General features: G+C 28.8%; 54 protein-coding genes and 1 pseudogene (1 of these 55 only partly in view). 7 read left to right on the top strand and 48 right to left on the bottom strand.

What is annotated here, in order from left to right; genetic code table 11:
• Window positions 1-11: the 3' end of a CDIF630_02480 family spore surface protein gene (locus CLPU_RS16610; protein WP_082154116.1), read on the top strand. It extends 154 nt beyond the left edge of the window; 11 of the gene's 165 nt are visible here — the last part of the coding sequence; the start codon falls outside the window, past its left edge; its stop codon occupies window positions 9-11.
• 136 nt (window positions 12-147) lie between these two features.
• Here CLPU_RS16610 and CLPU_RS06750 read toward each other — a convergent pair whose 3' ends face one another.
• Window positions 148-399: a hypothetical protein gene (locus tag CLPU_RS06750; protein WP_050354898.1), complete on the bottom strand. Its 252-nt coding sequence runs from the start codon at window positions 397-399 to the stop codon at window positions 148-150.
• 599 nt (window positions 400-998) lie between these two features.
• Here CLPU_RS06750 and CLPU_RS16605 point away from each other — a divergent pair.
• Complete coding sequence (locus tag CLPU_RS16605) at window positions 999-1,163, top strand: CDIF630_02480 family spore surface protein (protein WP_082154115.1); 165 nt, start codon at window positions 999-1,001, stop codon at window positions 1,161-1,163.
• Between the two features lie 54 nt (window positions 1,164-1,217).
• Here CLPU_RS16605 and nifJ read toward each other — a convergent pair whose 3' ends face one another.
• The 6 genes and pseudogenes from nifJ to CLPU_RS06725 form a co-directional block, all read right to left on the bottom strand.
• A complete protein-coding gene (gene nifJ, locus CLPU_RS06745) occupies window positions 1,218-4,754 on the bottom strand; it encodes a pyruvate:ferredoxin (flavodoxin) oxidoreductase (protein WP_050354897.1) in 3,537 nt (1,178 codons plus the stop codon).
• A gap of 122 nt (window positions 4,755-4,876) precedes the next feature.
• Window positions 4,877-5,401, bottom strand: a complete 525-nt coding sequence (locus CLPU_RS06740) for a peptidylprolyl isomerase (RefSeq protein ID WP_050354896.1) — start codon at window positions 5,399-5,401, stop codon at window positions 4,877-4,879.
• Between the two features lie 332 nt (window positions 5,402-5,733).
• Window positions 5,734-5,997: pseudogene (locus tag CLPU_RS18200) on the bottom strand (YraN family protein); the annotation flags it as partial.
• Window positions 5,998-6,020: 23 nt separating this feature from the next.
• Complete coding sequence (locus CLPU_RS06735) at window positions 6,021-6,311, bottom strand: EscU/YscU/HrcU family type III secretion system export apparatus switch protein (protein ID WP_050354895.1); 291 nt, start codon at window positions 6,309-6,311, stop codon at window positions 6,021-6,023.
• Window positions 6,312-6,318: 7 nt separating this feature from the next.
• Complete coding sequence (locus CLPU_RS06730; protein ID WP_050354894.1) at window positions 6,319-8,106, bottom strand: hypothetical protein; 1,788 nt, start codon at window positions 8,104-8,106, stop codon at window positions 6,319-6,321.
• A gap of 17 nt (window positions 8,107-8,123) precedes the next feature.
• Entirely contained in the window at window positions 8,124-8,738 is a 615-nt protein-coding gene (locus tag CLPU_RS06725) for a ribonuclease HII (protein ID WP_050354893.1), read from the bottom strand.
• Between the two features lie 258 nt (window positions 8,739-8,996).
• Between CLPU_RS06725 and CLPU_RS06720 the strand changes: the two genes are divergently transcribed.
• Window positions 8,997-9,575, top strand: a complete 579-nt coding sequence (locus tag CLPU_RS06720; RefSeq protein WP_050354892.1) for a GNAT family N-acetyltransferase — start codon at window positions 8,997-8,999, stop codon at window positions 9,573-9,575.
• Window positions 9,576-10,185: 610 nt separating this feature from the next.
• On the opposite strand, the gene CLPU_RS06715 is transcribed toward CLPU_RS06720, so the two are convergent.
• Window positions 10,186-11,898, bottom strand: a complete 1,713-nt coding sequence (locus CLPU_RS06715; RefSeq protein WP_050354891.1) for a stalk domain-containing protein — start codon at window positions 11,896-11,898, stop codon at window positions 10,186-10,188.
• A gap of 612 nt (window positions 11,899-12,510) precedes the next feature.
• Between CLPU_RS06715 and CLPU_RS06710 the strand changes: the two genes are divergently transcribed.
• Window positions 12,511-13,587, top strand: coding sequence for an ABC transporter substrate-binding protein (locus CLPU_RS06710; protein WP_050354890.1), 1,077 nt, complete (start codon window positions 12,511-12,513; stop codon window positions 13,585-13,587).
• Window positions 13,588-13,764: 177 nt separating this feature from the next.
• On the opposite strand, the gene ylqF is transcribed toward CLPU_RS06710, so the two are convergent.
• The 23 genes from ylqF to CLPU_RS06595 all read right to left on the bottom strand — a co-directional run bounded on the left by ylqF (window position 13,765) and on the right by CLPU_RS06595 (window position 35,308).
• A complete protein-coding gene (ylqF, locus tag CLPU_RS06705) occupies window positions 13,765-14,616 on the bottom strand; it encodes a ribosome biogenesis GTPase YlqF (RefSeq protein WP_050354889.1) in 852 nt (283 codons plus the stop codon).
• A 193-nt stretch (window positions 14,617-14,809) separates the two neighbouring features.
• Entirely contained in the window at window positions 14,810-15,154 is a 345-nt protein-coding gene (gene rplS / locus CLPU_RS06700) for a 50S ribosomal protein L19 (protein WP_050354888.1), read from the bottom strand.
• Between the two features lie 99 nt (window positions 15,155-15,253).
• Window positions 15,254-15,991 carry a tRNA (guanosine(37)-N1)-methyltransferase TrmD gene (gene trmD / locus CLPU_RS06695; protein ID WP_050354887.1) on the bottom strand — a complete coding sequence of 246 codons (738 nt, stop codon included), beginning with the start codon at window positions 15,989-15,991 and terminating at the stop codon, window positions 15,254-15,256.
• Window positions 15,991-16,488 carry a ribosome maturation factor RimM gene (rimM, locus tag CLPU_RS06690; protein ID WP_050354886.1) on the bottom strand — a complete coding sequence of 166 codons (498 nt, stop codon included), beginning with the start codon at window positions 16,486-16,488 and terminating at the stop codon, window positions 15,991-15,993. The genes trmD and rimM overlap by 1 nt, the downstream gene beginning before the upstream one ends.
• Before the next feature lie 116 nt (window positions 16,489-16,604).
• Entirely contained in the window at window positions 16,605-16,835 is a 231-nt protein-coding gene (locus tag CLPU_RS06685) for a KH domain-containing protein (protein ID WP_050354885.1), read from the bottom strand.
• A 23-nt stretch (window positions 16,836-16,858) separates the two neighbouring features.
• Entirely contained in the window at window positions 16,859-17,131 is a 273-nt protein-coding gene (gene rpsP, locus CLPU_RS06680) for a 30S ribosomal protein S16 (RefSeq protein WP_050354884.1), read from the bottom strand.
• A gap of 29 nt (window positions 17,132-17,160) precedes the next feature.
• Window positions 17,161-18,504 (bottom strand): signal recognition particle protein, encoded by a 1,344-nt coding sequence (ffh, locus tag CLPU_RS06675; protein ID WP_050354883.1) that lies wholly within the window; start codon window positions 18,502-18,504, stop codon window positions 17,161-17,163.
• Entirely contained in the window at window positions 18,504-18,884 is a 381-nt protein-coding gene (gene ylxM, locus CLPU_RS06670) for a YlxM family DNA-binding protein (RefSeq protein WP_050354882.1), read from the bottom strand. Before ylxM ends, ffh begins: the two co-directional genes overlap by 1 nt.
• Before the next feature lie 106 nt (window positions 18,885-18,990).
• Complete coding sequence (gene ftsY / locus CLPU_RS06665) at window positions 18,991-20,262, bottom strand: signal recognition particle-docking protein FtsY (RefSeq protein WP_050354881.1); 1,272 nt, start codon at window positions 20,260-20,262, stop codon at window positions 18,991-18,993.
• 11 nt (window positions 20,263-20,273) lie between these two features.
• Window positions 20,274-23,855 carry a chromosome segregation protein SMC gene (gene smc / locus CLPU_RS06660; RefSeq protein WP_050354880.1) on the bottom strand — a complete coding sequence of 1,194 codons (3,582 nt, stop codon included), beginning with the start codon at window positions 23,853-23,855 and terminating at the stop codon, window positions 20,274-20,276.
• A gap of 30 nt (window positions 23,856-23,885) precedes the next feature.
• A complete protein-coding gene (locus tag CLPU_RS06655; protein ID WP_050354879.1) occupies window positions 23,886-24,980 on the bottom strand; it encodes an elongator complex protein 3 in 1,095 nt (364 codons plus the stop codon).
• Window positions 24,970-25,704 carry a ribonuclease III gene (rnc, locus tag CLPU_RS06650; RefSeq protein WP_050354878.1) on the bottom strand — a complete coding sequence of 245 codons (735 nt, stop codon included), beginning with the start codon at window positions 25,702-25,704 and terminating at the stop codon, window positions 24,970-24,972. Before rnc ends, CLPU_RS06655 begins: the two co-directional genes overlap by 11 nt.
• Window positions 25,705-26,066: 362 nt before the next feature.
• Window positions 26,067-27,305, bottom strand: a complete 1,239-nt coding sequence (fabF, locus tag CLPU_RS06645) for a beta-ketoacyl-ACP synthase II (protein ID WP_050354877.1) — start codon at window positions 27,303-27,305, stop codon at window positions 26,067-26,069.
• Window positions 27,306-27,438: 133 nt separating this feature from the next.
• Window positions 27,439-27,666: an acyl carrier protein gene (gene acpP / locus CLPU_RS06640; protein ID WP_082154111.1), complete on the bottom strand. Its 228-nt coding sequence runs from the start codon at window positions 27,664-27,666 to the stop codon at window positions 27,439-27,441.
• A 47-nt stretch (window positions 27,667-27,713) separates the two neighbouring features.
• Window positions 27,714-28,457, bottom strand: a complete 744-nt coding sequence (gene fabG / locus CLPU_RS06635) for a 3-oxoacyl-[acyl-carrier-protein] reductase (RefSeq protein WP_050354876.1) — start codon at window positions 28,455-28,457, stop codon at window positions 27,714-27,716.
• A 13-nt stretch (window positions 28,458-28,470) separates the two neighbouring features.
• Window positions 28,471-29,415, bottom strand: a complete 945-nt coding sequence (gene fabD / locus CLPU_RS06630) for an ACP S-malonyltransferase (protein WP_050354875.1) — start codon at window positions 29,413-29,415, stop codon at window positions 28,471-28,473.
• A 10-nt stretch (window positions 29,416-29,425) separates the two neighbouring features.
• Window positions 29,426-30,364: an enoyl-[acyl-carrier-protein] reductase FabK gene (fabK, locus tag CLPU_RS06625; RefSeq protein WP_050354874.1), complete on the bottom strand. Its 939-nt coding sequence runs from the start codon at window positions 30,362-30,364 to the stop codon at window positions 29,426-29,428.
• Window positions 30,365-30,374: 10 nt separating this feature from the next.
• Window positions 30,375-31,382 (bottom strand): beta-ketoacyl-ACP synthase III, encoded by a 1,008-nt coding sequence (locus tag CLPU_RS06620; RefSeq protein WP_050354873.1) that lies wholly within the window; start codon window positions 31,380-31,382, stop codon window positions 30,375-30,377.
• The gene (gene plsX / locus CLPU_RS06615) at window positions 31,366-32,382 is read right to left on the bottom strand and encodes a phosphate acyltransferase PlsX (protein WP_050354872.1); all 1,017 of its coding nucleotides are present in this window, start codon (window positions 32,380-32,382) and stop codon (window positions 31,366-31,368) included. Before plsX ends, CLPU_RS06620 begins: the two co-directional genes overlap by 17 nt.
• Before the next feature lie 21 nt (window positions 32,383-32,403).
• Window positions 32,404-32,964, bottom strand: a complete 561-nt coding sequence (fapR, locus tag CLPU_RS06610; protein WP_050354871.1) for a transcription factor FapR — start codon at window positions 32,962-32,964, stop codon at window positions 32,404-32,406.
• A gap of 343 nt (window positions 32,965-33,307) precedes the next feature.
• A complete protein-coding gene (rpmF, locus tag CLPU_RS06605) occupies window positions 33,308-33,487 on the bottom strand; it encodes a 50S ribosomal protein L32 (protein WP_050354870.1) in 180 nt (59 codons plus the stop codon).
• 18 nt (window positions 33,488-33,505) lie between these two features.
• Window positions 33,506-34,024 (bottom strand): YceD family protein, encoded by a 519-nt coding sequence (locus tag CLPU_RS06600; protein WP_050354869.1) that lies wholly within the window; start codon window positions 34,022-34,024, stop codon window positions 33,506-33,508.
• A gap of 93 nt (window positions 34,025-34,117) precedes the next feature.
• Window positions 34,118-35,308: an acetate/propionate family kinase gene (locus CLPU_RS06595; RefSeq protein WP_050354868.1), complete on the bottom strand. Its 1,191-nt coding sequence runs from the start codon at window positions 35,306-35,308 to the stop codon at window positions 34,118-34,120.
• A gap of 223 nt (window positions 35,309-35,531) precedes the next feature.
• Here CLPU_RS06595 and CLPU_RS06590 point away from each other — a divergent pair, with 223 nt between their 5' ends.
• Window positions 35,532-36,788 (top strand): nucleotidyltransferase, encoded by a 1,257-nt coding sequence (locus tag CLPU_RS06590; RefSeq protein WP_050354867.1) that lies wholly within the window; start codon window positions 35,532-35,534, stop codon window positions 36,786-36,788.
• 277 nt (window positions 36,789-37,065) lie between these two features.
• Here CLPU_RS06590 and CLPU_RS06585 read toward each other — a convergent pair whose 3' ends face one another.
• Window positions 37,066-37,851, bottom strand: coding sequence for a patatin-like phospholipase family protein (locus CLPU_RS06585; protein WP_050354866.1), 786 nt, complete (start codon window positions 37,849-37,851; stop codon window positions 37,066-37,068).
• Window positions 37,852-37,936: 85 nt separating this feature from the next.
• Between CLPU_RS06585 and ylbJ the strand changes: the two genes are divergently transcribed.
• Entirely contained in the window at window positions 37,937-39,208 is a 1,272-nt protein-coding gene (ylbJ, locus tag CLPU_RS06580) for a sporulation integral membrane protein YlbJ (RefSeq protein WP_050354865.1), read from the top strand.
• A gap of 34 nt (window positions 39,209-39,242) precedes the next feature.
• Here ylbJ and CLPU_RS06575 read toward each other — a convergent pair whose 3' ends face one another.
• From CLPU_RS06575 to CLPU_RS06515, 12 genes are all read right to left on the bottom strand, one after another.
• A complete protein-coding gene (locus tag CLPU_RS06575) occupies window positions 39,243-39,710 on the bottom strand; it encodes an ATPase (protein WP_050354864.1) in 468 nt (155 codons plus the stop codon).
• The gene (coaD, locus tag CLPU_RS06570; protein ID WP_050354863.1) at window positions 39,697-40,197 is read right to left on the bottom strand and encodes a pantetheine-phosphate adenylyltransferase; all 501 of its coding nucleotides are present in this window, start codon (window positions 40,195-40,197) and stop codon (window positions 39,697-39,699) included. The genes CLPU_RS06575 and coaD overlap by 14 nt, the downstream gene beginning before the upstream one ends.
• On the bottom strand, window positions 40,194-40,799 hold the full coding sequence (gene rsmD / locus CLPU_RS06565) for a 16S rRNA (guanine(966)-N(2))-methyltransferase RsmD (protein WP_268760452.1): 606 nt from the start codon (window positions 40,797-40,799) through the stop codon (window positions 40,194-40,196). The genes coaD and rsmD overlap by 4 nt, the downstream gene beginning before the upstream one ends.
• Before the next feature lie 334 nt (window positions 40,800-41,133).
• The gene (fdhF, locus tag CLPU_RS16595; RefSeq protein WP_082154110.1) at window positions 41,134-43,812 is read right to left on the bottom strand and encodes a formate dehydrogenase subunit alpha; all 2,679 of its coding nucleotides are present in this window, start codon (window positions 43,810-43,812) and stop codon (window positions 41,134-41,136) included.
• Between the two features lie 327 nt (window positions 43,813-44,139).
• The gene (gene mobB / locus CLPU_RS06550; protein ID WP_050354859.1) at window positions 44,140-44,634 is read right to left on the bottom strand and encodes a molybdopterin-guanine dinucleotide biosynthesis protein B; all 495 of its coding nucleotides are present in this window, start codon (window positions 44,632-44,634) and stop codon (window positions 44,140-44,142) included.
• A 1-nt stretch (window position 44,635) separates the two neighbouring features.
• Window positions 44,636-45,865, bottom strand: a complete 1,230-nt coding sequence (locus CLPU_RS06545; RefSeq protein ID WP_050354858.1) for a molybdopterin molybdotransferase MoeA — start codon at window positions 45,863-45,865, stop codon at window positions 44,636-44,638.
• 561 nt (window positions 45,866-46,426) lie between these two features.
• Window positions 46,427-49,105: a formate dehydrogenase subunit alpha gene (fdhF, locus tag CLPU_RS06540; RefSeq protein WP_082154109.1), complete on the bottom strand. Its 2,679-nt coding sequence runs from the start codon at window positions 49,103-49,105 to the stop codon at window positions 46,427-46,429.
• Between the two features lie 622 nt (window positions 49,106-49,727).
• A complete protein-coding gene (locus CLPU_RS06535; RefSeq protein WP_050354857.1) occupies window positions 49,728-50,264 on the bottom strand; it encodes a nucleoside-triphosphatase in 537 nt (178 codons plus the stop codon).
• Between the two features lie 274 nt (window positions 50,265-50,538).
• Window positions 50,539-50,754, bottom strand: coding sequence for an alpha/beta-type small acid-soluble spore protein (locus CLPU_RS06530; RefSeq protein ID WP_050354856.1), 216 nt, complete (start codon window positions 50,752-50,754; stop codon window positions 50,539-50,541).
• Between the two features lie 431 nt (window positions 50,755-51,185).
• Window positions 51,186-53,246 carry an ATP-dependent DNA helicase RecG gene (gene recG, locus CLPU_RS06525; protein WP_050354855.1) on the bottom strand — a complete coding sequence of 687 codons (2,061 nt, stop codon included), beginning with the start codon at window positions 53,244-53,246 and terminating at the stop codon, window positions 51,186-51,188.
• Between the two features lie 100 nt (window positions 53,247-53,346).
• A complete protein-coding gene (locus CLPU_RS06520) occupies window positions 53,347-54,978 on the bottom strand; it encodes a DAK2 domain-containing protein (protein ID WP_082154108.1) in 1,632 nt (543 codons plus the stop codon).
• 16 nt (window positions 54,979-54,994) lie between these two features.
• Window positions 54,995-55,351: an Asp23/Gls24 family envelope stress response protein gene (locus CLPU_RS06515; protein WP_050354854.1), complete on the bottom strand. Its 357-nt coding sequence runs from the start codon at window positions 55,349-55,351 to the stop codon at window positions 54,995-54,997.
• Window positions 55,352-55,638: 287 nt separating this feature from the next.
• Here CLPU_RS06515 and rpmB point away from each other — a divergent pair, with 287 nt between their 5' ends.
• Entirely contained in the window at window positions 55,639-55,830 is a 192-nt protein-coding gene (gene rpmB, locus CLPU_RS06510) for a 50S ribosomal protein L28 (RefSeq protein WP_050354853.1), read from the top strand.
• Window positions 55,831-55,960: 130 nt separating this feature from the next.
• Here rpmB and CLPU_RS17190 read toward each other — a convergent pair whose 3' ends face one another.
• The 4 genes from CLPU_RS17190 to thiT form a co-directional block, all read right to left on the bottom strand.
• On the bottom strand, window positions 55,961-56,104 hold the full coding sequence (locus CLPU_RS17190) for a hypothetical protein (RefSeq protein WP_157857707.1): 144 nt from the start codon (window positions 56,102-56,104) through the stop codon (window positions 55,961-55,963).
• 12 nt (window positions 56,105-56,116) lie between these two features.
• Window positions 56,117-56,296, bottom strand: coding sequence for a hypothetical protein (locus CLPU_RS06505; RefSeq protein ID WP_050354852.1), 180 nt, complete (start codon window positions 56,294-56,296; stop codon window positions 56,117-56,119).
• Window positions 56,297-56,413: 117 nt separating this feature from the next.
• A complete protein-coding gene (locus tag CLPU_RS06500; protein ID WP_050354851.1) occupies window positions 56,414-57,049 on the bottom strand; it encodes a thiamine diphosphokinase in 636 nt (211 codons plus the stop codon).
• Window positions 57,050-57,075: 26 nt separating this feature from the next.
• Entirely contained in the window at window positions 57,076-57,651 is a 576-nt protein-coding gene (gene thiT, locus CLPU_RS06495) for an energy-coupled thiamine transporter ThiT (protein ID WP_050354850.1), read from the bottom strand.
• Between the last annotated feature and the right edge of the window lie 20 nt (window positions 57,652-57,671).

Genomic DNA, 57,671 nt, shown 5'->3' with positions numbered 1-57,671 from the left:
ATAAAAAATAAATAAGAACTATGTTAAAGGAGTCACATAGACTCCTTTAGTATTTTTTTGTTCGATACAATGATAGCAAAAGTAAATATAAAAGCAAGTAGTTTTGAAATTTCAAAACTACTTGCCGAATTTAGGATTAAGAAAACTTTATTGCGTTAGATTTACTGCAAGACTTCCAATAACCTTTGTCAATTGTTGTAAAATAGCATCAGTTTGACTTGCACTTAATGGTGAACCAGATGTTAATCTAATACATGGTAGTTCAAGTGTTAGCTCAAGCCCTAAAAGCACAATAGTTATAGGGCAAGGAATAGAAATACAAAGTATTTCATCTCCAGTACAACATCCTTCAGGACATTCTGGTTCAGGTTGAGCAGGATTTTTTCCATCACATGCCATAAACACTCCCCCCCTTTTCAGTATATATTATGTAAAGTTGGATAATATGTGATAAGTTTAGTGGATATTTTATAAAATAAATAGTCTAACAATTTAACGTATTGTACTTATTTAAATAATATAAAAGAATGTTTCGACTCTTAATAAAGCATAATATTATTATTTTACGAACCCTCATGATTCCTTTTTTAATGCTGCTATAATATCAATAATATTCTTAAAGATGGCTTAAAATTATTTTTAAGCATGAAAAAAGTCCTCCGTTCAAAAGGAGGCACATGAAGGATTTTATATATATTTTAGAGTAAATTACTGCTACAGATAATATATATTTCATCGTTAAAAATATTTTCATTGTCAATTGGCTAACTTCAAAACTAGTATTTATTAAATATTGTAATTTCTTTATATTAATATTATACATATATATTAAATTATCTAATTTTAAGTTTAAAATATTAAGATTTTTGGCTTATTTACAATTTATATTATTTAATATAAATTTATTTATATATGAATATTATATTTAAAATTAGAAATATATGTAATAATAATTATGATTTTATATTCAAATAATAAGTTAAAGGAGTGATAACTATATGAATAAAAATATAAACCGTAAAATTCAAAATGCTCCCATAGAAAATCATAGAACTGCAGCTTGGGCTGAAATTAAAGACGTTATGCCTGAATCTAAAGTTTCTATTCCTAGTATAAGTAATGTAACATTGGCTAAAGAGTGGGTAGAAGAAAATCAAAAGTAAATAGTAATATAATTGAAGAAAGGAGCTGAAAAGCTCCTTTCTTTATTTTTCATATTAATATTTAACCTCAGAAAGCATTTTATAAATATTGTATCTATTTTTAGCGTCTTCTTCAGCCTTTTCATATAGTTCTTCTGCAATATCAGGAAAAGTATTTTTAAGCTGAGAAAATCGTAATTCACTAAGTATAAAATCCTTAAATGGTAATTTAGGCTCTTTCGAATCTAGTATAAAAGGATTTTTTCCTTCTTCTTTCAATGTAGGATTATATCTATATAGCTGCCAATATCCAGACTCCACTGCTTTTTTCTCTTGAGATATTGCTCTTTGCATTCCACCTTTTATACCATGACTTACACATGGAGCATAGCATATTATTAGAGATGGTCCTTTATATTTTTCTGCTTCAGTAACAGCTTTTACAAATTGATTCATATTAGCTCCTATTGATACTTGAGCTACATAAACATATCCATAAGTTATAGCCATTAACCCCAAATCTTTCTTTCTAATCTTTTTACCTGCTGCTGCAAATTTAGCAACAGCAGCTGTAGGTGTAGATTTAGATGATTGACCTCCTGTATTTGAATAAATTTCTGTATCAAATACTAATGCATTTATATCTTCACCTGAGGATAATACATGATCAAGTCCTCCAAATCCAATGTCATAAGCCCAGCCATCTCCTCCAACTATCCATTGAGATTTTTTTACTAGATAATCTTTTTTTGATAAGATTTCTTGTATAACGTTATTATCTTTATAATCTCCCTTTGATAATAACTCTATAATTTTCTTGCTAATAGTCTTTGAAGATTCTGTATCATGCATAAAATCTATCCATTGTTTAAATAGCTCTTTACACTCTTCATTAATATCTGTATCTATAGCCTCTTTCATAAGATCTTTTATTTTTTCTCTAGTTTGAGCAACTCCAATATACATGCCATATCCAAATTCTGCATTATCTTCGAATAGGGAGTTAGCCCATGTTGGTCCCCTTCCTTCTTTATCCTTACAATATGGTATAGATGGTGCACTAGCTCCCCAAATAGATGAGCATCCAGTAGCATTAGCTATCATCATAGAGTCACCAAACAATTGTGTTACAAACTTTAAATATGCTGTTTCTCCACATCCAGGACAAGCTCCTGAAAATTCTAATAAAGGTTTTGCAAATTGACTACCCTTAACAGTTCCTTTATTCATTAAATTATCTTTAATACTCACCTTTTCTGATGCATACTCCCAATTTTTGATTTGCTTAGGTATCTCTGTTTCAGCATTAAACATCACCAATGCTTTTTCTGGTGCTGGGCAAACATCTGCACAATTACTACATCCAGTACAATCTAAAGGACTTAATTGTATTCTATATCCCAATTCTTCTAAAGCCCCTTTTCCTACTGGCTTTTTAGTTTCAAATGTTTCTGGTGCATTTTGTTTCTCATCTTCATTTAACAAAAATGGTCTTATAACTGCATGTGGACATATAAAGGAACATTGATTACACTGAATACAGTTTTCTATTATCCACCTTGGAATAGTTGTTGCTATTCCTCTTTTTTCATAAGCAGTAGTTCCTAATGGAAAAGTACCATCTTCCATTCCTTTAAAGCTACTTACTGGTAATTCATTTCCTCTTTGTTTTGCCATTGGATTTTGAATTTCTTTTACGAATTGTGGTAATTTTTCACTTTCACTATTAACTTCTTCATGTAAGTCTATCCAATGTTTAGGTATTTCCACTTTTATAAGATTTTCAATAGCTTTGTCTACTGCCTCGTAATTCATGTTAACTACATTTTCACCTTTTCTACCATAAAGGTTTTTAATATATTCTCTAAGATATAATACAGCATCTTCAAAAGGTATTACATTAGTTAATTTAAAGAATACTGTCTGCATAATCATATTTATTCTATTTCCAAGTCCAATACTATGAGCTATTTGATTAGCATCTATAATATAAAAGTTTATATTATTCTTAGCCAAATATCTTTTCACTCTATCAGTTAACTTTTCTTCAATTTCTTCTATACTCCAAGGACAATTCAAAACAAAAGTACCTTTTTCTTTAAGTCCCTCTAACAAATTGTCATAATGATTTATAAAAGATTTATTGTGGCATGCTATATAATCAGCATTATATACTAAATATGATGATTTAATAGGTTTTTTTCCAAATCTTAAATGAGATATTGTACTGCCACCTGACTTCTTACTATCATATGAAAAATATCCTTGTGCATAGAGATCTGTTTTATCTCCTATTATTTTAATAGCCATTTTATTTGCTCCAACTGTTCCATCTGAACCAAGTCCCCATAACCTACAACTTATATTTTCTTTTGGGGATGTATCAACTATCATATCTACTGGTAGAGAAGTATTAGTAACATCATCTTCTATTCCTATAGTAAATCTATTTTTAGGAATCTTTCTCTTTAAATTTTCAAATACTGATATTATTTGTGAAGGTGTAGTATCTTTAGAACCTAAACCATATCTTCCACCTACTATAATAGGCTCATATCCACTATTATAAAAAACTGTTCTCACATCTTCATATAAAGGTTCTCCTAGTGCACCTGGTTCTTTTGTTTTATCTAAAACTGCTATCTTCTTTACTGTTCTAGGATAAGCTTTAAAGAAATGCTTCTCAGAAAATGGCCTATATAAATGGACTTTTATTAACCCTATCTTTTCTCCTTTATCAATTAAATAATCTATAGTTTCTTCTATTACTTGACATACTGAGCCCATAGCCACAATTATACTTTCAGCTTCTTCATGTCCATAATATTGAAACAATTTATATTCTCTACCTGTAATCTTTTCAATCTCATTCATGTAGTCTTCTACAATGTTTGGTAAGTTATCATAGAAAGTATTTGCTGATTCCCTTCCTTGAAAATATATATCTTCATTTTGAGCTGTACCTCTTAGTACAGGTTTTTCAGGATTCAACGCTCTATTCTTAAACTCTTCTATAGCCTTATAATCTATTATAGGTTTTAAGTCATCATAATCTATAACATCGACCCTTTGTATCTCATGAGAAGTTCTAAATCCATCAAAAAAATGTAAAAACGGAATTCTTGATCTTATAGCAGATAAATGTGCTACTGCTCCTAAGTCCATAACTTCTTGTACACTATTAGAAGCAAGCATAGCAACTCCTGTTTGCCTAGTTGCCATAACATCTTGATGATCTCCAAATATTGATAAAGCATGAGTAGCAATTGCTCTAGCACTTACGTGGAATACTGCTGGCAATAATTGTCCTGCTAATCTATACATATTTGGTATCATCAGTAGTAATCCTTGTGAAGCAGTATAGGTAGTAGTTAAAGAACCTGCTTGTAATGAACCATGAAGTGTTCCTGCAGCTCCTGCTTCTGATTGTAGTTCAGATACCCTAACTTTTTGATTAAATATATTTTTTTTTCCTTCTGCTGACCATAGGTCTACTAATTCTGCCATTGGTGTAGATGGAGTTATGGGATAAATAGCAGCTACTTCAGTAAATGCATATGAAATATAAGCAGCAGCCTCGTTTCCATCCATAGTTTTAGTTTTTATAGTCATAATATGTTCCTCCATGCCTATTATTAATATTATTAGTTAGTATTTAGTATCTGAAATTTTCTATTAATAATTCATATTTAACTTAATAAATAAAAAAACTGCCATATTTCAGGCAGTTCTAATTAATTATATTTTTCTACTTCTCCATAATCTACTCCAAAAGTGTCAACTGTAACTTTTTTCATTCTTTGATCTTCTAACGGTTTATCATTATAATCTCTTTTAACATTAACTATTCTATCTACTTCTTCTATTCCTTCTATTGTTTTTCCAAAAGCCGCATATTCTCCATCAAGATGTGGTGATTTTTCAGCCATAATAAAGAACTGTGATCCTGCTGAATTTGGCATCATAGTTCTAGCCATAGAAATAACACCTTTATCATGTTTTAGATTATTTTCAAATCCGTTACTTTTAAATTCACCTTTTATAGAGTATCCCGGACCTCCTATACCACTTCCCTCTGGACATCCTCCTTGTATCATAAATCCTGGAATAACTCTATGGAATATTATGCCATCATAATAACCTTTTTCTACTAAAGATATAAAGTTTCTAACTGTATTAGGTGCAACATCTGGATATAGTTCTACTTTTATTTTATTTCCATTTTCCATTTCAATAGTTACTATAGGGTTTTTGCTCATATTGGTTTCATCCTTTCAACATTTTTATTAAAGATTTTTTCTAAATTTTAGATTTCTTGCCTTAATTGTAACTGGGACTACAATGTAATATTTTTATATGGTTAATAAATTAATTACATTGCACATAGAAATTTTGAATATCAAAAGCAATTATATAAGTTATTTAATATATTAAATAACTTATATAACTTTCATCTTAAAATTAATAATCTTTATTTTTGTAATATGTACTTTGATATTTTAACCTAATTTTATAATAACTAAAAATTTAAATTATGTCTAGAAAACATTTTCTATATGATTAATGTTTTTCTGCTGTCTAACGAACACTTCTACAATGTCAAACTATACTGATAGTCTTTTAAATTTCTAGTTTGAATATAATTTTCTGAAGCTCTAATTATTTTTGTCGTTTTTTTATAGTTCACAGATTTATAAGTTAGTCCAAAATCTAAGCTATATCTAGTTTTCGACTCTACAAAAACTATTATCTCTTTATTCTTTGCTATTATGTCTATTTCTCTAAATTTAGTTCTGAAATTTTTTTCTAATATTATATGCTTTTTTATTTTAAATAACTTACTTGTTATTTCTTCACCTAATTTACCAACCTATTATATTAATAGTCATTCCACCATTCTTCCTCTTCTTCATCTAGTTTATAGATAAATAGCATAATCTCTGCCACAGCGGTATATAGTTCTTCTGGAATTTCTTCATCTATATTTAGCATCATTAGACTTTCTGCTAATTCTTGATTTTCAAAGGTACTTATTCCTTCTTCATTTCCCTTTTCTATTATTTTTTCCGCTATATCTCCCTTTCCTTTAGCTATTACTACAGGAGCTTCATCATTTTCACTATCATATTGTAATGCAACTGCTAACTTTTCTTTATTTTTATCCTTCATGTTTACATCACACCTTAATATTTACCATATAGTTTATAGTATCATCATAGGAAACAATGTCTAAAATATCCTTATTTTTTTCCGAATTAACATATATAAATACATTATCATAACTGTTTTCATTTAATGATTGTTTAAGTTCATTTTTTCTATTTTCAAATATTTCTACATATTTTTTGTCTATATTAAAGTTTACATTTAGTCTACTATACATATAGTCACATAATATTTTAACTTTATCAAATTTTTTTGTATCTAGAGATATATAAACTTTTATACTATCCGACTTTTTATTAATCCTTCTTTTACTTAGTAAATAAATTGTATTATTCATTTCATTTTTATTTAGTGTAAATGGTATACAAAGTAACATAGATTTTTCATTAATCCTATTAAAAAATTCTATTTTTTCAGAAGCATTTTTTACTTTTAACATTAGTTCATCTGATATTCTATCTTTGCCTGATATGTTATGTATAATTTTTTCTATATTATCATTTAGCTTCTTATAAAAACTCCCTATCCGTTCTTTATCACTTCCATCAAAATTAATCTCTACACTTTTAGACTGTAATACAAGCCTATCCTTTATTTCTTTAGTTATTAATCCTTCTTTTTCTAATTCTTCTGCTAACTCACTTATACTCTTATTTATAGTTTCTCCCTTATTTAGTACATTTTCAAGAGTTTTTAAATTTTGTATATTTGCTTCAATATTTGATTTTAATAAAAATACTACTTTTTGCATTGATTTCTTATCCAAGACTTGTGATGAAAACAAATTTTTTATTTCTTTTAATACTATATCAGTAACATCTTTAAGCATTTTGTCTTTATAATTATGATTTAAAGATTCTTTATTAGTAACATCATTATTTTGATCTTTAATAGTTTTTTCTTGATTTAAGTTTTCTTTTAAGTCTACTAAGTCTACAACTTTCCCTTCGATATTTTTATTATCATTTAAAGTATTATTAATATTGATCTTTTGAGGCATGTCATCTTTTACAGTATTTATATTAGTTACTTTGTTTTTCTCTAAAATAGTCTCATCATTAGTTATTTTTTCAAAAGGTATAAATTCATCATTCAATATAACATTATTATCTTTTATAATAGGAGTCTTATAATCTAAAGAAGTAATATCACTAACAGTATTGTTACTACTGTTTATATTCATCATTTTATTGTTACTATTAACATCTAAGTTAGTTTGTGCATTAACTTTATTAGTAATATTATGCTGTAGTTCATTTTGATTGATTTTTAAAAACTTAAGTATATTTTCTTTAAGTGGATCTTGATTTGTAGATATCATATGAATTTTTTCATTTGATTGTGTATTTAATAAACTTTCTAACTTATTTATATGCTTAATAATATTTGATACATTTTCTTTATCTAGTGGCATCTTATATCCAATCATAACTTTTAAAATATCTATATTTTTTTGACTTTTTTCTAATCCATGAAATTCAAGTATTTTTTCCATTATTACTTGCTGATTTTTAATAAAGTACTCATTTTCAAGATTTACATCATCATATACTGGAGACAGAACTAAAGTATTACCACTAATATCTTTTATTACAAAATTCATAAACTCTTTTTCTAGTAAATCTAGTGGAACTTCTGTTTTACCTTGTACTATATTTCCATTACCAAGATCTATCTTTATAGTATCTCCATTTACTTCTACTATCCTACCTTTTATAGTATCTCCTTCTTTTAGTTTAGATAAAATATCTTTACTATCAGTTGATACATTATTCAAAATAGGTATACTTATTCTCACTTAAATCACCTACATAATTATTTATTTGATAATATCTTTCTAAGAAATGTCTTTCTGTGAATAGGACAAGGACCATGTTCTAAAATCATCTCTCTATGAACCTTAGTAGCATAAGCCTTATGTTTCTCAAATTCATATTGTGGATATTCTTCTCCCCACTTTATACACATTCTATCTCTATATACTTTAGCTATAATTGAAGCTGCAGCTATTCCATGGCACTTTTCATCACCCTTTATAATGCTTTCTTGTGGAATATCTATATTTACTTTTTCTGCATCTATAAGTATATACTGAGGTAATATCTTATTTCCGTTTTTGTCTCTTATATTCTCTATCGCTTTTTTCATAGCTAATAATGTACTTTGTCTTATATTTATTTCATCTATAGTTTTCGCATCAACTTGTCCTATTCCTACACCGATTGCCTTCTCTAATATAATATCGTACAACTTTTCTCTTTTCTTTGGCGATATTTTTTTCGAATCCTTTACCCCATCAATAATTTCATCTTTAGGCATGATTATAGCACAGGCAACAACATCTCCTGCTAAGCACCCTCTACCAACTTCATCTATACATGCTATATATTCATAACCCTTATTCCAGATTTCTTTTTCTATTTGTAACATAGTTTAGTCCCTCATTTCTTCTTAAATTAGTTATATTTATATACTTTTGCACATTAATTCATATAAGCTATTCATATTATCATTCTGACATAAAAAATAAAAAGTGCTATATAAAGCACTTTACTAGTCTTCTTGTAGATAGTCAAGATTTATACTTGCTATTATAGTACGTGATATAATAGATATAGCTTATATTTTAAAATAAAAAGCATATTAAAGTCCACCTGATAAAATTTTATATATAAAAGAGTACGATATATGATTAAATTATTACAATATCCCCAAACAGATTATTTCGATCATCTGAAAAAACAAATACTTTTATTACAAAATATTGCATGGCTATCAACATCTGAGCCTAAAGCCGAGAATGTATCTTGGCCAAAAGATCCTAAAATACATCTAACTTCTTTTGTTCTTATAGACAATAGTTCTGCAATCAGTAATGTTACAGTTCTAGGAAAAAATATAACTCATAAAGGTCGATCATATAAGACTTTTGGTCTTAGTGAAGTTGTTACACATCCATCTTATCGTAAACAGGTACTAGGACTTCAACTTATAAAAGAAGCAACAAAATTCATAGAAAATAATAACCCTGACATTAGCATATTTACTTGTGAGCCTTCTATTGTATATTTTTATACCAAAGAAGGATGGATACATATGGAAAATACATGCACTGTTGGAGGTACACTTGATAATGCTTTTCGTAGTGACTCCTTAGGATTAGCTACCATGATGCGTTTTTTCTCAGACAAATCAAAAAAACATCGACAAGATTTTGAACATTCTGATGTTTATCTAGAATTAGGAAAAAAAGTTGTGGTAATATAAATAATTCGTGTATAAATTAGATAAAATATATAGTTCTAAGTATATAAATCATATTTCTTAAAATTATGAAGTTATACTCTTAATAGTATTCTTACTATCCATAATACAAGCAAATAAATAAGCCTATATCTTTCTCACAAAGTAAAATAAGATATAGGCCTTGCATTTTAACTAGAGTCATAATTTCTGGTTTTGAAATATAAACATCACATCTTTTAGTGAACTACCACCACTTATAGAAGTGGATGGCTTCCTAGTCAATATCTTTAATGAGACAAGTTTATCTAGGCTCTAAAGGTTGAACCAACCTCGAAATATAACATAAGAACTTCTATATTGGCATATATGCTTGGTTTTCGCTATACCAACTGGGCGAGTGCTTGAATATTTTACGATATAGAGCATTTCCTATAGCAACTCTATATATTCAGTTTTTAGTTGTTATTGAAGTTATAATATCGCAATTTAGTAAATACATCTAGTATTTACTAAATTAGTATTATCCATCTCCCACCTAGAGAGGATGGGAGAATTCCACACAGTCTGTTAAATATAACTACTCTTTTCAGTTCCAATTTTCTTCTAAATTATTGCTCATTAATAATCTTTTTTAATATTTTTTACTTAATAATTCTTTTGACATTTTTACAATATCCTCTCCATAACTAATTGATGGTGCCCATTTACCACCTAAGTCTTCAAACGTTTTTACTGTACCAAGAAGATAAGCAAAATGTCTTGGATCTGGTGTATTCATTTTGGGATATCCAGTAGCACCCGCGTATAATGCTAGATGGTCAATATGAGCTTGTACTCCTTCTTCCCATGTAGAAAATCTTTGGTGAGCTTCTTTATCATTATCTGCTCCACCTTCTTTCTTCTTCATACCACAAGGATTCTTATAGCTCTCATCCAACACTCCACCAAATTTACCATATCCAGTTTCTTTTGCAGCTTGGCAATAAGCCATTTCTGGATTCACTCCTACTGCATTCCCTATATTGAAATATAGTTCAGCTAAACTAACGAACGTATCTGTTGCTCCTTTAGATTTAGCCCATGCTTTCATTTGCTGTATGTTTGAATTTGTTGAAGATAATATATTATGTTTTTCCTCTGGATTTTCGTTTCCAGGGTCTGGTTTTTCATTTCCAGGATTAGTTCCTCCTATGTATTGACCATTAACATAAAGTATCATCTTATCATTTAATTTTTCCACTGATAAAATAGGACTAATATAGTTATTATTAATCTCCATTACTACTCTTGTAACTTTTTCACCTTGTGGATAAGATCCATCATTGGAAAACTGAGATACTCTCACACTTCCGACAACATCAGTAGAAATACTTCCTATACTATCAGGAACTATAGTATTTCTTAGATCTACTACAACTCTATTTGGATTTGAAAGTGTAAAGCTATTATACTCTTGTGGGTACATGTTATGTAGTACTATAGCCTCTTTGCCATTTATTAATTCTTTAGTTATCTTTTCAAGCTTATTTGTAAAGTTAAGAGATATAGTATTTACATTAGGAGTCGTTATTTGTGGTCTCACCATCTTGCTCAAATCTAAAACAACTCTAACTGTATCTTGATCAAATTGAGATGCCCTTATAGTTTGTAAAGGCCACTTTCCTACAGCTTTTTCTATATATCCACTTCCATTTACATTTAGTTTACTATCATGTATATCTATTACTAGTTTATCTGGATTACTTAATTCCATAGTAGTATATCGAGCTTGTCCACTCGTTTTTATCTCTATTTGCGGAAGAGCATTACCACTTATGTTTTTTACTGCAATATCACTAACTTGGTTTGATGATGGAGGATTTTTTCCACTATTATAGTTAATTCTTGCAGTCCACGTTGGTGCATCCCATAGTACTTCACATCCAAGCTCTTCTGATACAAATCTTAAAGGTACCATTGTACTTGTATCATCCATTAGCTTAGCTGGAGTATTATAAGGAATAAGTTTTTTTACTCCATTAACAGTTACATAATTACTATTAATTTTAAACACTATTTTTTTAGTACTTGTAGTTATTGTTGCTTCTTCAGTTTGCTGATTCCATTCTATCTTAGCATTTAGTCTTTCAGCAATGGCCCTTATCGGTACTAGTGTTCTTTCTTGATATATAATAGATGGAGAGTTCCCTACTACAGTTTGTCCATTAAAGTAAACATTTACTTTTCTTACATCTCTGTATTGCCCATCTATAAATACTCTAACAAATTGAGATTGACCTATAGAACTCATGCTTAAGCTAAATAGCATAACAAATATCAGCGAAAGCGAAACTACTTTTTTCAATACTTCCCCTCCTTTTATTATTTTCTTTATAAAATAAAATAAATAGTAAGATTCTTTAAATTTCAACATTCAAAATCTTTCTATTTATCAAACGCAACTATTATTGATAAATCAACTAATTTTAATGTATATTGACATTATTTATGAGATAGTTAAGAAAATCAATATATTTTTTATATTTTTTTAGTTTCTTTATTCTATTTATATCATTACATAAAATATTATGTCAATTCGTTTTTATTTTTGTAATATTAATTTAATATATATATCCTTGAATTTTTAACTTATTTGATATATTTTTTAAATGTCCATATTATTTTTACATTATATATTATCTTTTTTGTTTATTTTTATAGATATTATTATATATATAAACATATTTATGTTTCTATTTTGTAAAAAATCAAATATAAATAGTAAATTAAATTTAAATATACATCTATAAATCTAAAAATCAAAATAAACTTATTTATTATAATTAAAAAATACTCATTATTAAATATATTTTGTAAAAGATTCATTTGGTAATTTGAATAATAAACCAAGTGTGGTAATATAAGTAATGAGATATTTGTAAAATTTGATAAAAATATGAATTATAAGGAGGATAAAATGAAAAAACTAGGAAAACAAATAAGCTCTATTATTCTAGCGTCTTTAGTCTTAACATTTAGTTTATCAGGATGTCAAACTAAAAGTAAACGAGTTAGTAATCATAAAGAACAAAAAACATTGACTATATCTACACATGAATCTGTTGAAAATATAGTTCGAAAAAATGTTTTTGAACCATTCGAGAAAAAACATAATGTTAAAATAGTTCTTGAGCTTGGAAACAATATTAATAGACTTAATAAACTAAGAGAAAAAGATAATAAAACTGATATAATAATTCTTACAGACTATTTTGCAATGCAAGGTGTAGAAGAAGGACTATTTGAAAAAATAAATCGTAAAAACATACCTAATATAGAAAATCTTTATGATATCTTTAAATCACCATTAGGAGAAGACTATGGACCTGCAAATACTATAGCAAGTTATGGACTAATATATAATCCTAATAAAGTAAATGAACCAATTACGTCATGGGGAGATTTATGGAAATCAGAATTAAAAGGAAAAATTGGATTAAACAATATTACTAATTCAGGAGGACCTTTTCTTTTGTTAATAGCAGCAGACCAAGCAGGAGTAGACATAAAAGAAGATGAAGATAAAGCTTTTGAAAAGATGAAAGAACTGAGTAAAAATGTTTTAAAATTCCATGACAAAGCATCTGAGTCTTTAAATACATTTTCAGCAGGTGAAACTATAGTTACTGACTCCTATAGTTTTGAAACTAAGACTATAAAAGAAAAAGTTCCAGAAGCAAAGAGAATAGATCCAAAAGAAGGATCATATGCTTTTATGGATACAATTAATATAGTAAAAGGAACAAAAAATAAAGAACTAGCAGAGAAATTTATAGATTGGATATTAAGTGAGGAAGTACAAAAAGCTCAAGCCCTTGACGAATTAGAGTCACCTATCAATAAAAAAGTAAAACTAAATGAAGAACAAGCTAAAGGAGTTATCTATGGTGAAGAAGCTATAAAAAGTTTAAAAACAGTAGACTTAAAATATATTAATAAATCTATGAAGAGATGGACTGAAAGATGGGATAAAGAAATTAATCCTACAAAATAATAGTTAAAAATATATTAATTTTAAATAAAATACAAGTGTACTGATATTAAATATTAAAAAATATTTAAAGAAAGATGTCTTAGAATAGAAAATAAAATCTAATTCTTAGACATCTTTCTTTATAAAAATAATCAATTTTGTTAGTAATAAATAAAAGGTGCTATGTAAAGCACTTCATTAGTCTTCTTGTGGATAGTCAAGAGTTATTCTTCCCATTACACCTTTTCTAAATTCATCTAATATAAGATTGCTAACTCTAGTATAATCTACCTCTCCACCCTTTAATATGCACATTCTTTTTTCCGCTATAGATTCCATTATTTCTAATGGTGTTTTTTCACTAGTTTCTATGTCATATCTATTTTCTATTAATGATTTGTCTATACTATGTAACTTTTCTATTAATTTCAATGCTAATGTTTCTGTATCTAATATTTCATCTCTTATAGCACCTGTAAATGCTAATTTTAAAGCTACATTTTCATCATCAAATTTTGGCCATAGTATACCTGGTGTATCTAAAAGCTCTATATCTCCTTTTAACTTTATCCATTGCTTTCCCTTAGTAACTCCTGGTCTATTTCCTGTTTTAGCTCCTTTTCTACCTGCCAATGAGTTTATAAGAGTAGATTTACCAACATTAGGTACCCCTACAATCATAGCTCTAACACTAGTACTTTTTATTCCCTTTTTTTGTTTCTGTTTCATTTTTTCTTCTAATACATTATTTATCTTCTTTATAATTTTTTCTGTTCCCATGTTATTTATAGCATTAATAAAAACAACTGGGACATTTTGTTTTTTGTAGTATTCTTCCCATGCTTTATTTCCTGCTTCACTACTTAAATCACTTTTGTTCATTACTACTACTCTTGGCTTATTGTTCACTATTTTATCAATATCAGGATTTTTACTGCTGATAGGTATCCTAGAGTCTAATAACTCTATAACAATATCAACTAATTTCAAACTACTTTGTAGTAGCTCTCTTGTTTTTTTCATATGGCCAGGATACCAATTAATATTCATCTTATCACCATCCTAAGTTTTTTTCATATCCATACTATATTTTTAGCATTATTTATAGAATAATATCATAAATTCAATACATCTATAACAATAATATTTACAAAGTTATTCATTATTATAAAACTTTATAATATTATTTATAAGTTTCTTACTAAACAAATATTGGGACTGTAAACAGTCCCAATACCATAAATTAATTCATTTTTTCTTTTACTTTAGCGGCTTTTCCTACTCTACTTCTTAAGTAGTTAAGTTTAGCTCTTCTTACTTTACCTCTTCTTGTTACAACAAGTTTTTCAATTTTAGGTGAGTGTAAAGAAAAAGTTCTTTCAACACCTACTCCAGAAGCAAGTCTTCTTACTGTGAAAGTAGCTCCAACTCCGCCACCTTGCTTTTTAAGTACAGTACCTTCAAAAACTTGTATTCTTTCTCTGTTTCCTTCTTTAATTCTGTAGTGTACTTGAACAGTATCTCCTGTATTAAACTCAGGAATTTCTTGTTTAATTTGTTCTTGTTCTATTAACTTGATGATATCCATTATATCATCCTCCCTTCTTCTTAGACGTTCTTATCTTTTTGATAGAGGAACGCCCGTTTACCACAAGTAATTATAGCATATATCTACATTAAAAACAACTTATTTTTTAATATTATTGCTACTATTTATCTTACTTAGTATTTTTTGTTCTTCTTCACTAATATTTTTATTATCCAATAAATCTGGTCTATTTAAGAGTGTTGTTTTTATAGATTGTTGTATTCTCCATTCTTCTATTTTCTTATGATTTCCTGAAAGTAATACTTCTGGAACTTCATGCCCATTAAATACCCTAGGTCTTGTATATTGAGGATACTCTAACAATCCATCATAATGTGACTCTAACATAAAGGATTCTTCTGTAGACAAAACACCTGGAATAAGTCTCACTACTGAATCTATTATAACCATAGATGGAATTTCTCCACCTGTAAGAACATAGTCTCCTATAGATATCTCATCTGTAATATAGTTTTCTATTATCCTATTATCTATACCTTCGTAATGTCCACAAATTAAAACAATATGTTCCTCTTCTGAGAGCTCATTTGCCATGCTTTGATTATATACTTTTCCTTTAGGACTTAAGTATATTATCCTACTATTTTCTTTTTTAACACTTTTAATAGCTTCATATATAGGTTCTGGCTTCATTACCATACCAGGTCCTCCACCAAAAGGATAATCATCTACCCTTTTATGTTTGTCTTCAGAAAAATCTCTTATGTTTATATAATCTATTGATACTTTTTCATTTTCTATAGCTTTTCCTATTATGCTAGTATTCATAGTTTCATGAAACATTTCCGGAAATAAAGTTAAAACATCTATCTTCATTATATCAATCCTTCTAGAAGTTCAATTATCATCTTTTTCTCATCTATATCAATAGATTTCACTACATCTTTAATAGCAGGGATTAGATATTCATTGCTTCCTTCTTTAACAACATAAACATCATTTGCTCCTGGTTGAAGAACATCTTTTATTTCTCCTAAGTATTCACCTTCACTAGTATAAACTTTAATACCAATTATCTCATAAATAAAGTAAGAATCTTTTGGTAAATCCACAGCGTCTTTTTTATCTATATATAAAAGTAAATCTTTAAACTTTATTACCTTATTTATATCATCATATCCTTTGAACCTAAGCATAACAAATCCTTTATTGTACCAAACCTTAGATATTTCTATTTCTAATTTTTCTTCACCCACAAATACAGATTTAAGTTTTTCAAATCTTGTCATATCATCTGTTAGAGGAAGTATCTTAATATCACCTTTTACACCATGTGTATTTACTATTTTTCCAACTTGTATATAGTTATCCATATAACACCCACCAATGATTTATATAATTTATTATAGACTGATGTTGGTTTTTTAAACTATTGAGATACTTAAAAAGGGACTAGATAGCCTAATCCCCTTGATAGTCAATTTATAAGTTATTGAATAATTTCAACAACAACTCTTTTATTTTCTTTGATTGCTGCTGCCTTTACTAAAGTTCTAATAGCTTTAGCAATTCTACCTTGCTTTCCAATGATTTTTCCCATATCTTCTGGGGCTACCTTTAGTTCTACAATTATTGATTGTGTTCCTTCTACTTCATTTACTTGAACTTCTTCTGGGTTATCAACAAGTGCTTTTGCAAGCATTTCTACCAATTCACCCATGTATTTCACCCCCTGAAAGGCAATTACTCAGCTTTTTTAGCTTCTTCAAATTTTTCGTAAATTCCATTATTTTTGAATAAAGAACTTACTGTATCAGTTGGTTTTGCACCACTCTTAAGCCATTTTACAGCTTTTTCATCAGAGATTTTTACTTCTTTCGGTTCTGATATAGGGTTGTAATATCCTATCTCTTCTATGAACTTACCATCTCTTGGTGAACGAGAATCTGCAACTACTATTCTATAGAAAGGTTTCTTTTTTGATCCCATTCTTGTTAATCTGATCTTTACTGCCATGTTTTCACCTCCTTATAAAGACATCTAATCTATTTAAAAAATGGAAGGCTAAATCTTCCTTTTTTCTTCATAGTCTTTTCCATATCACCTATCTTCTTGATCATCTTTCTAGTCTCTTTAAATTGCTTAAGCATTTTATTTACATCTTGTATAGTAGTTCCACTACCCCTAGCAATTCTTTTTCTTCTACTTCCATCTATCATAGAAGGATTTTTTCTTTCTTCTTTCGTCATAGACTGAATAATTGCTTCTACACGAACGAATTCTTTTTCATCTACATTTAAGTTTTTAAGTTGTTTAGAGTTCATGCCTGGTATCATTTGTAGTATTTCATTCATAGAACCCAAACTTTTTACTTGTTGTAATTGTTCTAAATAATCATCAAAAGTAAATTCTTGACTTCTAAGTTTCTTCTCAAGTTCCATAGCCTTTTCAGCATCAAAGTTAGCTTGAGCTTTTTCAATTAAACTTAGAACATCGCCCATTCCTAGTATCCTAGATGCCATTCTGTCTGGATGGAATGTTTCTAATTGATCTAATTTTTCTCCCATACCTACAAACTTAATAGGCTTATCAGTAACTGCCCTTATAGATAAAGCAGCTCCACCTCTAGCGTCACCATCTAGTTTAGTAAGTACAACTCCATTTACATTTAATTTCTCATTAAAGTTTTCTGCAACAGTAACTGCATCTTGTCCTGTCATTGCATCTACTACCAATAATATTTCATTTGGGTTAACTTCTTGTTTTATATTTTCAAGCTCTTCCATAAGCTCTTCATCTATATGAAGTCTACCTGCTGTATCTATTATAATTACATCATTTCCATTTTTCTTACCATGCTCTATAGCCGCTTTAGCTATATTCACAGGGTTTTGCTTATCTCCCATGCTAAATACAGGTATTTCTAGTTTACTACCAACTACTTCTAACTGTTTTATGGCTGCAGGTCTATATATATCACACGCTACCAATAAAGGAAATTTTCCTTTTTTCTTAAGTAGTCCACCTAATTTACCTGCCGTAGTTGTCTTACCTGCCCCTTGTAGTCCACACATCATTATAATCGTAGGAGGATTTGATGAAAATTCTATTTTGCTTTCAGTACCTCCCATAAGATTAGTTAGTTCTTCATTAACTATCTTAATAACCTGTTGTGCAGGTGTAAGACTTCCCATAACTTCTTGCCCAATTGATCTCTCTTTTACAGTACTAACAAATTTCTTAACTACTCTAAAGTTAACATCAGCTTCTAAAAGAGCTAGTTTTACTTCTCTCATAGCTACATCTACATCTTTTTCAGAAAGCTTCCCTTTGCTTTTAAGTTTGTCTAAAGCACCTTGAAGCTTCTTAGCCAAACCTTCAAAAACCATTATTTACCCTCCTGGCTAATTTCTAGTATATCCGTAATAATCTCTTCTACTTTCTCTATATTTCTTTTTATGTTCTTAGAGTTTAAAATTCGAGATTCCACTTCAATTTCCTTCACAACTTCCAATATATCTTTTATCTTTCGTCTATTCTCATTAAACTTTTTTACTAAACCAAGAGTCTCTTCATAAGAATATAACTTATTTTCTGCTCTTTTTAGAGTGTCGTGAACACCTTGTCTACTTATATTCAAGTGTTCACCTATCTCACTTAAAGACAAATCATGTATATAATACAGTTCTATAGCTGTATATTGTTTTTCACTTAAAAGTTTTCCATAAAAATCAAATAAAATTCCTACTTCAATAACTTTTTCAAACATATTCATCACCAACAAATCAGTGTAAAGTTATCTACTTGACAGTAGTATTCTATAATACATTTATTAATTTGTCAATTATTTTTATAACTTTTTATATGATTTTTTATCATTCTGAATCAAATATTGCATTTACAAAGTTTTCTGCATTAAAATCCTGTAAATCATTTATGCTTTCACCAACACCTACAAGCTTAACTGGAACATTTAGTTCAGACTGAACAGCAACAACTACTCCACCTTTTGCAGTTCCATCTAGTTTTGTTAAAACTATTCCAGTAATATCACACGCCTCTTTAAATGTCTTTGCTTGAAGAACAGCATTCTGTCCAGTTGTAGCATCAACTACTAAAAGAACTTCTCTTTTAGCTTCTGGATATTCTCTTTCAACTACTCTAAATATTTTATTCAGCTCATTCATTAAATTTTTCTTATTATGAAGTCTTCCAGCAGTATCACATATTAAAACATCTACCTTACGAGCTTTAGCAGATTGTATACCATCATATATTACTGCTGCAGGATCAGCTCCCTCTTGATGAGATATAATCTCTACACCTGATCTATTAGCCCATTCATCTAATTGTTCTATAGCTGCCGCTCTAAAAGTATCTCCAGCAGCTATCATAACTTTTTTTCCCTCTTGTTTTAATCTAGATGAAAGTTTTCCTATTGTAGTAGTCTTTCCTGCTCCATTTACCCCTACAACTAGTATAATAGCTGGTGAAGGTTCTATATTTAGTTTTGAATTTGAATCCCCTTGAGTCAACACTTCTCTTATTTCTTCTTTTAAGATATCTTTAATATCATTAACTTCAGTTATTTTTCTTTCTTTTATTTTTTGCTTTACTTTTTCAATTATATCTAAAGTAGTATTTACACCTATATCAGCAGTTATAAGTGCTTCCTCTAAGTCCTCAAATAATTCTTCATCTATCTTTTTGTACGAACCTAAAATGCCATCAACTTTTTCTGTTATTCCTTTTCTTGTTTTTTCTAGTCCACTTTTTAAACGACTAAAAAATCCTTTTTTCTCAGTTTCAATTTTTTCTTTTGCTTCTTCCTCAGTTTGTTCATTAATTTCTTCTATTTTATCAGTATCTATACTAGTTTCTTCTTTCACTGACTCTTCTTTTATTTCTTCTTCCACTATTTTTTCATATAATTTTGTTTCATCATTATTTTCTTTTATAGTTTCTTCTAAATCATTTTCTTGTGTTACTTCTTCTTTCACAGTATTATCTAACTTTTCTTCTATATCTTCATTTGTTTCTATATCAGCCTCTATTTCACTAGACTCTATTTCTTCCTTATCTATATCTATTTGTTGTAGTTCTTCTTCTTTCTTCTTTTTTCCCCAGCCAAAAATCTTTTTAAACATTTCGTAGCCTCCTAACTTGCTTCTTCACCTAGTTTTTCAGATAGTTTTACAGATACCAACTTACTTATTCCATGTTCCTCCATAGTGACTCCATATAAAGAATCTACAGACTCCATTGTTCCTTTTCTATGAGTTATAACTATAAATTGAGTTTCTTTTGAAAACTCTTTTAGATATTCAGCATATCTATAAACATTAGCATCATCCAAAGCAGCTTCTATCTCATCTAGTATACAGAATGGAGTTGGTTTAGTTTTTAATATAGCAAATAAAAGTGCTATAGCTGTTAAAGCTCTTTCTCCTCCTGATAATAGTGAAAGACTTTGAAGTTTTTTTCCTGGTGGTTGAGCTATTATTTCTATCCCACTTGTAAGAACATTTTCTTCATCTTGCAAATATATATCAGCTTTTCCACCACCAAATAGTTTTTCAAACACTTCAACAAAATGCTTTCGTATAACCTTAAAATTCTCTGTAAACTGTTCTTTCATTTTTACATCCATGTCTTTGATAACTATATTTAAAGATTCTTTTGCTTCTATTAAATCATCTCTTTGAGTTACCATAAATTCATGTCTCTCATTTACTCTTTTGTATTCTTCTATAGCATCTAGATTTATATTTCCTAGTGATTTCACTTTATTTTTCAATGTTCTTACTTCATTCTGAACTTTAGTTACATTCTCCACTTCTTCTCTATGACTTAATGCCATTTGATAAGACATTTCATATTCTTCCCACATTTTATTATTATAATTTTCTAATTGTACATTATACTTTTCATATTTTAACTCTAAAGTATTCATACTTTTTTGTAATTCATTTATTGTAGCATTCATTTCTTTTAAGTTTTCTTGTTCATTATAAAAAGACTGTACAAAGTTATTTTTATCATTTTTTATATCATTTAACTTTAAATCATAGTCTCTAAGAGTATCATTAAGATTATTTCTATCTCTTATAAGCTCTTCTAATTTGACATTCATTTCATTTATCTCTTTTATACTATTTTCTTTTTCAAGAGTTTTTACTTGTATAGAATTCTCAGATTTTTGTTTTTCTAATTCTAATCTTTGAAGAGATTCTGTTATGTTTTTAAGCTCTTGCTCAAAAGAAGCAGCTTTTATTTTTATATCAGTAATATCTTTTGAAATAGTATCTCTTTTTTTCTTTTCATCTTCAAAGTGTTTCGTATATTCATCTATGCTATTTTGAGTAATATCATTATCTTTTTTTAGATTCTCTAGATCTTCCTCTAATTTTTTCACGTCATTTATTACATTATTATTTTCTTCTGATAATTGTTTGTCTTCTGAAAGATATTTTTCTATTAATATCTCATTCTTATTCTTATTATCATAGTTCTGACTTTGTTTGTTTTCTATTCTAGCTAAATTTAAGTTAAGTTCATTTATACTATTATCTATTTTTAACAAACTATTATCTATACTTGCTATTTCAGACTCATTCATTCTTAGTTTGTCCGACATTAGTGTATATTCATTTTTTAGTTTTTCTATCTGTTCTTCTAATTCTTTTATTTGTCTTTCTCTACCTAGAATATTTGTACTTCCTGTTTTATAACTTCCTCCTGTCATGGATCCACCAGGATTCAAAACATCCCCATCAAGTGAAACTATTTTTATAGAATGATTACTTCTTTTAGATATCTTAATTCCATCGTCAATATTATTAACTATAAGAACTCTTCCTAATAGATATTCAAATATATTTTTATAATCATTATCAAATTTTATAAGCTGTGAAGCAATACCTATAGCACCATTTTCTTCGCATAAATTCTTATCATTAGCACTTAGCCCTCTACTTGATATAGATGACATTGGAAGAAATGTTATCCTACCTAAATTATATTTTTTAAGATAGTTTATTGCATTTTTAGCATCTTCTTGAGTTTCTGTAACTATATTTTGAAGAAAAGATCCTAAAGCAACTTCTATTGCTTTTTCATATTTTTTATCTACACTTATTAACTCAGCAACTACACCTCTTACACCTTTACCTAAATCATTATTTCTTTTACAAGCTATTAGAAAGTTTTTGACACTTTTATAATATCCTTCATATTCATTTTTCATTTCATTTAAAAGTCTATAATTTGAAGATTTCCCTTGAATATTTTCTCTTATTCCATTAATTTGAACTTGTAAATTTTGAAGTTCTTGTATCTTTTTATTTTTTTCATTAATTGTATTGTTTTTTGAAGTTATAAAATTTTGTATCTTATTTCTAGTTTCATTTATTTCTTTATTAGTTTCCTCAATTTCTTTATCTATATGTTTTTGTTGTATATCCATATCTTCTAATTCTTTTTTTATTTGATTCATTCTTTTTTCTATACTTTGTTTAAAGGATAGCATACTATTTATTCTACTTTTTTTATCTGACATAAGATTTAGAATTTGGATAATATCACTTTTCTTTTCATCTATATATTTTTCTTTATCACGTATATTTTTAAGTATTTCCTCTAATTCCTTATTCTTATCATTTAATTTTAAGTTGAGATTATTGACACTAGAGTCTATTTCTTTTTTATTTTCACTCACTATTTCCTTCTGACTTAATATATCATTAATTGTTTTTCCTAAAGATATAATTTCTTCTTCGTATCTTTCAACTTCTTTTTTCAGATATATTATTTTTTCTTTAAACAGTTTTATTTCTCCGTCTTGTTTTTCACTTTTACTTTGAGTATCATATTTAAGGGTTTGAATTTTTTCTATATTAAAGTCCATCTTTTTTATTTCTTCTTGACCTTGATTATATTTTATCTCTAATTTACTTCTTTTTTCTTCATTGTGACTCAGTTGATCTTCTATTAATTTTCTCTGTGCTTCTATATGCCCAAGTTCCTCTTTTAATCTATCTATTTCTCTGATAAAGAGACTTACCTCTAATTTCTTTAAAGCTTCTGATAGCTCTTTAAATTTCTCTGCTTTTTCAGACTGCTGTTTAAGTGGTCCCAACTGATTTTCTAGTTCACTTACTATATCATCTATTCTAAGTAAATTTTCTTTAGTTTTTTCTAATTTCTTTTCTGCTTCTTCTTTTCTTGTTTTATACTTTACTATTCCAGCAGCTTCTTCAAATATATTTCTTCTGTCTTCTGACTTTGAACTTAGTATTTCATCTATTCTACCTTGTCCTATTATTGAATATCCATCTTTTCCAACTCCTGTATCCATAAAAAGCTCTTTTATGTCCTTAAGTCTGCAAGAATTTTTATTTATATAATATTCACTCTCACCAGATCTAAATACTCTTCTAGTAACGCAAACTTCTGAATACTCAACTGGTAGCTTTTTATCTTTATTATCTAATACAAGTGTAACCTCAGCATATCCTAGTGGTTTTCTTTTAGATGTTCCTGAAAATATAACATCTTCCATCTTACTTCCTCTAAGGTTTTTAACACTTTGTTCTCCTAGAACCCATCTTACTGAGTCAGATATATTACTTTTTCCACTTCCATTAGGCCCTACTACCCCAGTTACTCCTCCTTCAAAATCTATCTCTATTTTTTGTGCGAATGATTTAAACCCCTGTATTTCTAGTCTTTTTAGGAACAAGTTAATACACCTCTTCCATTTCTTTTTTATTTAATTTAATTTTAACAAATCTCTTTGTTTTAGATAGTTATTTATATATTTTTTTCTATCTATTTTATAGCTTTTGTTATTAGTTTGTATATAGAAATAATCTTTTGGTATATTATCTCCTTTTATCAAAATCTTTTTTAAATTAAAAGTTTCTTTTAAAAAATCAATATTTGATGATCTTTGACCTGCTAAATTAGATATTTCCTTATTACCTATTAATATCTTAATTTCTCTAGTATGAGTATTTATGTCTTTTAACACTTCTGACATTATATGTCTATATATATTTGATTCCACAAGTTGTCTAAATGATGAATGAAAAGGTCCTGATACTATTTCTTTACCTTCAGCTACATTATCACTAGGCTGAAGTCCTATTCTAATAACTTTAATATTATAATTTTCAAATATCATTAATACATCTGTAGCAATACTTACTGCCTCCTCTAATGTTAAAGGCTTGTACTCTCCGTTTAAATATTGCTTTTCAAGATAAGTATCTGTTATAACAAGAGTAGGATATATTCTAACAAAATCTGGATGTAGACTTAATAATTCATAAGTAGTATATAATATTTTTTCTCTTGTATCTTTAGGAAGTCCCATCATCATCTGTAATCCTAAATAGAAATCATATTCTCTTATTAATTTTACTGCCTTTCTAACATCGTCCGATGTATGCCCTCTATAACTTTTTTCAAGAACTTCTTCATCCATAGACTGAACTCCAAGCTCTATAATATCTACTCCATGATCTTTCAGTAATAAAAGTCTCTCATCATCTATATAATCTGGTCTAGTAGAAAGCCTTATTCTATCTACTGTTCCCCTTTTTTTATACTCAAAAGCAATACTTAGAAGCTCCTTTTGAACATCACTTTCTATTCCTGTAAAGCTTCCTCCGTAAAATGCGATTTCTAGCTTTTCATTACTTTGTGGTATTGTTTGCAAATAAGTTTCTATTATTTCTTTCACATCATCTTTTGTAATATTCGTACTTACCCCTGTTATCTTTCTTTGATTGCAAAACACACAATCATGAGGACATCCTGTATGAGGAACAAATATTGGTATTATATGATATCTAGTACTCATTTTTCACACCCATTTTCGTTAAAGCTATCTTTGCCGCATTCTGTTCAGCTTCTTTTTTACTCTTACCTATTCCCTTACCTAAAATTTTATTTTCTATAGAAACTTCTGTATGGAATATCTTATTATGATCTGGACCTTCTTCTAATACAACTTTATACTCTATTTTACACTTACTTTTCTTCTGTAGCATTTCTTGAAGTTGTGTTTTATAATCTATAAAAAGTTCTCCTCCATTAACAGCATTTTCTATTACAGGTGATAGATATTTTAGCGTAAATTCCTTAGCATTTTTTAATTTACCATCAAGATATATGGCTCCTATTAATGCCTCAAAAGCATCAGCTAATATAGATACCCTTTCTCTACCACCTGTAGCTTCTTCTCCTTTTCCTAAAAGAAGATATTTTCCCAAATTTATTTTTCTTCCTATAAATGATAATGAAGGTTCACAAACTACTGTAGCTCTTAATTTAGTTAAATCTCCTTCAGGATAGTTAGGATATTTGATAAAAATATATTCACTTACTATTAATCCTAATATTGAATCTCCTAAAAACTCTAGTCTCTCATTATACACTATTTTTTGTTTTTTATGTTCATTAGCATAAGAACTATGAGTAAGTGCCCAGTTTAATAATTCTATATCTTTAAATTTATATCCTATCTTTGACTGTATCTCTTGCAAAAAATTCATTCTTTCTTCGTTTACATTACAAGTATTCATATATTACCCCCGAATTTACCGTTAGTGTGGTGATAATATTGTAGATACTTTAAAATGCTTTAAAGAACCTACAATATCATCATATTATAAGTTTACTATATTTAATAAAATTGTTTAAGCATATTTTAAAATATTTCTTGTTTATTTTGTTTTTGAAAAATACTCATATATCTTATATATTGGATATTTTATATAATTTTATGTATAACTTTTAAATTTAAAATGATTTATAAACTATTTCAACATTGAAAATAAGCTTTTCTAACTTTGCATTCTATATTTGTTATATATTGTTTTATTAATTTATTCTACTTAAAAAGTTAAGACTAGATGATCTTAACAAAACACATCTAGCCTTTAACCTACTCATATTTTCCAATTATTAAAGTAGCATTATGTCCCCCAAATCCAAGTGAATTTGAAAGTGCATATCTAACTTTTCCCTTAATTCCTTTATTCGGAATATAATCTAAATCACATTCCTCATCTTTAGTTGTATAATTTATAGTTGGTGGCATGTAGTCTTCACTTACAGCTAAAGCACAAACACATCCCTCAACTCCACCAGCAGCTCCTAAAAGATGCCCTGTCATTGACTTAGTGGAGCTTACTTTTAATTTATAAGCATGTTCTTTAAATACTTCTTTAATAGCTATTGTTTCAAATTTGTCATTATAGTAAGTAGACGTTCCATGTGCATTTATATAGTCCACTTCTTCAGGCTTTATGTTAGCATCTCGTAAGGCCATTTTCATAGCTCTTACAGCACCTTCTCCATTATCAGCAGGAGTAGTTATATGATGAGCATCTGATGTTACCCCATATCCAACTACTTCTCCATATATTTTAGCGCCTCTGTTTAGTGCATGATCCAATTCTTCTAAAATTAATATTCCTGCTCCTTCTCCCATAACAAATCCATCTCTGTCTTTATCAAATGGTCTACTAGCTTCTGTTGGATTCTCATTATTTGTAGATAGTGTCTTAGCAGCAGCAAAACCTGCTAAAGATACTGATGTTATAGGAGCCTCTGTTCCACCTGATATTATAATATCGGCATCTCCTCTTTGTATAACTTTAAAAGCATCACCAATAGAGTTTGTAGAAGAAGCACATGCTGTTACTATAGTTTCATTTACTCCTTTTGCTCCAAACATTATAGATACCTGTCCTGCAGCCATATTTCCTATCATCATAGGTATTAGAAACGGACTTACTCTTTTTGGTCCCTTATCTAATAATCTCTTATACTGCTCTTCGAGTGTCTCTATACCACCTATACCAGAACCAAGCATAACCCCGAATCTTTCTTTATCAATGCTTTCAACATCTAAGTCAGCATCCTCAATAGCAAGCTTACTTGCTGCTACAGCATACTGTGTATATCTATCCATCTTTTTTATTTCTCTTTTATCTATATAATCTTCAGGGTTAAAGTTTTTTATCTCACCAGCTATAGTTGTTGTAAATCCTTCAGTATCAAATCTAGTTATAGTATCAATTCCACTTTTTCCTTCTAAAAGTGAATTGTAGAATTCTTCTTTGCCTATACCAATAGGACTTATAACCCCTATACCTGTTATAACTACTCTTTTTTGCATATCTAACCCCCTAAGCTTATTTTATTTATTTTAGTATATTTAAAAACTTAATGTTATAATTTCAGTATATCTTAAGATTAATTAATCTATTTTAAGGTCCCGATATACGGGACCTTTTAAGTACTTTCAATTATTATGCATTGTTTTGAATATAGTCAACTGCATCCTTTACAATTGAAATCTTTTCAGCTTCTTCATCTGGTATTTCTATATCAAACTCATCTTCAATAGCCATTATAAGTTCAACAACATCTAATGAATCAGCTTCTAAATCATCTTGAAAAGATGATTCTAGTTTTATTTCATCTTCAGAAACATCTAATTGTTCTGCGATTAGCTTTTTAATTTTTTCAAATACCATAATTTTACACCTCCTTCCACAGTACATTATATTATATTAAATTTCTTTTAAATTAACAATCCACCATCCACAACTAGAACCTGACCTGTAATATATTTAGACATATCACTTGCTAAAAATGCAACAGCATTTGCTACATCTTCTGGTTCTCCTAATTTTCCAAGTGGAATGCTTTTTAAGTACTCATCTATTATTTTATCTGATAACTTACCTGTCATATCTGTTTCTATAAATCCAGGAGCAATAGCATTCACCCTTACATTTTTCTTTGCAACTTCTTTAGCTAGAGACTTTGTAAACCCTATAACTCCAGCCTTAGATGCCGAATAGTTACATTGTCCTGCATTTCCTGATACTCCTACAATAGAAGCAACATTGATTATACTACAATCTCTTTGTTTAATCATACTTCTTATTAAGCTTTTAGTAACATTAAAAGTTCCTTTTAAGTTTATATTAATAACATCGTCCCACTCATTTTCTGTCATTCTTAATAATAAGTTATCTTTAGTTATTCCCGCATTGTTTACTAATATATCTATTTTAGAAAATTCATTTAATGACTCAGAAACTAAATTACTTGCTTCTTCTATATTAGAAATATCTGCCTTTATAACTAAAGCTCTTCTTCCTAAGTTTTCTATTTCTTCTTTAACTTTAAGAGCTTGGTCTTCACTGCTAGAATAGTTTATAACTATATCAGCTCCTAATTCTGCTAACTTAATAGCTATAGCTCTACCTAATCCTCTAGACCCTCCAGTAACTAAGGCCACTTTACCTTGTAAGTTCATCTATGACCCTCCTCTATTTAAAAGTATTTAAGAATTCCTTTAATGAATCTACATTTTCTATATTAAAGCTTTCTACTTTAACACCATGTTTTTTAGCTGTTTTTTTCACGAAAGCTGTAAGTGTTTTTCCTGGTCCTATTTCTACAAAAGTATTTATACCATCTTTTATCATTAGGTCTATAGTGTCTTCCCAAAGTACTGAATTTGAAACTTGATTTATAAGTAATTCTTTTACTTTGTCTTTATTATCTATATAATTACCTGTAACATTTGAAATTATATCCACATTGATATCACTTATAGATATGTTTTCTAATTCTTTTTTAAGCATTTCTCCTGCTGGCTTCAGTAGACTACAGTGAAAGGGAGCACTAACTGGTAGTATAACTGCTCTTTTTGCACCTTTATCTTTTGCTATGTCACATGCTAACTTTATGGTTTCTGTTTCTCCCGATAAAACTATTTGTCCTGGACAATTATAATTGGCTCCTTCTATTACGCCTTTCACACTACACTCTTCTATTATAGTATTTACAATTTCTCTATCTAGACCTAATATAGCTGCCATAGCTCCTTTTCCTTGTGGAACTACTTCTTGCATATATTTTCCTCTTTTTCTTACTAGTTCTACAGTCTCTTTAAAATCTAAAACTCCACTGTATACTAAAGCTGCATATTCTCCTAGACTTAAACCAGCTGTGACATCAGCTTTTATACCGCTTTCTTCTATAATTTTCAAAATTGCTATAGATGTAGCCAAAATAGCTGGTTGGGTATTTTCTGTTTTCATTAGCTCATCTTCTGGTCCTTCAAAACATAGACTTTTAATATCATTTCTTAATATTTCATTTGCTATATCAAATATTTCTTCTGATTGCTTGTAATTTAAAGCTATATCTTTTCCCATACCGACATATTGAGCTCCTTGCCCTGGAAATATAAAGGCCATTTTTCTCATATTTTCACCTCTAAATACTTTGTAGTCTATTTTTTACAGCTTCAGCTTGCATTACAATTTCTTCCATCACTTCTTTGCAAGATTTTATGTCTTTAATAAGTCCACTTATTTGTCCTGCCATTATAGACCCATTTTCAGAATCTCCTTCTAAAACAGCCCTTTTCAAAGACCCCATTCCAAATTCTTCTATTTGTTTTATATCAACCTTTTCTGACTCCATTTCTAATATCTTCTTAGTAAACTTATTTTTTAATGTTCTAACAGGATGTCCTGTGCTTCTTCCTGTAACTATTGCATCTCTATCTCCTGATTTAACTATCGCTTGCTTGTAATTTTCATGAGCTATACATTCAGTTGTACAAACAAATCTAGTTCCTATTTGTACTCCTTCAGCACCTAAAACTAAAGCAGCAATAACACCTCTTCCATCAGCTATTCCTCCAGCAGCTATGACTGGTATATTTACAGCATCTACTACTTGAGGGAGTAATGTCATAGTAGTCAATTCTCCTATGTGTCCACCTGCTTCTGTTCCTTCTATTATAATAGCATCTGCGCCTAATTTTTCCATTCTTTTTGCCAACGCAACTGTAGGAACTACAGGTATAACTTTCGTTCCAATACTCTTGAACTTTTCTATATACTTACCTGGATTTCCTGCTCCTGTAGTTATAACAGGAACTTTTTCCTCATATAAAAGTTCTATTATATCATCTACATGCGGTGATAGTAACATAACATTAGCTCCAAAAGGCTTATCTGTCAAATTTTTGACTTTTTGTATCTCTTTTTTTATAACTTCTGCTGGAGCATTTCCACATCCTATAATTCCAAGTCCACCTGCATTAGATACTGCAGCAGCTAGTTCTCCTGTAGCAATCCATGCCATTCCGCCTTGAATTATTGGATACTGTATATTTAAAAGTCCACATAGTTCTGTTCTAATCATAGTCTCCCTCCTATTTCTTATACCACTTTAGAACAGATGCTCCCCAAGTTAATCCTCCACCAAATCCTATAAGCAGTATAATATCATTATCCTTAATCTTATTTTCTTTTATAGCTTCATCTAAAGCAATTGGTATAGAAGCTGCTGACATATTGCCATATTTTTCTAAATTTGCATATACTTTTTCTTTTGATAACTTAAGTTTCTTTATCGCTGAATCTATAATTCTTATATTAGCTTGATGAGGTATTAAACAATCTATATTTTCAAGTTTCAATCCACTTTTTTCAATAATATTTTTAGATACTTCATCTATCTTTCTTACTGCAAATTTGAAAACTTCTCCACCGTCCATTTTCAAATAGTTTAGTCTTTCTTTCAATATTTCTTCATTAATAGGTGTCTTTGATCCTCCAGCAGGTACAAGAAGGTGTTTTGCCCCACTACCATCTGCACCTATCTCAAACTGTAAGATTCCTTTTCCTTTTGGAACTTCACTTATCACTACTGCACCTGCTCCATCTCCAAATAGAACGCATGTCCCTCTATCAGTCCAATCTATAATTCTTGACATTGCCTCTGTTGCTACTAAAAGTATATTCTTATAAACTCCTGACTTTATGAATCCATATGCCACTGAAAGTCCATATATAAATCCAGAACATGCAGCTGATAAATCAAAAGCTGCAGCTTTATTACAATTTAACTCATCTTGAACTATACAAGCAGTAGATGGTGTTAACATGTCTGGAGTCATAGTAGCTACCAAAACTAAATCTATATCACTAGCATCAACATTTGCATCCTTTAAAGCCTTTTTAGAAGCTTCTATTGCCATATATGAAGCGGCTCTACCTTCTTCAAGAATTCTTCTTTCTTTTATACCTGTCCTAGTAGTTATCCATTCATCTGATGTATCTACCATTTTTTCTAGTTCTAAGTTAGTTAAAACTTTTTCTGGTAAATAACTTCCAATTCCAATTATACCCACACCTTTATTATTAGCTATCTTTATCATTATTACCTCCTAAGAGATTAATATCTTCTTCTATTTTTTCTATAATTTTATTCTCAATAAAAGTTTTTGCCTGTCTAATAGCATTTTTTATAGCAAATTCATCTGAACTACCATGAGCTTTTATTACTGCTCCTTTTATACCTAATAAAGGTGCTCCTCCATATTCACTATAGTCTAAAGTTTTCTTAAATTCTTTAAGACTAGGCTTAAGTATAGCAGCCCCTATTTTTGTCATAAAAGATTTCATAAACACATCTTTTAACATATCAAATATAGACATTGCTAATCCTTCAGTAAGTTTTAGTATTATATTTCCTGAAAATCCATCACATACTAGAACATCATAATTTCCATATGGTATATCTCTTCCTTCTATATTTCCACAGAAACTTATATTATCTGTGTTTTCTAATAAGTCATAAGTTTCTTTCATTAGTTCGTTTCCTTTACCTCTTTCTGATCCGATATTTACTAATCCGACTCTAGGTTTAGACATATTCAGTATTTTTTGAGCATATATAGATCCCATTATAGCAAACTGTTGTAAATATTTAGCTTTACAGTCTGCATTAGCACCTATATCAAGTAAGAGGGATATGCCTTTCTTAGTTGGAAATACTGTTCCTAATGCTGGTCTTTCAATTCCCTTTATTCTTTTAACTATTAAAAGTCCACCACTTAGTACAGCACCTGTGCTCCCAGCAGAAATGAACCCATCTACTTCTTTATTTTTAAGCAAATTTAACCCTACTACTATAGATGAATCTTTCTTTTTTCTAATAGCCATTGCAGGCTCATCGTCATTAGTAATTATATCTCTTGCATTAACTATATCTATTTTATTTTTAGGATAATCATATTTATTTAATTCTTCTTTGATTAGTTCCTCTTTTCCTATAAGAACTATATTGACATCATATTCCTTAATAGCATCTATACTACCTTTAACGGTAACCTTTAGCCCATTATCTCCTCCCATAGCATCAACAGCTATTTTCATTATTCTCTCTCCTTTATAAGACTAATCTATAGAAACTAGAATGAATTTACCTCTAAAAACTTGATTCTGACCTACATAAGTAAATACATGAACAAAGTACTTATTTCCTCTTTCTCTAACCACCTCAGCTTTAGCTATTAGCTTTTCACCTGCCTTAACAGGTATCTTATACTTAACATTTGCAACACCAGTTAAAGCTACGTCAGCATCTATAACAGCAATAGCTAAAGATTCAGCTTGAGCATATATATTATGTCCTCTAACAAGACTAGTTTTCTTAAAAGCCATATTTTCATTTGTTTCTAATATAGATATTCCACTCTTTCCTAAATTAATATCTACTAGCTCCCCTACAATTTCAGTTCCACCTATTGTTCTTACTTTAGAGTAGGTAAGCTCTGCAACACTTTTTATTCTTTCTCTTAATTCTGGTATCCCTAGTTCAAGTCTATCTAATCTTATAGTTTGTATACTTACATTAAACATTTGCATTAACTCTTCATCAGTTAAAAAAGGGTCTTCTTTTAGTCTTTCTGTTAGCTTTTGTTGCCGTTCTTTTTTATTTATCCTTTTTCTTACCATAGTTTCACCTCGAGTTAATACTTATAATTAGTACCAGATACTAATAATAAGTATATATTACAGATATTAAAATTGCAATATTTTTATCTTAATTTTAAGATTTCTTGAATACAAATAATCTAATCCTTAATAGTTATATTTAGGTATATTACTCTAAATTTAAAAGTTTTGAAAATAAAAAATAATAAAGTAGTCTTATTACTTTTATTTTCAAAACTTTTGAATTATTACCTAGTATTATCTTTAAATTTATCATCTCAATTAATTTTTAGAACATAATTTTATATTAAAATCATTTACAAGATTGATCAAAAGAAAAAAGATAGTGAAATTTCACTATCTTTTATTCAACAGTTACTACTTCTTTATTTTTGTAGTATCCGCAAGAACCACATACTCTATGAGGTAATTTTGGCTCATGACATTGTGGACATTCTATTACAGTTGCTTTTTTTAGTACTTGAGCTGATGCTCTTCTCTTATCTCTTCTTGATTTTGATGTTTTACGCTTTGGTACTGCCATTAAGAACACCTCCTTAAGTTAATCAAACAAGTCTTTAAGCTTAGCCAGACGAGGATCTATTTCTTCCTTAGTACATTTACACTGTTCACTATTTAAATCTTTTCCGCACATGTCACATAGTCCTTTACAGTCCTCTTTACAAAGTGACTTCATTGGTAAAGATAATAAAATAGTAGATGCTATAGCTTCTTCAATTTCTACCTCGTCTCCGTTATAATAAATTATAATCTCATCACTCTCTTGTTCTCGATTTTCATCATTTTTCTCAACAATTTTCCCAGATAGAACGACTTCAATTGTATTTTCAAACTCAGCTAAGCATCTCGCACAGTTTTCTGAATAGTTATAAGTTACTTTAGCATCTAAAAACAAACCTTCATCTGTATTATAGATGCTTCCTTCAATTTCAGCTGGTCTTAAAAGCTTTAGGTCACGCTGTTTAGCCATACCATTGCTAGACAAGTCCACATCTACAGCTTTATTGATATCTATTTTATGAACAGTTCTATCTAGAAGCATTGATAAATCAAGCTTCATCTTGACTCACCTCTTAAATATTGCCAAATTTTATTATATAAAGGTACAGCTCTTTTGTCAAGAATTAATGTTTGCTACTATTTTAACAAAAAACTATATTAATGCTTTAGTATCTCTTGCAATCATTAATTCCTCATTTGTAGGAACTATTAAAACTTTTACTTTTGAATTCTCAGTACTTATTATTCTCTCTTTTCCTCTTACTTTATTCAATTCATGATCTATTTCTACTCCTAAGTAAGTTAGATATTTACAAATTTCTTCTCTAGCTTCTGCTGAATTTTCTCCTAGACCTGCTGTGAATACGATTGCATCAACACCATTCATCATAGCTGCATATGCTCCAATGTATTTTATAACTCTATTATTGAACATATACAAAGCTAATTTAGCTCTTTCATTCCCTTTAGCCATTTCATCTTCTACATCTCTGAAATCACTACTTACACCTGATATTCCCAATACTCCAGACTCTTTATTAAGTAAATTAGACATTTCATTTGGATTTAATTTTTCCTTTTCCATTATAAAAGGAATTATAGCAGGGTCCATATCTCCAACTCTTGTACCCATAACTAGTCCTTCTAATGGAGTGAATCCCATACTAGTATCTAAGCATTTGCCATCCTTGATAGCAGCTATACTAGCTCCATTACCTAAGTGACAAGTAATTATTTTTAAATCCTTTATATCTTTATTAAGAATTTCTGCTGTTCTTTGAGAAACATATTTGTGAGAAGTTCCATGGAATCCATATCTTCTTACTCCATATTTTTCATATAATTCATATGGTAATGCATATAGATAAGAATCTGCTGGCATAGTTTGATGGAACGCTGTATCAAATACTGCAACCATTGGAACATTTGGCATGATTTCTTTACAGGCTTCGATTCCCATAATATTAGGTGGATTATGTAATGGTGCTAAATCAACACAATCATTTAATCCTTTCATAACTTCATCAGTAATTAACACAGATTCAGTGAATTTTTCTCCACCATGTACAACTCTGTGACCTACTGCATTTATTTCATTCATTGATTCTATACATCCATGTTCCTTATCTACTAATGCATTAATTACAAGTTCTAATGCAACCTTATGATCTGGCATTGGCTTTTCTATTATTACTTCATCTTTACCACTAGCCTTATGTTTTATTCTTGGATTTTCTATTCCAATTCTTTCAGCTAAACCTTTAGCCAATACATTTTCATTATCCATATCAATTAATTGGTACTTTAATGAAGAACTTCCACAGTTAATAACTAATATATTCATTGATACCCCTCCTACTAAATACTTTCGTTCACCATAAAACATCTTATTACAATTACAAACAAAAATCAATAAATACCTCTATATTTATACCCTTTTCAATTGTTAAAAATTCTTCACTATTTTATAATTTACATTTTTACTTTTTTTTGAGAGATGATATAGTTTATAGTAAAGTATTTATTTAGTAAATAATTTAATAGATTTAATAGTTTGGAGGTAATCAATGAAAATTTTAGGCTTAGTAACTGAATATAATCCTTTTCATAATGGCCATCTTTATCATTTATTAGAGTCCAAAAAAATAACTAATTCTGACTATTCTGTATGTATAATGAGTGGTAATTTTTTACAAAGAGGTGAACCTGCATTATTAGATAAATGGAGTAGAGCAAAGATGGCAATAGATAATGGAGTAGACTTAGTAATAGAACTTCCTTTTATATATTCTTGTCAAAGTGCAGAATACTTTTCTTATGGAGCTATAAAGATACTAGATAGTTTAGGTATAGTAGATAGTATATGTTTTGGGAGTGAATATGGTAGTATAGACTCTTTAGGTTTAATTGCTGATGTTCTTATAGAAGAACCTGATGATTACAAAGAATACTTAAAAAAATATTTAAATGAAGGTAATTCTTATCCTAAATCTAGATCTTCTGCACTATATGATTTTTTTAAGACTCAAAAGCTTAATGATCATTTATATTTAAAGGAACTATTATCAAGTCCAAATAACATATTAGGAATAGAGTATATGAAAGCTCTGAAAAAAATCAATAGTAATATTATTCCTTATACAATTAAAAGAATTTCATCAAACTATCATGACAAAGAAATAAAAGGGAATATTTCTAGTGCTACTGCTATTAGAGAAGAGTTTTTTAAAAACAATGCATTAGATAATATAAAAGATACAGTACCAATTGAAACTTATAACTATCTCATAGATTTTCTAAAAGATTATAAGTCTTTCAATAGCATCGAAAACTTCAACCAAATTTTACTTTATATATTAAGGACTATGTCTCATGAGGACTTAAGTAATTATAAAGAAGTAGAAAAGGGACTAGAAAATCGTATATTAAAGTGCTTTTCACAATCAAATGATATTTCTAATATCTTAAATTGTATCATGACTAAAAGATATACCTTAACCAGACTTAAAAGAATTTTATTCCATATTCTATTGAATCTAGATAAAAATATGTTTGATTATTTAAATTCATTTGGTCCTCAGTATGCTAGAGTATTAGGTGCAAATAGAAAGGGATTAGAAATTTTAAGTACAGCAAAAAATACGTCATCGATACCTATTATAACTAAATTTTCTAATTATAAAAAATATAAAAATAACGTATTATCTAAAATGATTGAACTTGATAAAAAAGCTACAGATATTTATTTTATGGGACTAAGTGGATTAACAGATGTCTCAAGTTACAACCTAGATTATTATATTTCTCCTTACTTTAAAAAATAATTTTTTAATAACTTGTTAAATAGTTAAATATAAAAAATAAAATATTAAAGCTTTGTCTATTTTATTTTTTAACTTTATATTAACTTAATTGAACTATTTTTAATAATAGCAAAGATAGTCATTCAGCAACTAAAAACAGAAGTATTATGTAATTTATTAATTAACCCAAAGAAATCATTATAAAAGTAAGATAAAATAAATAACAAAATCCTTAAAACATTGTAATTTAAAGTTAAGATATTTTACAAAGTTTAGGATTTTGTTATTTATAAGTTTACTATGTATTTTTATATTCATTTATTTTTTCTTTAATAATATCTATTTTTTCCATAGTCGTATCATATCCAACCTTGACACAGTCTTCAACTAAATCAAATCTTGAAGGTCCTATATGTGACACATCTGGCTCTAATAGCACATCTGCTACTACCATTTGCTCAGACATAATTTGTTTAGCCATTACATCTATAGACTGTAGTATTATATCTACTATATGATTTGTTCTTCCCTGCTGGCTACTGAATCCTACATCAACGCCTATTACAATATCGGCCCCAGCTTTTTTTACTTCTGAAATAGGCACTCTATCAATTACGGCTCCATCTACAAGCATCATATCATTCATTCTTACTGGTATAAACACCCCTGGTATTGATATACTCGCTCTTACAGCCCTATATATTGGTCCTTCAGTGAATACATATTTTTCCCCTTTTTTAAGATCAGTAGATACTATTATCAATTTTTTATCTAAATCTTCTATATTTTTATTTTTAGTTAATAATCTTATCATGTCCTCTACTTTCTGACCTTTTATAAATCCTCTTTTAGGTATAGTAACATCAACCCATAACTTTCTATCAATATTATTTGCTATAGCCCCAATAGTCTTAGCATCTATGTTACAACAATATAGACTGCCTACCAGTGCACCTGCACTACATCCAGCTATAATATCTACATGTATATCATTTTCTTCTAGTGCCTTTAATACACCTATATGTGACATTCCCCTAGCGGCTCCTGATCCTAATGCAATCCCTATTATCGGCTTACGTTTCAATTCTTTCACCCCTTATAATTTCTTAAACTATCATATTCTATATTTTTCTTCAATATAATATAACATATCAGATAGGAGGTTTTACATGACTACTTTAATTTTGACAACTATATTAATATTTATTCTGATAGCTTTGATTTTGTTAATAAAAAATAAGAGTTATATAAAAACTATTATTATTTCTTCTATATCTATCATAATTATCACTATTATAGTTATGTTTCCTAAAAATTCAGTTGATGCTGCTTTGAGAGGATTATTGACTTGGACTAATGTAGTTATTCCTTCTCTTTTTCCTTTTTTTATAGGTTCTGAAGTATTAATTGGACTAGGTATAGTAGATTTTATAGGAACACTTCTTAAACCTATAATGTATCCTTTATTTGGAGTTCCAGGAGAAGGTTCGTTTGTATTTGCCATGAGTGTAACATCTGGATATCCCGTAGGAGCTAATTTAACAGCCAAACTAAGATCACAAAATATAATAACGAAAACAGAAGCTCAAAGACTTATTGCTTTTTGTAGCACATCTGGACCTTTATTTATTATAGGAGCAGTTTCAGTTGGAATGCTTAAAAATCCTAGAGTTGGATCTTTATTAGCTATAGCTCATTACCTGGGTGCTATAAGTGTAGGATTAATATTTAAGTTTTATAAAAAAGATAAAAGAAAAAAAACTATCATAAAAAAAAGTAACTATATAAAAGAAGCCTTTATTTCTCTAATAAAAGCAAGAGAAAAAGATGGTAGATCTTTTAGTACCTTATTAGCTGACTCAATAACTTCTGCTTTTAATTCAATGTTTATGGTAGGTGGTTTCATAATACTTTATTCAGTAGTAATAGAAGCAATGAAAATAACAAATATAATAGATTTTATATCAGATATATTAATAAAGATGGTCCCTTTTAGTATCAATTCTGAAATTATGACATCATTTGTATCTGGTCTAATTGAAATGACTAATGGTTGTAAAATGGTTTCAGATGTTGACTCTGCAAGCTTAATTATAAAGATATGCGCTATTAGCTTTTTAATAGCATGGAGTGGATTTTCAGTACATAGCCAAGTCATGAGTATGATAAATAACACAGATATTAGTTACAGGTTATATATATTATCAAAACTGTTACATGGTTTATGTTCTAGTGTTTATAGCTACTTTATATATAAACTAATTTTTAATAGTTCATCTAGTACAATCAGTTTACCCGCAACTGAATTAGAAAGTTTTGCAAATTGGCTGTTAACATTAAAGTTTTCTTTTCAAATAGAATTTATTATAATTATTAGTATTATTCTAATATCGCTAGTTTTGGGAACATTATACACTCTAACGCATAAATTAAGTAAATAAAAAACTTCCCTTAAAAATAAGAGAAGTTTTTTATTTATTTATCACCTTTCAATTCATTTCTATTAGCTTCAACAACCTCGACAATATCCTTTATATTATTTCCCAATGACATCAATCTATTCTCCACTTCTTTTAATAGTTGATCTGCATATTCCATAGACCCTATACGAATCTCTTTAGCATTACTTTGAGCTTTTTCTATTATTTCTTCTGCTCTTTCATGTGCTTGTCTTACTATTTCATCTTGATCTACCATCTCTTCTATATGTAGCTGTATTTCTTTTACCATGGTATCTGCATCACTTTGTGCTTCCGCTAATATTCTTTGTCTCTCTTCCTTTATCCATTCTGCTTGCTTTATTTCATCTGGCAGTTTTGATCTTATTTCACCCACTATTTCTAGCAACTCATATTTATCAACTAAAGTCTTTCCTGCAAAAGGAATACTTGAACTTGATTCAAGAATTTCCTCCATCTCGTCTAAAAGTTTAAAAACATCCATTGTTATCTTGCCCCTCCTTAAACTTTTTCTCTATAGCTATTTGTACTGCGCTAGGAACTAATGAAGAAACATCCCCTTTAAATCTTGCAACTTCTCTTACTACACTTGAACTTAAAAAAGAATATTGACTACTTGATATCAAGAAAAAGGTTTCTGCTTTATCGTATAAACTCTTATTTGTTAATGCCATTTGCATTTCATACTCAAAATCTGAAACGGCCCTTAATCCTCTAACTATAACTCCTACGTCTCTTTTTTTAACATAGTCAATTAATAATCCTGAAAATGTATCAACTTCTACATTTTCATAATCTTTAGTTACTTCTTTTATTAAATCTGATCTTTCTTGTACCGAAAATACAGTTTTTTTAGAAGTATTATTTAAAACTGCTACTATAACTTTCTCGAATTTTTTAGAACATCTTTCAATTATATCCAAATGCCCATTAGTAACTGGATCAAAAGTTCCTGGATAAAGAGCTATCATTCTGTAACCTCCTCATTAGTGTAAAAAGATACAGAAGTACCTCCATATTTTCTAGTATCTATTTTTATAAAACTTAAATGTTTATTAGGTAACTCCAGTTTTGTTTCGTGCTCAATTATAATTTTTCCTTCTTTTTTTAATAAATTTTCTGTATAAATATTTTCCAAAGCAGGAAGTATATATCCTTTTTCATAGGGAGGATCCATAAATATATAATCAAATTTTAAACTTTTTTTACCTAATATGCTAATAGCTTTGCTCACATTATTTTTATAAATAAATGCTTGATCAGTAAATTTAGTATTTTTTAGATTTTCATTTATAACTTTTATACTATTTGCATCGCCATCTATAAAATAACATTTTTTTGCTCCTCGACTTAAAAACTCTATGCCAACATTTCCTGAGCCTGAGAACAAATCTAAAACTATACTATCTTCACTTATATATCCTAGTATATTAAAAATGGACTCTTTTACTCTATCAGAAGTTGGTCTAGTATTTAGCCCCTTTGGTGACTTAAGTTTAAACCCTCTTACTTTTCCTGTAATCACACGCAAGTAAAATTCCTCCTTAGTACTAACTATATAATATTTTAGCACAATAAAATATCTTACACAAAGATTATTATAACTTAAGTGTTCCCCTATATTATTACTAGTAATTAATTATTTTAAAATCCTCACTTTGTTCCACTATTCATGTAAAATCATAGTAAATAGAAAAAGCATTCTAAAATTATACCTTAATTGTACTAAAAAATTATATAAATTATTTATAAAAATTAATATTTAAGAGGCATTTTTTATTATTTAGATATATAAAAAGGATCCTATGCTAATTATAGGACCCCTTTTATTTAAGGAAATATTTACTTACAAATATATTAACACTTGACATATAACATTGTCTTTTGGTCGTAGTAATTTATATCTATTAACTACACACTTTCTCTACTTTTACAGCTGTAACTTTATATTCTGCTGTCTTAGTAACAGGATCATATGCTGAGTTTGTAAGTTCATTTACAGGTGATTCCTTATAGTGGAATGTCATAAACATCATTCCTGGTTTAACTCTATCCGTTATCTTAACCTTTGATACTATAGATCCTCTACGAGAAGTAACTCTAATCTCATCTTCATCCTCAACACCTAATTTTTTAGCATCTTCAGGATGCATTTCTGCTAACTCATGAGGTCTTATTGATTCTAAACTATTAGAGTATCTTGTCATAACATTATAGTGATAAAGCATTCTTCCTGTAGTCAATATAACTGGGTATTCCTCATTCGTAAGTTCAGCAGGTGGCTCGTATTCAACTGGAATCATCAGTCCTTTTCCACGTATAAATTTACCTTCATGTAAGAACTTAGTTCCAGGATGATCTTCTGTAGGACATGGCCATGATAAGCCTACTTTGTCAATTCTTTCGTAAGTTATACCTCTATATGTTGGCATAACATCTCTTATCTCATTGAAAATCTCTTCTGCATTTTTATAGTCAAAACCTTTTGCTCCTAGTCTTTTTGCTATATCACATAATATTTTCCAGTCTAATCTACATTCTCCTGGCGCTTCAACAGCTTTTCTTACTCTTTGTACTCTTCTCTCTGTATTTGTAAAAGTACCATCTTTCTCTGCATAGCAAGTAGCTGGAAGAACTACATCTGCAAATTTAGCTGTTTCTGTTAATGTTATGTCTTGAACGACTAAAAATTCTAAGTTACTTAAAGCTTTTTTTACATGATTTGCATCTGGATCAGTTAAAACTGGTTCTTCTCCCATAACATACATAGCTTTTACTTTTCCATCGTAAGCATCATCTAACATTTCTGGTATTCTTAATCCTTTATAAGGCTTTAATTTAACTCCCCAGTATTCTTCAAAGAACTTAATATTCTCTGGATCTGTTATATCCTTGTATCCTGGTAAATAGTTAGGAAGTGCCGCCATATCACAAGCACCTTGAACATTATTTTGTCCTCTTAAAGGATTTACTCCTGCATTTTCTATACCTAAGTGTCCTGTTATCATCGCAAGGTTAGCAAGATTCATAACATTTGCAGTACCTGTAGTATGTTCAGTTATTCCTAATGTATAGAATATTCCTGCTTTTTTAGTATTTGCATATAGTTTTGCTGTTTCATATAACATATCTTCTGATATTCCTGTAATCTCACTTACTATATCAGGAGTATATTTCTTCGCTGTTTCCCACATATTTTCAAATCCTTCACAGCGAGTTTCAATGTATTCCTTATCTTGCCATCCTTCATTGACTATTATATTTATAAGTCCATTTACTAAAGCAGCATCTGTACCTGAGTTTAATGGAAGCCATAATGTAGCATGATCTGCTAGTTCAGTACGTCTAGGATCTATAACTATAAGTTTGGCTCCTTTTCTAGCTGCTTTTTTCATTTTATTTCCTATTATAGGATGTGCTTCTGTAGCATTTGATCCTATAATAAATAATACTTCATTATCTTCTATCTCTCCTATAGAGTTTGTCATAGCTCCACTTCCAAATGTAGTTGCAAGACCTGCAACTGTAGGAGCGTGTCAGGTTCGAGCACAATGGTCTACGTTGTTACTATCCAAAGCTACTCTCATCATTTTTTGAAATACAAAGTTATCTTCATTAACGCATCTTGCAGAACTTAATCCAGCTATTGCGTCTCCACCATATTCATCTTTTATACTCTTTAGTTTACTAGTTACTAAGCTTAAAGCTTCTTCCCAACTAGACTCTATAAACTTTCCGTTCTTTTTAATTAAAGGTTTAGTAATTCTATCAGGACTATTTATAAGGTCGATATGGTATCTTCCTTTTACGCAAAGTGATGTTCCATTTACAGGCGATTCTTCGTTAGGCGTAACTCCTACTACCTTTCCATCTTTAACATTTAAATCAAAGTTACATCCTGTACCACAGAAAGGACATGTTGTTCTAACTTTTTTTACTTCCCATGGTCGTACAGACTTTAACTGTTTATTTGCGAGAGCTCCTGTAGGACATACGCTTATACATTGTCCGCACATTCTACAGTTTTCAGTACTTATAGGATCATCAAATGCAGTAGTAACTTTAGAATTAAATCCTCTATCAGTAAAGTCTATAGCTCCTGTAACTTGAATTTCCTTACATACCCTAACACATTTTCCACATAAAATACATTTACTTTGATCTCTTTCCATAACTGGATTAATATCATCTATAGGAAATTGCTTTCTTTCTCCTTCAAAAGATGTCTTTTTAACATCGTATCTATAGCAATATTCTTGAAGCTTACAATTTCCTACTTTACTACAAGTTAAACAATCAGTTGGATGATTAGCTAACATTAAATCTAAAATTGTTTTACGTGTTTCAATAACCTTTTTAGATTCTGTATGCACTACCATTCCATCAAGTACCTCTGCACTGCAAGCAGCTGATAGATTTTTATATCCTTCTATTTCTACTACACATATTCTACATCCACTAAAAGAAGTCAATTCCTTTTCGTAACAAAAGTTAGGTATATCAATACCTATATCTTTAGCCGCTTGTAGAATAGTGGTTCCCTTAGGTACTGTTACTGTTTTACCATCAATAGTAAATGTAACCATTACGGTCCCCCCCTTAAATTCATATTCTGCCGTATAAGTTTTTAATTTCAAAAGTTTGGAATATTTTAGATTAAATCTTTGTACAAAATATATTAATCTAGAATTGATATAATTATGGCTAGGCTTATTTTTGTTGACTACAAAATTAAAAATTAAAGGATAATTAAATATTTAATTTTATAGTAAATAAAATATTATTATTAAATATAGATTATGGCTTTTAATCTACAGCTACATTTTACCATCTTAATTTATTAATGTAAATGGCGTAACTGCAACTTCTTCGTTACTTTTATAACAATGTATTAATCTTATTTTTAACAAAGTTTATTTGTTTTTCAAAAATTTTTTTTCGATTAGGTTAACTAATCCTTCTATATCTTCCAAGTCAAAACAAGGAACTTTATGTTTTATGTAGGTATCACTAGCTACTGCTATAAGATTTTCCAATTCTAAAATGGAGTCATGTTCACATAACTCTGTTCTAAATACTGCTATTTTAGGTTTATTAAGCTTTTTGTATCCTTCTGTTATTATTAAGTCTACATCGCCTATTAACTTTATTAAATCATCTAATTCCTTTTCTTCTTCTAAGTTAGAAACCATAGCAAATTTATTAGGGGACGATACTATAACTGTATCAGCCCCAGCTTGAGAGTGATGCCAGCTATCTTTTCCTTTTTCATCAATATCAAAATCTCCATGATGATGCTTTATTATAGCCACTCTATATCCACGCAACTTTATTTCTTTTAAAATTTTTACTATAAGAGTAGTCTTTCCTGAGTTAGAAAATCCAACTATCGATATAACTGGTATCATTCTATAGTCCACCTTCTTTTAATAGTATAGCTTCTACTTCCTGTCCTTTACTTAAAAAGGGTGTGTTTACAGGAACATCTACTAACGCATTACAAGTAAGTAATGATGTTAAAACTCCAGGGTTCTGCTTTCCACTTAAATAAATACCATACGTATTTTCTAATCTTTCTACTCTGACTCTTAAAAATCTTCTCTGATTACTAAATTTATTGAAATCATCCATCATTATACCTTTAATTTTTGTTGGCTCCCAGTCAATAAGTCCTTGTAATTTTTTTATAAGTGGCTTTACAATATTTTCAAAAGAAATAAGTGCTGCACCAGGATTTCCTGATAATCCTATTAAAATCTTATCTTCCTTTTCAGCTGCTAAAACAGGTGTCCCTGGCTTCATTTTCACTCTCCAGAATAGAGTATTAGCTCCTATATTTTCATAAACCTTTCCGATTAAGTCGTAATCCCCTACCGAAGCTCCTCCTGTAGATAAAATAATATCACAGCTTTGAATACCAGATTGTATACTTTTAGATATAGTATCTATATCGTCTCTTACTGTTCCTAAGTATACTGGTTCTCCACCACACTCTGTTATAATAGCTCCTATACTATATAAGTTACTATTATATATTTGTCCTTCTTTCAATTCGTCTCCTAGTTCTACAAGTTCAGTTCCTGTTGATAAAATTCCAATTTTAGGTTTTCTATATACTTCAACATTCTCCATACCTAAAGAAGCTAGTATGCCTATACACCCGGGATGTATTTTTGTACCTTTTTCCATAATCTTTTTTCCTTTTTGAATGTCTTCACCTACAGGCACAACATTTTGATAAGGTAAAGAAGTTCTATATATATTTACATACTCTACCCCTTCATCAGTATCTTCTTTCTTTATTATGGCGTTGTAACCATCAGGAATAGGTGCTCCTGTCATTATTTTTACCGCAGTATTCTTCTCTGCTTTTCCTTTAAAGACATAACCTGCTGGAACTTCTCCAATTACTTTTAGAATAGTAGGGTTATTTTTATCTGCAAACTTTATATCTTCAGCTATCACTGCATATCCATCTAATGGAGAACGACTAAAGTTAGGTACATTATTCATAGCAAATATATCTCTTGCTAAAATTCTACCAAGTGAACTCGTTAAATTTACTCTTTCTATATCAGTAGTTTTTATTTTTGATAACAGTATAAACTTAGCTTCTTCAAGTGAAATATTCTTCAGCATATTTATCCCTTCTCTTTTTCATATATTTTTAAAATTCTCTTATGATTTATTAGTATCCTATTATTCCTCTAGATTGTAAAACATTTTAAAAGTTTTTTCAATAAAGTAAATTCACATGATTGTTGTTAATTTATCATTGTAAATAGTTTTAACATTAAGATAATATTTGTAACATAATTACTTTGTTATATATTTGACATTTTAAGCAATTTTGTTTAAAAATTTCATCTTTTATTTTTAATATTTTACCATATGTTAAAATATTTGGGATTGTTATGTAGCATTCTTTTATCTATTATCTATGTTTCTATCAGTTTTATATCATTTCTATTCTTAACACCATCTAAAAATACACCCTACATTTTTTAATTAATTCAGTATTAATAATGGTATGTAGCATCATCATATCATAATTTAATATAACACAATGTAGTATCAAAATCGTTAACCATTGAATTTTTTTTAAAACAGCTCATAATTTAACCTATTTTACATATAGTTTAGGCTAAATCATGAGCTATTAATAGCAAATAAAACTTATTTATTAACTTTATTTAAAAGCTAATCACATACCTTTTCAACTTTTACAGCCGTAACTTTATACTCTGCTGTCTTAGTAACAGGATCATATGCTGAGTTTGTAAGTTCATTTACAGGTGATTCTTTATAGTGGAATGTCATAAACATCATTCCTGGCTTAACCCTATCTGTTATCTTAACCTTTGATACTATAGATCCTCTACGAGAAGTAACTCTAATTTCTTCATTATCCTTAACTCCTAAATCTTTAGCATCTTTAGGATTGATTTCTGCTAGTTCACATGGTCTTAATGCATCTAAGCTATTAGAATACCTTGTCATAACATTATAGTGATAAAGCATTCTTCCTGTAGTTAGTATAACTGGATATTCTTCATTTGCCAGCTCAGCAGGTGGTTCATATTCAACTGGAAGCATCAATCCTTTGCCTCGAGGAAATGTTTCTTTGTGTAAGAATTTAGTTCCAGGATGATCTTCTGTAAGACATGGCCATGATAATCCTACTTTATCAATTCTCTCATAAGTTATACCTTTATATGTTGGTATGACTTCCCTTATCTCATTGAATATTTCTTCTACATTTCCATAGTCAAAGCCTTTTACTCCTAATCTTTTGGCTATATCACATAGTATCTTCCAATCCAGTCTACATTCTCCTGGCGCTTCAACAGCTTTTCTTACTCTTTGAACTCTTCTTTCTGTATTTGTAAAAGTACCATCTTTCTCTGCGTAACAAGTAGCTGGAAGAAATACATCTGCAAATTTAGCTGTTTCTGTTAATGTTATGTCTTGAACAACTAAAAATTCTAAGTTACTCAAGGCCTTTTTCACATGGTTTGCATCAGAATCAGTTAAAACTGGTTCTTCTCCCATAACATACATGGCTTTTAATTTTTCTTCTATTGAGCTTTCTAACATCTCTGGAATTCTTAACCCCTTGTTAGGATTCAATTTAGTATTCCAATATTCTTCAAAAAGCTTAATACTTTCTGGCTCACTAATTTCTCTATATCCTGGTAAGCAGTTAGGAAGTGCGCCCATATCACAAGACCCTTGAACATTATTTTGTCCTCTTAAAGGATTTACTCCTGCATTTTCTATACCTAAATGTCCTGTTACCATCGCTAAGTTAGCAAGATTTATAACATTTGCAGTGCCTGTAGTATGCTCAGTTATTCCTAATGTATAGAATATTCCTGCTTTCTTAGTGTTTGCATATAGTTTTGCTGTCTCATACAAAATATCTTCTGATATTCCTGTAATTTTACTTACTATATTAGGAGTATAATTTTTTACTGTTTCCCACATATTTTCAAACCCTTCACATCTGGTCTCTATAAATTCCTTATCATGCCACCCTTTGTTAACTATTATGTTTATAATCCCATTTACTAAAGCAGCATCTGTACCTGAGTTTAATGGAAGCCACAATGTAGCATGATCTGCTAGTTCAGTACGTCTAGGATCTATAACTATAAGTTTGGCTCCTTTTTTAGCAGCTTTTTTCATTTTATTTCCTATTATAGGATGTGCCTCTGTAGCATTTGATCCTATAATAAATAGTACTTCATTACATTCTACCTCTTCTATAGAGTTTGTCATAGCTCCACTTCCAAGTGTAGTTGCAAGGCCTGCAACTGTAGGAGCATGGCATGTTCTAGCACAATGGTCTACATTATTAGTATCAAATACTAGTCTCATCATTTTCTGAAATACAAAGTTATCTTCATTGACACATCTTGCAGAACTTAATCCAGCTATTGCATCTCCGCCGTATTCATCTTTTATACTTTTTAGTTTACTAGTTACTAAGCTTAAAGCTTCTTCCCAACTAGCTTTTACAAACTTTCCGTTCTTTTTAATTAAAGGTGTAGTAATTCTATCAGGGCTATTTATAAGATCTGTATGAAATCTTCCTTTTACACAAAGTGATGTTCCATTTACAGGCGATTCTTCATTAGGTGTAACTCCTACTACCTTTCCATCTTTAACATTTAAGTCAAAGTTACATCCTGTACCACAGAAAGGACATGTCGTTCTAATCTTTTCTACTTCCCAGGGAAATATATCTTTTAATTGTTTATTGACAATAGCTCCTGTAGGACATACACTGATACATTGTCCGCACATTCTACAATTTTCAGTACTTAAATGATCATCAAATGCAGTAGTAACTTTAGAATTAAATCCTCTATCAGTAAAGTCTATAGCTCCTGTAACTTGAATTTCTTTACATACCCTAACACATTTTCCACATAAAATACATTTACTCTGATCCCTTTCCATAACTGGATTATCATCATCAATAGGAAAATGTTTTCTATCGCCTTCAAAAGATGTCTTTTTAACATCATATTTACGACAATATTCTTGGAGCTTACAACTTCCTACTTTACTACAGGTTAAGCAGTCAGTTGGGTGATTAGCTAACATTAAATCTAAAATCATTTTACGTGTTTCAATAACCTTTTTAGATTCTGTATATACTACCATTCCATCAAGTACCTCTGTACTACAAGCCGTTGATAGATTTCTATATCCTTCTACTTCTACCACACATATTCTGCAACCAGAAAAAGAGGTTAACTCTTTTTCGTAGCAAAAGTTAGGTATATCAATACCTAGCTTTTGAGCTACCTCAAAAATGGTACTTCCTTTAGGTACCGTTACCATTTTATTATCAATCATGAATGTTACCACAAAAATCCCCCTTCAAGTTCATGGTTTATGTAATAGCTTCAGTTTTGAAATATATTAAATTGTTTTTTACATAGTTTACATAAACCATACTAATTTAAGAAGATAAATTATTGTAGCTAGCTTCAATATTCTTATTTAATGTAAATTTACAGGTATATTTTACTATTATAATTTAATAAAGTAAATCATGGTATAATACGCTGTATGTTACTCTTATAACAATGTAATAGTAGTATTTTTAACAAGTTCTATTCGTTTTTCTAATATCTTTTAATTTAACTATACAGTTCATTTATATCTTTTGATTGAGAATAAAAAATTTTGTATTAATACTATAATTTTATATTTATTTATTTTTTTAATTTTCATTAATTATCGTATATATTATCTATTAAACTTATTAAGTTCCCTCTATATTTCTTCCTTTTCAATTTAAATATAATAATTGAGGTTATTATATAAAACAAATTTTTTAAAAAACAAATATCTTAAATTATCTAAATTATTAATTATAAATAAAATTATATAATCGTTGTTATTTTATCAATGTAAATAATTTTCTAAATCAATATAAGTTATTTGAATGTATTACATTGATATATATTTGGCATTGTTAACGTGGTTATTTGAAATTTTTATTAAAGGAAACTAATGTATTCAAAATGCTTTCTACAAGATTATCTCTATTTTCTTTTGTAACTTTTATTATATTTGTGTCGATTCTATTTCTAATGTTATCTAAAAATTCACAGTCATAATCTTTAATTACTCCCAAAACTGGTTTAGAACTATCTAAAATGTCATAAATGGTTTTCTGAAACTCAAAACATTCTGATTCCATGAATCCCAATTCATCAAGTATAATCAAATCGCTATTATTTAAATCTTCTTTTAATATAGATACTATACCTATATCAAAAGAATCTTTATTTATTTCAATATGGTTTTTATTATCTTTAAACGTTATTGTAGCTATATTATGTTTTCTGCTTTCATCATTTAAAGAATATATCATAAACACCTTTTTATTATAAATATCTTCTTCTATATTTCTTAACGTCATAAATCCGCCTATAGACATACTACAATTATTCAAAACTCTTTTTAAGATTGTACTCTTTCCTATCCCCTTTTCCCCAGTTAAAAATAAATTATTCATTCTGCTTGTCCTCCTATTAACGTAGTACCTATACAAATATTAAGCAAAGTATATAAAAATATAATATCATAAAACTAAATATACTATTTGCTATTAATATAAGTTGCCTCTTCGTGCTAACTAATTTTTTATATTGAACTTGATAATAATGAAGAACTATTAAGTTTTTTTATTTTTAAATATTTTTATATCATGAATAAGAAGATCTCGATATCTATATTATTAAATAAAAAAAGAAAGACAAATATTAATATTTGCCTTTCTTTTTTTATTATTATAAACTTGTTCCAGAAAGTGATCTTTGAGCTTGCTCAACTAATCTCTTAGTGATGTATCCACCTACATAACCGTTTTGTCTAGCAGTTAAGTTTCCTTTATCTATTGATTCATAGTTGCTTAATCCTAATTCGCTTGCTATTTCAGTTTTCATTTGATTTAAAGCTTGACGAGCTTCAGGTACAACTATTCTATTGTTATTGTTGTTAGCCATTGCTTTCACCTCCTTTGTTGTTGTAATATTAATTTTTACAAAAGGAGGTTTTTTTACTCTAGTAATTATTTGGTTATAAGTTAAACATTTCCTATTTTCATTAAATAAAATATTTTAGTCTTATATAAGTGATCAAATATTATTTATATTAATAGTAAAAATAATTGTTCAGCTAAGTTTAATATAAAGTTTTTAAATATGTTAAAATAGATAAAAACGTTAATTCTTTTTTGTTTTATTATTTTTTATATTTAGTTATTGAATAATCTATTATAAAGTGAACTTTTTTATCTTTTAATAGCTTTTACTTTATATTTAATATAATTCATATTTTATCATTTATAATAAAACTATCTTGAAATAGTTTAAATATTTTCTGAAAATAAACAGCATTATATTTTTATTCCTAATTGTATATTACTTGAAAATTATTAATTAAAGATTATTAATCCTTCTTTATTAAAGATTCTTGATATCTTATTTCTTATACTTTTATTTTTTTCTAGTTCCAGTTTAGGATCTTCTTTTAATATTTCAAAGCAAATTTCTTGTGCCATTTTCAATATTTTTATATCTCCAGGAAGCCTTGCTATTTTAAGTTCTGGTATTCCATGTTGTCTTATTCCAAAAAATTCACCTGGCCCTCTAATTTCTAAATCTTTTTCTGATATTAAAAATCCATCATTAGTTTTTTCCATAATAGACATTCTTTCTTTTGACACTCTACTATTACTTTTATTTATTAATATACAATATGACTGATATTCTCCTCTTCCTACTCTACCTCTTAATTGATGTAACTGAGCCAAACCAAATCTTTCAGCATTTTCTATAATCATTATATTAGAATTAGGAACATTTACTCCAACTTCAATAACTGTAGTTGAAACTAAAACATCTATTTCTCCTAACTTAAATTCATTCATTATATAGTCTTTTTCTTTACCTTTCATTTTCCCATGTAACAATCCTACTTTGATATCTCTAAATTCATTATTTTTTAGATTCTCATAAAGTTCAACTGCTGATTGAATATCTAAACTATCAGACTCTTCTACCAAAGGACAAACTATGTAAGCTTGTCTCCCCTCTAATACTTGTTTTCTTACAAATTCATATACTTTGTCTTTACTACTCTCATTCCTTACATAAGTTTTTATTTTTTTTCTTCCAGGTGGTAACTCATCTATTATTGATATATCTAAGTCTCCATACATTATTAAAGCAAGTGTTCGAGGAATAGGAGTTGCAGTCATTACTAAAATATCTGGATTCCTTCCTTTAGACGACAACTTTGCCCTTTGCTTCACTCCAAATCTATGCTGCTCATCAGTTATTGCAAGACCTAAATTTTTAAATTCCACATAATCTTCTATTAAAGCATGTGTTCCTATTAGTATATCAATATCTCCACTTTTAACTTTTTCAATTATATCTTTTTTATTTTTATTACTTATATTGCTAATAAGCAATTCACATTTTATATTATAATTTTCTAATAATCCTTGTATACTATCATAATGTTGTCTTGCTAGTATTTCTGTAGGTGCCATCATTACCGCTTGATATCCTGATTTACATGCTTTAAACATCGATAAAACTGCTAATATAGTTTTCCCTGATCCTACATCTCCTTGAACCAGTCTATTCATTTGTTTGTCTGATTCCATATCATCTGATATTTCTTTAAAAGTTCTTTTTTGAGCATTAGTAAGATCAAATGGAAGAGATTCTATGAATTCATATATTTCTTTCGATTCTTCAAACTTTATACATTCTTTACTCTTATCATAATCATTTCTCATTAATAAAAGTCCTAACTGTAATGTTAATAGTTCCTCAAATGCTAGAGTTGATCTAGATTTTATATAAAGCTCTCTATTTTTAGGAAAATGTACATTTCTTAATGAATCACGTATTGTAAAAAGCTTTAATCTTTCACTAATATACTCTGGTATAGACTCTTCTACTAAGTATAAATACTCATTTAAAGCATTTGTCATGAATTTAATCATTTCGTTGTTTTTAAGTTTTTCCGTAAGAGGATACACAGGTAAAACTCTACCGATTTTATCATTACTTTGAATATTTTTAACATATATTGGACTGTGTATCTCAATTATATTTCCAGATTTTTTTACTTTTCCATTAACTTTAATAGTTTCACCAATTTTCAAATCTTTAGTTACATAGTCCTGGTTAAACCACACTAAATAAGCCATTCCAGATTCATCTTTAACTTGTATTTTTATTATAGTTAATCCTCTTCTAGCTCTATAGATAGAAGGTAATCCAGATATGACTACTTTAATGCTACTTTTTTCACCTTCATTCAACTCTGTAATTTTTTTTAATTCTCTTCTATCTTCATATCCTTTGGGAAAATAATATATTAAATCTCTTATAGTCTCTATCTCTAGTTTTTTTAGTAAATTTACTTTTTTAGGACCAACACCCTTTATATATTGAACGGATGTGTCAAGTTTATTCAACTTTCTTCACCTCTGCTCTGCTTTATTTTAGACTATGTAATAAAAAACAAGAACTCAGACATATTAACTATAAATGTTAGTCTAAATTCTTGTTTTAACCTTACTCTATAGCAATTAAATAATAATATAGAGGCTGTCCTCCGTATATTATTTCAATATCTATATAATCAAATTCTTCCTCTAATATCTCTCTTAATTCATTTGCTTGTTCTTCAGTTATTCCTTCTCCATAAAATAATGTTATAAGTTCAGTTTCTTCATTTATTGTATTTCTTATTAAGTCAATAGCAACTTCCTTTATGTCTTTACCAACAGATGTTATATCTCCATCACATATACCTATAATATCGTCTTTATTTATTTCTCTATCATTTATAGATGTGTCTCTTACTGAAAAAGTAATCTGCCCTGTTTTAATGGATTTAAAAGCTTTGGTCATATTTTCTATATTTTCTTCAATACTAGCTTCTTCATTAAATGCCAATAATGCGGTTACCCCTTGAGGTATTGTCTTAGTAGGAAGAACCTCAATGTTTTTCTCGCTAAGTTCCTTAGCTTGATTAGCCGCTAATACAATATTACTGTTATTTGGTAGTATTATTATATTTTCCGCATTTATGTTATTAACGGCATTTAGAATATCTTCCGTACTTGGATTCATAGTCTGTCCACCAGAAATAACATGATCAACTTTTAGATCATTGAATATTTCCTTAAGACCTTCTCCCATAGAAACAGTTATAAATCCATATTTCTTAGTTTCTTCAACAGCTTCTATTTCATTTGTTTGATTATCTTCTTCTGAGAAGACATTGTTTCTATGCTGATATCTCATATTGTCTATCTTTATATCTATTAATTCTCCTAATCCTAGAGCTTGTTGAAGTACTAGACCTGGGTCATCTGTATGAATATGAACCTTTATAATATTATCTCCACCAACAACTAATATAGAGTCCCCAAGCTTTTGTATTTTATCTCTGAACTCTATATTATCAGCATCAGTATTATTTATAATAAACTCTGTACAATATCCAAATGTTATATCATCACTAATTGGATTTGGTTGTACATTATGTTTTGTATTTTCTATTGAATCATAGCTAATTTCTTCCTTACCTGTTAATACTTCTAATGCTCCACTTAGTAAAGTAAGAAGACCTTTTCCACCAGCATCTACAACACCTGCTTGTTTTAAAACTGGAAGCATTTCTGGAGTTTTATTAAGAGCTATTTCTCCATGTTCAATTACTTTTTTTAAAAACACAACTACATCTGTCTCTGTTCTAGAAATTTCTATTGATTTTTCAGCACATTCTCTAGCTACCGTTAGTATAGTTCCTTCTATAGGCTTCATAACAGCCTTATATGCAGTATCTGCACCTTCTTTTAAAGCTATAGATGCTATCTTAGTATCAATTCTTTTTCTACCCTTTAATCCTTTGGAAAACCCTCTAAGTAGTTGAGACAGTATAACTCCTGAATTTCCTCTGGCTCCCATTAGTGAACCATTTGCAACAACTGAAGATATCTTGTCTATATCTTGAGTATCTAAATTTTTAAGTTGCCTAACCGCTGATTGCATTGTTAATGACATATTTGTTCCTGTATCTCCATCTGGAACTGGAAAAACATTTAATGAGTTAACAATTTCTTTATTTTTCTCTAAAGAGTTGGCAGCTCCTAAGAACATCTTAGATAGCATAAGTCCATCTACATATTCAATTTTCAATTTAGTACCTCCTTATCTACTTTTGAACTCTTACTCCTTGTACATTTACGTTTACTTTTTCAACCTTTAGTCCTGTAATGTTCTCAACTGTGTATTTTACTTTCTCTATGATATTACTAGCCACCGCAGAAATACTTATCCCAAATTGAACCACAACATATAAGTCTATCACAATTCTATCATCTTCGCTATGAACTTTTACACCTTTTGTGAGATGTTCTTTTTTTAATAATTCAACTAATCCATCTGTAGCATTCTTACTTGCCATTCCTACCAATCCATAGCATTCCATAGCAGCTAATCCTGCAATAGAAGCTAAAACATTATCATCTATATTTATATTCCCGTACTGGTTCGTTACTTTTGCTGACATCAATAATCCTCCTTTTGTTTGTGAAGTATACACATACTCTTCATATATAATATATTATATCTTAATAAAATATTTCCTCTCAAATTAAAATTTAATTTATAATATTTTAGTAACCATAATCTATATTTTACATTATAATGATAATATCTTCAACTTTATGATATTAGTGTCCTGTTTTTAGTATATTATTATCTTTATTATTGCAAAATTATTAATAGTTGTGTTACAATAAGTTGTAATGTAGATTTTTTGAGATTATAATTACTTACATTGAGGAGGTGTTTGACTTGGCAAAATACTGTGAAGTATGCGGTAAAGGTAAAGTTTCAGGCCATTTAGTGACTTTCTCTAACCGTAAAAGTAATAGAACTTGGTCTCCAAACGTACGTAAAATAAGAGCTATCGTTAACGGTTCTCCTAAGAAGATAAATGTATGTACAAGATGTATAAGATCAGGTAACGTTGAAAGAGCATTATAATCATGGCTTCCTAATAAACTGGAAGCCTATTTTTTTTACTTATGTTTTATTTCTAGATAACTTTTTTAATATTTTTCTCAAGGTCTTTGGTAATTTTAAAAAGTATACTTTCATACTTTAGACTCTCCTTTCATATTTCATTGAAATACCATATAATAAGTAACAAAATAAATATAACTAAACTAAATAACATCAAATCAGGTAAAAATAGCATTGCATATATAAAAGTAATAGCAATAGTTGACTTTGCTAGGATCTCAAATATTTTACTCATATTAAATTTCCCCTAACACATTCTATAAAAAGTCCATCCTAATGCAACTAATATTATTCCTAAACTAAGAATCCAAAATTTAACAGGAATTACTTGAATTATTATAATAGCTCCTATTATAGAGAATGTAATACCTAGAGTTTTTTTGAAATTATTTTTTAAAAATAGTCGTTTGATATCGAACTTTTTCAAGGTATTCACCTACTTCATTAGATATTATAGTATTATACTATTCTATGTCTAATAAAAAGTTACAAAAACATTAATAAAGCCAAAAGAAAAACAGCCTATTTAGGCTGTTATCATAATTTAATCTCTTGACTTTATAATTAGACATATTCCGTCTTCCATATCTATATATCCTTTTTCTTCTTTAATCTCATTACTAATTCCTAACGTTGTTCCTATCTTAAAATCTATATCTTTAGTTTCATACTTAAATCCTTTTATATTAACCTTTTTAGCATCATTTATTATAGGTATTACAGAAACAAATTTATATTTATTGTCATTTTGAATTTCCAAGTTATTTTTTATCATGAAGATTTCATTATGGGAGTCTATTATCCTTGCTTTAATATTTTTATTCAATAAATCGTATAATAGCATTATATTAGCTAAAGTGTGATCTAATCTTGTTCCTGTTACTCCTAATAAACTTATTTCCGTTGCACCTTTCTCAATCGCATAATCTATAGCTAATTCAGTATCTGTTTTATCTTTTTCACTTGGAAATTTATGAAAAACCACTTCTTTTTTCTTATAATAATTTAAAACTTTATCCCCAATAGAATCTAGATCTCCTACTATAATGTCTGGAAGTATGTTTTGCTTGTACAAATGTCTAGCTCCACCATCTGCACATATAAGCAAATCATGTTTTTCTAGTATATCTGATATACATATATCTTCTAGATTTCCATTTGAAACTATTAGTATTTTCAAAGTCTCACTCTTTTCTTTATTTAATGTTAGCTTGAAAGTAATCTTCTAAGAGGTCTCCAAATAAGAGTTAATATTAAAATTGACATAATAAGTTCAATTCCTAAATATGTTCCATTGTAGATTATAGAATATTTCCATACACCTAAATCTTTTGCATTTGCTTCAAAAAATATAACTCCTGATAATACATGGCAAATAAATCTTCCTAAAATACCTAAAAATACACCTACAATAATAACCACATATTCAAAGGCTGTATCTTTTTTATTTTTCGTAGCTATTATATTTTTAGCAATTCCAGCTAACCCTAAAAAAGAAAAAGCAACTAAATAGTCTAATATATATTGTATAGGATGTACTATATATGGATCAAATGACTGCACTAGTCCATAAACTAATCCTGTAAATATACCTCTTAAAACTCCCCATCTTAAAGCTATAAAAATAATTGGTATCATACTTCCAGCTGTTACTGATCCACCATTAGGTGCCTGATAAATTTTTACCATACTTAATATAGTTGCAAGTGCCACCATTACACCTGCTTCTACTAGAAATTTAATATTAGTTGATTTATTAGTTTCACTAGTTTTGATATTCATAAAAATACCTCCCTTAATAA

This window comes from Gottschalkia purinilytica (genome assembly GCF_001190785.1).
Lineage (GTDB): Bacteria > Bacillota > Clostridia > Tissierellales > Gottschalkiaceae > Gottschalkia_A > Gottschalkia_A purinilytica.
The sequence above is the reverse complement of the archived record's forward strand: the minus strand, read 5'-3'. Positions and strand labels throughout refer to the sequence as shown.

Excerpts from the sequence above, each read along its gene's own strand:
- CLPU_RS17190 (WP_157857707.1), bottom strand. The coding sequence starts at position 56,104 with ATGAGTAAAATATTTGAGATCCTAGCAAAGTCAACTATTGCTATTACT.
- CLPU_RS06725 (WP_050354893.1), bottom strand. The coding sequence starts at position 8,738 with ATGTTACAAATAGAAAAAGAAATCTGGAATAAGGGTTATGAATATATA.
- CLPU_RS06735 (WP_050354895.1), bottom strand. The coding sequence starts at position 6,311 with ATGAAGGATAAAAATAAAGAAAAGTTAGCAGTTGCATTACAATATGAT.
- ylbJ (WP_050354865.1), top strand. The coding sequence starts at position 37,937 with ATGACTACTTTAATTTTGACAACTATATTAATATTTATTCTGATAGCT.
- trmD (WP_050354887.1), bottom strand. The coding sequence starts at position 15,991 with ATGAAGATAGATGTTTTAACTTTATTTCCGGAAATGTTTCATGAAACT.
- CLPU_RS06710 (WP_050354890.1), top strand. The coding sequence starts at position 12,511 with ATGAAAAAACTAGGAAAACAAATAAGCTCTATTATTCTAGCGTCTTTA.
- CLPU_RS06530 (WP_050354856.1), bottom strand. The coding sequence starts at position 50,754 with ATGGCTAACAACAATAACAATAGAATAGTTGTACCTGAAGCTCGTCAA.
- nifJ (WP_050354897.1), bottom strand. The coding sequence starts at position 4,754 with ATGACTATAAAAACTAAAACTATGGATGGAAACGAGGCTGCTGCTTAT.
- fabK (WP_050354874.1), bottom strand. The coding sequence starts at position 30,364 with ATGATTAGAACAGAACTATGTGGACTTTTAAATATACAGTATCCAATA.
- fapR (WP_050354871.1), bottom strand. The coding sequence starts at position 32,964 with ATGGTAAGAAAAAGGATAAATAAAAAAGAACGGCAACAAAAGCTAACA.
- rpmF (WP_050354870.1), bottom strand. The coding sequence starts at position 33,487 with ATGGCAGTACCAAAGCGTAAAACATCAAAATCAAGAAGAGATAAGAGA.
- ftsY (WP_050354881.1), bottom strand. The coding sequence starts at position 20,262 with ATGTTTAAAAAGATTTTTGGCTGGGGAAAAAAGAAGAAAGAAGAAGAA.
- fabD (WP_050354875.1), bottom strand. The coding sequence starts at position 29,415 with ATGAGAAAAATGGCCTTTATATTTCCAGGGCAAGGAGCTCAATATGTC.
- CLPU_RS06750 (WP_050354898.1), bottom strand. The coding sequence starts at position 399 with ATGGCATGTGATGGAAAAAATCCTGCTCAACCTGAACCAGAATGTCCT.
- ylqF (WP_050354889.1), bottom strand. The coding sequence starts at position 14,616 with ATGAATATTAATTGGTATCCTGGCCATATGAAAAAAACAAGAGAGCTA.
- CLPU_RS06575 (WP_050354864.1), bottom strand. The coding sequence starts at position 39,710 with ATGGATGTTTTTAAACTTTTAGACGAGATGGAGGAAATTCTTGAATCA.
- CLPU_RS06595 (WP_050354868.1), bottom strand. The coding sequence starts at position 35,308 with ATGAATATATTAGTTATTAACTGTGGAAGTTCTTCATTAAAGTACCAA.
- rplS (WP_050354888.1), bottom strand. The coding sequence starts at position 15,154 with ATGGATATCATCAAGTTAATAGAACAAGAACAAATTAAACAAGAAATT.
- CLPU_RS06685 (WP_050354885.1), bottom strand. The coding sequence starts at position 16,835 with ATGGGTGAATTGGTAGAAATGCTTGCAAAAGCACTTGTTGATAACCCA.
- fabF (WP_050354877.1), bottom strand. The coding sequence starts at position 27,305 with ATGCAAAAAAGAGTAGTTATAACAGGTATAGGGGTTATAAGTCCTATT.
- rnc (WP_050354878.1), bottom strand. The coding sequence starts at position 25,704 with ATGAATACTTGTAATGTAAACGAAGAAAGAATGAATTTTTTGCAAGAG.
- plsX (WP_050354872.1), bottom strand. The coding sequence starts at position 32,382 with ATGAAAATAGCTGTTGATGCTATGGGAGGAGATAATGGGCTAAAGGTT.
- CLPU_RS06590 (WP_050354867.1), top strand. The coding sequence starts at position 35,532 with ATGAAAATTTTAGGCTTAGTAACTGAATATAATCCTTTTCATAATGGC.
- CLPU_RS16605 (WP_082154115.1), top strand. The coding sequence starts at position 999 with ATGAATAAAAATATAAACCGTAAAATTCAAAATGCTCCCATAGAAAAT.
- ylxM (WP_050354882.1), bottom strand. The coding sequence starts at position 18,884 with ATGTTTGAAAAAGTTATTGAAGTAGGAATTTTATTTGATTTTTATGGA.
- CLPU_RS06740 (WP_050354896.1), bottom strand. The coding sequence starts at position 5,401 with ATGAGCAAAAACCCTATAGTAACTATTGAAATGGAAAATGGAAATAAA.
- coaD (WP_050354863.1), bottom strand. The coding sequence starts at position 40,197 with ATGATAGCTCTTTATCCAGGAACTTTTGATCCAGTTACTAATGGGCAT.
- CLPU_RS06720 (WP_050354892.1), top strand. The coding sequence starts at position 8,997 with ATGATTAAATTATTACAATATCCCCAAACAGATTATTTCGATCATCTG.
- rpsP (WP_050354884.1), bottom strand. The coding sequence starts at position 17,131 with ATGGCAGTAAAGATCAGATTAACAAGAATGGGATCAAAAAAGAAACCT.
- CLPU_RS06545 (WP_050354858.1), bottom strand. The coding sequence starts at position 45,865 with ATGCTGAAGAATATTTCACTTGAAGAAGCTAAGTTTATACTGTTATCA.
- acpP (WP_082154111.1), bottom strand. The coding sequence starts at position 27,666 with ATGGTATTTGAAAAAATTAAAAAGCTAATCGCAGAACAATTAGATGTT.
- mobB (WP_050354859.1), bottom strand. The coding sequence starts at position 44,634 with ATGATACCAGTTATATCGATAGTTGGATTTTCTAACTCAGGAAAGACT.
- ffh (WP_050354883.1), bottom strand. The coding sequence starts at position 18,504 with ATGGTTTTTGAAGGTTTGGCTAAGAAGCTTCAAGGTGCTTTAGACAAA.
- CLPU_RS06600 (WP_050354869.1), bottom strand. The coding sequence starts at position 34,024 with ATGAAGCTTGATTTATCAATGCTTCTAGATAGAACTGTTCATAAAATA.
- CLPU_RS06515 (WP_050354854.1), bottom strand. The coding sequence starts at position 55,351 with ATGTCAGCAAAAGTAACGAACCAGTACGGGAATATAAATATAGATGAT.
- fabG (WP_050354876.1), bottom strand. The coding sequence starts at position 28,457 with ATGAACTTACAAGGTAAAGTGGCCTTAGTTACTGGAGGGTCTAGAGGA.
- CLPU_RS06535 (WP_050354857.1), bottom strand. The coding sequence starts at position 50,264 with ATGAATAATTTATTTTTAACTGGGGAAAAGGGGATAGGAAAGAGTACA.
- thiT (WP_050354850.1), bottom strand. The coding sequence starts at position 57,651 with ATGAATATCAAAACTAGTGAAACTAATAAATCAACTAATATTAAATTT.
- CLPU_RS06620 (WP_050354873.1), bottom strand. The coding sequence starts at position 31,382 with ATGATAAAGATAGCTAATAATAAAGGTGTGGGTATAATTGGAATTGGA.
- rimM (WP_050354886.1), bottom strand. The coding sequence starts at position 16,488 with ATGGATAACTATATACAAGTTGGAAAAATAGTAAATACACATGGTGTA.
- CLPU_RS06655 (WP_050354879.1), bottom strand. The coding sequence starts at position 24,980 with ATGAGTACTAGATATCATATAATACCAATATTTGTTCCTCATACAGGA.